We start from the raw sequence: 40,689 nt of genomic DNA, 5'->3' as shown, positions 1-40,689 counted from the left end.
CATCGCCGACGGCGGCATCCGCAACTCGGGCGACATCGTCAAGGCGCTGGTCGCCGGCGCCGACAGCGTCATGATAGGCAGCCTGTTCGCGGGCACCGACGAGGCCCCGGGCGAGGTCATCACCGAGAACGGCCAGAGCTACAAGATGTACCGCGGCATGGCCTCGGCGGGCGCCCAGGCCAAGGTCGGCAGCGATCGCACCCCCGAGGGCATCTCGACCCTGACCCCCTACAAGGGCTCGGTCGCGCCCCTGGTCCACGAGCTCGAGGGCGGCATCCGCTCGGGCCTCAGCTACTGCAACTCGCGCTCGCTGGAGGACCTGCACCAGCAGACTATCGAGCTGGTCAAGGTCACCCAGGCGAGCATGGCCGAGAGCCGGCCGCACGCGGCCAGCCGCAGCGGGCACATCCCGCACCAGAGCTCGATCTTCCTGTGACCCGTGCGAAGAGGGGGGCGTCGGCGACGCCCCCCTCCGGGTCACTGGATCTTGCGGATCCTGGGCCCCTGGGTTTCGGCCACGTAGAGCACCCGGCCCGTGGGGTCGATCGCGAGCCCAGCCGGCTGCGTGGCGGGAATCGCTATCAGCAGCTGTGCCGCGGTGGCCAGCCCGCCGTCTCCGCCCGCCCCGCCCCCGACGACGGTGGTGATCACCCCCAGGCGATCCACCATGCGAACCCGGCGGTTCCCACCATCCAGGATGTACACGTTGTCCGCGACGTCGATGGCCAGGCTCCGGGGGGCCCTCAGCTGGGCCTCGATCGCCGGCCCCCCATCCCCCGAGATGCCCATCGAACTGCCGGCGAAGGTCGAGATGACGCCGCTGCCGTCGACCTTCCGGATCCAGTGGTTGTTGGCATCCACGATGTAGAGATTGCCCGCCGAATCGAAGGCCACGTCCATCGGATTCCGCAACTGAGCGCTGGTGGCCTGGAAGCCGTCCCCCGTTCCCCCCGCGACGCCGGTGCCGGCGACGGTCGAGATGTTGCCTGAGGTGTCGACCTTCCGGATCCGGTGGTTGTTGGTGTCCGCGAAGTAGAGGTTGCCCGCCTTGTCGAAGGTGAGCCCTCGCGGATATGCGACCTGGGCATCGACGGCAGGGCCGCCGTCCCCGCCGTAGCCGAAGGTGCCGGTGCCCACGACGGTAGAGATGGTCCCGCTCGCGTCCACCTTCCGGATCCGGTGGTTGTTGGAGTCCGAGATGTAGAGGTTGCCCGCCGCGTCGAAGGCGAGGCTGGAGGCGCCCGAGAGCTGGGCCATGTTCGCCGGGCCGCCGTCACCCGCGTACCCCGCGACCCCCGTCCCGACGACCCGAGAGATGAGGCCCCCCGGCGTCACCTTCCGCACGCAGTAGTTGGAGAGCTCGGTGACGTACATGTTGCCCGCCGCGTCGAAGGCCACATCGCTGGGCCCGCCCATCTTCGCGCTGGTCGCCTGGTAGCCGTCCCCACCGTAGCTGTAGAGGCCATTCCCCGCGATGGTCGAGATCACCCCGCTCGCATCCACCTGGCGGAGTCGGTAGTTGCTGTAATCCGCGATGAAGAGCTTGCCGGTGGGATCCACCGAGACGGCGTTGGGGGAATTGAGCTTGGACTCGCTGGCCTGCGCCCCATCCCCCGAGAAACCGTACGCGCCTGTCCCCGCGACCGTGGAGATGGTGCCTCCCGGCGTCACCTTGCGGACGCAGTGGTTGCCATACTCGGCGATGTACAGGTTGCCCGCTGCGTCCATATTCAGGCCGTACGGAGTGTTGAGGGTCGCGCTGGTCGCGGCGCCTCCGTCTCCCGTGTAGCCGGTCGTACCGGTGCCCGCGTAGGCGGTCATCATGCCGCCGGCATCCACCTTCATGATCCGGTCGTAGCGGGCATCAGCGATGTAGAGGTTGCCCGCCGCGTCCACCTCCACCCCGCGGACGTTGTTGCCGAGGTAGCCATCGACGGCCGGGACCCCGTCGTTCGGGAAGCCGTAGGAATCGCCGTGCCCCGCGACGGTCGAGATGAGCCCGCCGGCATCGACCTTGCGAACGCAGTAGTTATAGGTGTCGGCGATGTACAGGTTTCCGGCGGCATCCACCGCAACGTCCGAGGGAGCATCTAGCTTGGCGGCGCTCGCGGCGTCCCCGTCGCCCGAGAACCCGCTGGTGCCGCAGCCCGCGACCGTGGTGATGATGCCCGCGGCATCCACCTTGCGGATGCGATGGTTCGACGTATCCGCGATGTAGAGGTTCCCCGCCGAGTCGAGCGCGAGGCCCCACGGATCGTTGAGCTGGGCGGCGGTCGCGAGGCCGCCGTCCCCGGAATAGCCGTAGACATTGGTCCCCGCCACGACCGAGAGCTGGTTGGTCGAGCTGAGCTTGAAGACGGCGTTCCCGCTACAGAAATAGGCGTTGCCCAGGGGATCGTGGACCATGCCCTTGACCGACTCGAGGCCCCACGCGGTCCCCTCGATGCCGGCGGGCGGAAGCTTGGCGCCGCCCGCGACGGTCTGGATGGTGGCATCGGCCGCGAGGCCGACGAACACCCGCAGGTTCGTCGCGCTCGTCCCCGTCTGACCCTCGACCGTCACCGAGAGGGCCCCCACCATTTCCGAGCCGGGGGCGCGCAGCGTCAGGCTCACGGGGCTCGCGGCGAGCACCTGGCACGCCTGCCCGGCCACCGACGCCGAGACGCTCGCGGCCACCGAACCGAAGCCCTTCCCCGTGACCGTGAAGGTCCCGCTCGGCTTCACCACGGGCGGGGTGAACCCCGTCACGCTCACCGGCACCACGAGCGGGCTCGCGGGCGCGGTCGAGGTGCCGGACACCGAGACGCCGAGGGGCCCGCTCACCGCCCCCGAGGGCACCGTCACCGTCAGCGTCGTGTCCGTCGCCGCCGTCACCGTCCCCATGGCGTTGCCCGCGAACCGCACGGCGTTGTTCGAGAGCACCGCCATGTCGAAGCCCGACCCCGTCAGGGTGATGCTCGAGCCGGGGGCCGCCGAGGCGGGCGCGAACGAATCGACGAGCACCGGCACCGTGAAGATCGGCCCCATGGTGATGATGTTCCCGACCTGGACGGTGGTCTCGCCGGACGAGGCGCCTTGCGGCACCCGCACCGACAGGGTGGTGCCCGTCGATTGGTCGGCGGCGGCGGGGGTGCCGTTGAAGCGCACCACGTTGTTCGAGGGCGTGATGCTGAACGACGTGCCCGTGAACGTGGCCGTGCTGCCCACGACGCCCGTGGTCGGGCTCACCCCCGTCACCTCGAGCAGCGGCGCATAGCGCTCGAGCGGCTTCCAGGTGCCGCTCGTGGTGTCCAGGCCAGTGAAGCGCACCGGGTCCTTCTCGTCCGCCAGCACCTGGCTCACGATGCCGACCAGGGCGTTGAAGTCGGCCGCCGAAAGGTTGGGCACCGGAGTGAAGCCGCTCTCCGAGAGCTTGCCGATCAGGTCGCCGATCTCGACATCGTCGTCGGTGCCGTTGCGAAGGGCGGCCCCCAGGGCGATCGCCGTGGTCGCGGGGCTCACGACGATCGGGGCGTTGGGCGCCGCGCTGGAGAGACTCACCCAGCCGCCGTTGGCGTACTTCACGACGGTTCGCACTCGCGCCATGGCAGAGCCCGGTTGATTGTTGTTGAGCCCCTTGCAGGCCTCCAGGTAGTAGGTGGCCGTGGCGTCGGCCCGGAACTCCTTGGGCATGGTGATGCGGAAGCGCCCCTGCTCATCGGTGAGGCCGGTCGAGATGGTCAGGCTGGTCGCCGTGTTGATGAGCGAGACGGTGGCGGCGACCGCCACGTCCTCGATCGTCGCCTGCGCTCGGCGCGCGGCGAACCAGACCCGCCCTTCCAGGACGGCGGGCGCCTCGTCGGGGGCCGCGACCCCGGCATGCCCCCCCACCGGCGAGGTGGACGCGAAGGGACCCGCAGCCGGAAGCCGGCAGCCCGCCACGAGCAGGCCCGACAGGAGCATCGCAATCAGTCGTCGCATGGGTCCATCCCCTTACTCGATCACGCGGAGGCTGTGATAGGTGTTGTCGCCGAGGTAGAGGCGAGTGCCCGCGCTGTTCACCGCCACGCCGCGCGGATAGCCGAGCTGAGCCCCCAGAGCGGCGGCGCCATCGCCCGCATACCCGCTGGCGCCTGTGCCCGCGACCGGGCTGATGATGCCCTCGGGCGTCACCTTCCGGATGCGGTAGTTGGTTGCGTCGGCAAAGTAGAGATTGCCGGCCGAGTCGAGGCACAGGGCCGTCGGCGAATAGATGCGCGCGCTGGTCGCGGGGCCCCCGTCCCCGGTGAAACCGTTGATGCCGGTGCCCGCGACGGTCGAGATGATGCCGCCGGGCGTCACCTTGCGGATCCGATGGTTGCCGTTGTCCGCGATGTAGAGGTTGCCCGCCGCGTCGAAGGCGAGGCCGTTCGGATTCCTGAGCTGGGCGTTGGCGGCTTGCCCCCCGTCCCCGCCGTAGGCGGCCGTGCCCGTGCCGACCACCGTCGAGATGACCCCGCCGGGCGTCACCCTGCGCACGACGTTGTAGGAGGAATCCGACAGGTAGAGGTTGCCGGCCGCGTCCAGGGCGAGGCCGTAGACGTTGCCGATCTTGGCGCTCGCCGCGGCAGCGCCGTCGCCCTCGTAGCCGCTGGTGCCGTCGCCGGCGATCGTCGAGATGGTGCCGTCGGGAGCCACCTTGCGCACCCGGTTGTTGTAGGTATCCGCGATGTAGAGGCTGCCGTCCGCCTCGACCGCCACGGCGTAAGGGGAATTGAGCTTGGCATCGACGGCGGGGCCCGAGTCCCCCGCGAAGCCCGAGGCCCCATTCCCCGCGACCGTCGTGATGATCCCGGCGGGATCGATCTTTCGAATGCGGTTGTTGTTGGTATCGGCCACATACAGGTTACCGGCCGCATCCAGCTTCAGGTCGGCGGGGGAATACAACTGGGCGTTGAGCGCAGGACCGCCGTCCCCCGAGCAGGTGCTGCTGCCGTTCCCGACCACCGTGGCGATGTTGCCGGAAAGATCGACCTTGCGGACGCGATAGTCCTGGGCGATGTAGAGGTTCCCGCTCACATCGAGCGCCACGCCCTTCGGGTACGGGATCCCCGCGTTCACGGCGGCCCCACCGTCCCCGGAGTAAACGTTGCCGCCGGTCCCCACGATCGTGGTGATCGTGCCGTCGGGCGTCACCTTGCGGATGCGGTGGTTGTCGGCATCGGCGATGTAGAGGTTGCCCCCGGCATCCACCGCGACGTCGCGCGGGTATCTCAAGTAGGCGCTGGTCGCGAGGCCGCCGTCTCCCCAGAAACCGGCGCCGCCAGCGCCAGCGACGGTCGAGATGACGCCCGCGGGCGTCACCCTCCGCACGACGTGGCGTGTGTAGTCGGCGAAGTACAGGTTCCCGGCGGCGTCGAAGGCCAGGCCGATAGGGTAGTCGATGTTGGCCTCGGTGGCGGCCCCTCCGTCCCCGGACCAGCCTTGCACCCCGGTGCCCACCACCGTCGAGACGATACCGCTGGCAGCCACCCGCCGGATACGGTAGTTGAAGACATCCGCGATGTACAGGTTGCCGGCGCCGTCGACCTCGATGCTGGGACAGTAATTGAACCGGGCGGTGAGCGCCGAGCCGCCGTCTCCCGAGTACCCGCTGGTGCCGGTGCCCGCGATGGTGGTGATGACGCCCGTGGCGTCCACCTTCCGGACCCGGTAGTTGTTCGCGTCGGCGATGTAGACGTTGCCTTCGCCGTCCACCGCGACGTCGTTGGGAGAGTTCAGCTTGGCGTTGAGCGCAGGCCCCCCGTCCCCCGAGAAGCCGCCGTCGTACTGGCCTGCCACCATCGAGAGCCGGTTCGCCGTGTCGACCTTGTAGACGGCGTTGCTCGCACAGAAGTAGTAGTTGCCGCTGCTGTCGAACGTCACTCCGCCGTTGGGGGACAGGCCCCAGTTGGTCGCGAGCGTCCCCGGGGGGGCGAGCCTCGAGCCCGCGAGCTTCGCGATGGTCGCGTCGGGCGAGAGGCCGACGAACACCCGCAGGTTCGTGGCGCTGGTCCCCGTCTGGCCCTCCACCGTCACCGAGAGGGCCCCCGTCATTTCCGAGCCCGGCGCCCGCAGGGTCAGGCTCGCGGGGCTCGCGGCGAGCACCTGGCACGCCTGAGCGGCCACCGACGCGGACACGCTCGCCACGCTCGAGCCGAAGCCCGTCCCCGTGACCGTGAAGGTCCCGCTCGGCCGGACCACGAAGGGGTTGAGCCCCGTCACGCTCACCGGCACCGTGAGGGGCGTGGCGATCGCGGTCTGGCTGCCCGAGACCGAAGCGCTCAGGGGCCCGCTGACCGCGCCCGAGGGCACCGTCAGCGTCAGCGTCGTCGCCGTGGCCGCCGTCACGGTCCCCATTGCCCCGCCCGCGAACCGCACCGCGTTCTTGGACAGATCCGCCAGGTCGAAGCCCGACCCGGTCAGGGTGATGCTCGCCCCTGGCGCCGCCGAGGCGGGCGCGAAGGAATCGACCACCACCTGCACCGTGAAGATCGGCCCCAGGGTGATGACCCCCCGGAGCTGGGCGGTGGTGGTGCCCGAGGTGCCCCCCGGCGGCACCCGGACCGTGAGGGTCGTCTCGGTGGACGCCTCCGGGACCGCGGGCACCCCGTTGAAGCGCACGATGTGGTCGCTGGCCGTTTTCGAGAAGCCGCGCCCGGTGATCGTCACGGTGCTGCCCACGACGCCCGAAGTCGGGCTGATGCTTTCGACCGCGAACTGGCTGGGTGCCACGTCGACCCGCTCGAAAACGCCCTCGATCGAGTCGTACCCGATGGTCTGGACCGGGTCGCGGTTCTCGATGAGGCCCTCCTGGACCATGGTGAAAAGGGCGGTGAAGTCCGCCCCCGAGAGGTTGGGGACCGGCGAGAAGACATTGCCCGAGAGCTTCCCGATGAGCGCGTCAAAGTCGACCGGGGTGGCCGTCCCCTTGCGCAGGGCCGCCCCCAGGGCGACGGCCGTACTGGCAGGTCCCACCACGACGTCGCCGTCGGCGGCGCCGTTGGTGAGGGTCAACCAGGCGCCGTTCACCAGCTTGGCGACGGTGCGCACCCGCGCGACGTCGTGACCCGGCTGGTTGCCATTCAGGCCCTTGTAGGCCTCGATGTAGTAGGTGGCGGTGTTGTCGAAGACGAAGCCGCGCGGCAGGGCGATCGAGAAGCGGCCCTGGGCGTCGGTCAGGCCCGTGGCGACGGTCGTGTTGGACCCCGTGTTGATCAGGGACACGGTCGCCCCGATGGCCACGTCGTCCATGGACGCCTGGGCGGCACGCCTGGCAAAGTAGGCCCGCCCCGACAGCGGGGGCGCCTCGCGGGCGACATCGCCGGTGGCAGCCGGCGCACCGGCCCCCGCGCCGAGCACGGGGGTGCCGCCGGGCAGACGGCAGGCGCTCAGCGAGAGCATCAGCAAGGCCACGACGAGCAGCCCCGGCACCAGGCGGCGCCACCGGTCCTGCCGGGCGATCGCACGACCGTTCTCAACCATTCGCCTCATGCGTGCTCCTCCGGCGCGTTCCTTGCCGCTGTGATGACGCGCCCGCTACCACGTGACTGGCCTCATCCGCGCCGGGCATCGTGCCGGCGCGACGCACAAACCGTCGCTCGTCGATTTTACAGCCCACCACTCGCAAAACATTCGCAGGCGCCGTCGGCATGACGGCGCCTGCGAATGTTCCGGTCGATGACGAGCCCGAAAGAGGGCTCGCTAATGGCTAAGCCTAGTTTGGATGCGATCAAGGCTCACGCGGATCGGCTCCCCTCAGTCGACGGTGATCGAGGTGGTGGCGCTGAGGTAGCCCGACCAGGCGTAGACCCAGGCGGTCCCAGGGGACGTGGCGGTGAACGTCCCGTCCTGGGAGAGGGTCCCGATGGTGCTTGCCGCCGAGCCCGGGAGATTGAGCTTGGCCGGGTCGATCAGGCTCCAGCGGGTCACGGTCGGGTTCAAGACGGCGACGCCCTCGGTGTCCTCGGCGCTCGGCACCCGGAAGGCGACGGGGGTGCCGATCGTGGTGCGGGGGGCCTGAGGGGTCACATCGAGGCGCGAGAGGACGCGGAAGGTCGGCCCCGCCGCCGAGGGCACCCCGTCGTCGAGGACCCGAACGGGGCCCGAGCGAGCGCCGTATGGCGCTGTCGCGCGCACCTGAGATCCCGTCAGGCTTCCGAAGGCCCGCGCGTCCCTGAGAAGCAGCTCGTATGAGCCGCTCGGGCTGAAGGCCCCCCCAAGGCTCACCACCACGCCGGGCCCGCCGTTGTCCGGGGTGACGCTCGTGACCTGGGGGGTGAAGGCCGCGACCAGATCGAGCACCACCGCGGTGCGCTGATTGGCCAGGAGGCTGACGTTCTCCACGCGCCGGCTCGCGATGGGGATATCGGTCGAGGCCTGCCCCGTGCGGAAGGCGTCCGCCTGGACAGTGAGCCCGCTCGCGGCGTCCAGCTGGATGCTCGCCTCGGCGACCATGAGGCTGTCGGTGGCCTCGGGCCGCGCGAGCGGCGCGAAGTAAAGCAGTTGATCGGCCTTCTTGACCTGGAGCCAGATGGTCTGGGTGCTCAGCGGGATCACCTGAGCCCGGCGCAGGGGCCAGCGGACCGCCACACTGAGGACGCCGGGGGCGCCAGTTGCCCCTTGCTGCAACTCGGGGGCCTGCGCCGAGGGCGGGGTGAGGGCCTGGCAACCGATGAGGAGGCCGCTGGCCGCGAGGAACGGGAGGAGTCGGTTCATGGTGATTGGCCCCTTACTGCACGATCACGTCGAGGCTGCTGGTCGTACGGACCTCGACGGCCACGTCTCGGAAGACGTTGGGGTCGTCGACGGCCTCGCAGCGAAGGTAGTGGATGCCGGCCGGAGTGGTGGGCTTGGTGGAGACCTTGCCGTCGCTGTAGGTCAGGTGCTCGCTGACGATCCAGCGGACGGGGGCCTGGAAGCCATCCGCCCGCTGGGCCACGCCGGACAAGGCCTGCTCGCTCGGGTAACCGAGGCCCTTGGCGGGATCCTGGGGAACGGGATACAGCAGGAGGTAGGTGGCTGAGACCTGGACCGACGCAATGGCCACCTTGGGCGGCGCCGTCGGCTTGGGGGTCGCGGGCGGGGTGGTTTGCTCGGGGGTCGGGGTGGGAGTGGGGACGGGCGTGGCGTCGTTCGAGCCGGTGGCGACGCCGCCGCCGATGTGCCCGTTGCTGGTGGTCGAGCCAGGGGCCGGGCTTCCGGGCGCAACCAGGCCGGTCCCCTCGAGGTCGTCGCCGCCCGGGCAGCCCCCGAGGAGCAACAGGGCGGACAGGAGCAGCGCGAGGCGGGGCGCGAGGGCAAGGCGGCTCACGATCGGCTGCGGGTGAGTGGAAGTGGGCATGAGAAGCGTCCTTTGCAGGGAGAGAGGCCCGCCAACGCACGGATGGTAAGTACACCACCCCCTAACGTAGACGCACCCACCCGCATTTCACTCGCAACAGGGATGCCTTCAAGCCTGGACGAGGCGATCGCGCAATTTCCGGGTCTCGTCGGTGGGGGCTGCGCCGAAGGCCTCGCTGAGCGCCCGGGCGCACTGCTCGTACTGCCGCCGCACCAGTTCGCGCTGGCCGAAACGGCCGTAGAGCGCCATGAGGCGGCGGTGGGCCTCCTCGCAGGTCGGGTCGAGCTGCAGGAGGCGCTCGGTGAAGGCCCGGCCCCGCTCGAGATGCTCGGCCGCAAGGTGATGGGCCGAGAGCAGATCGAGCATCTCGAGGGCGAGCGCCCGGTAGTGCTGCCGCTCGGCCTCGAACCACCCCAGGAGGACCGTCTCGCTCAGCAGATCGGCGCGGTAGAGCCGCATGGCAGCCTCGAACGAGGCGACGGCCGCATCGCGATCGCCCGCGTCCCAGGCGCGCTTGCCTTGCGCGTAGGCCCGCTCGAACTCGGCGACGTCCAGCCAGGCACCTTTCAGCGAGAGGCGGTACCAGCCATCCCTGAACGTCAGGTAGCGCGAGGGGTGCCGGTGCGCGAGCGAGGGCTCGAGGGCCTTGCGCAGGGCGCTCGAGAGGTCGTGCAGGTGGCGCTCGGGCTCGGCGCTGCTGGGATCGATGAGCAGCTCGCACAGCGCCTCGCGGCTGAGGCCCTCGGGGGCGAAGAGCAGCAAAGCGAGCAGGACCTTGGCCTTCTTGCGGGGCCAGTGGATGGGAGGAAGGTCGCCGACAAGGACCTCGAGGCTCCCGAAGCAGCGGATCCGAAGGGCCGGCGGCGGCAGGGGGGGCACGAGCAACCCGCCCGCCCCAAGATTGCGAACCAGGGCTTCATGGACGACGCTCGCCTCGTCCGGGAACAGCGACGCGATCTCGGCGACCAGGTCGTGGTGGCCGTGCGCCAGGAGCAGGCCCCACAGGGCCTCGCTGATCTCGGGCAGGGCGAGCGGCGCGTAGAGCACCCCCAGCTCACGCATGAGGGCGACGGCCGCGGCGAGCGCCTGGCCCGCCCTCTCCTTCTGACCGGTGCGCTCGAAGGCCAGCGCCAGCGGGAGGAGGACGTCGAGTTCGAGCAGGCGCGCCGGGCGCCCCGAAAGCTCGGCATGGGCCGCCTCGAGTTTCGCGAGGGCCTCGGCCTCCGATTTCGCCGTGAGCAGGGTCAGGCCCCACTGCGTGAGGAAGTACGCGCGATGGTAGGACCAGGGTCCTGCGCTCCGAGCGGTCTGGACGTGGAGGGCGAGCGCCGCGCGCGGCGCGCCGCGGCGGCGGTGGAGGATCGCCATTCGGCAGAGGATGCTGTCCAGGTCGAGGCGCTTGGCGCCGCCACCGGCGCTCAGGATGGCGAGGACCTCCCGGTACTTGGCCTCGGCCTGGTCGTGGTCGCCCAGCAAGACGAGGCAATCGCCCTCCTGCAGGAGAAGCTGCCACTGGGACCAGCTCCGATCCAGGAGAGCAGCCTCGGCCGCTTGCGCCTCGTAGAGGGCCTCGCCCTGGGCGCGATCGCCGAAGTGGAGAGCGAGCAGTGCCAGGTAAAGGATCGCGAGACGGTGGATGGCGGGCCGGGACCGACAGGCCTCGCCGAGGGCGAGGGCATGCCTGAAGTGCAGGGTCGCCTGAGCGAGCTCGCCCCGGTTCAGCTCGATGATCCCCAGGTTGATGGCCGCGCATTGCTGGGTGGCGGCGACCGAGAACTGGCCGAAGTGGGGGAGGTCCAGGACCTCCAGGTAGTGGCGGCTTGCCGCCTCCTCGTCGCCCTGGACGTAGCGGTGAGAGCCCAGCAGGTTGAGGTACTCGACCCGGTGCCGGACCTCACCCTTCGGCACGAGCGGCCCAGCCGTCGCTTGCAGGGCCTCGAAGTCCTCGAGGTCGTCCCGGTCGAAGGCGAGGCGCATGAGCTGATTCAGCGCCTCCAGCAGCCCGAGGCGATCGCCGGAGCGCTCGAAGCGGTCGGCGGCGGCTCGGTAGCGCGCTCGGGCTTCGGCGGAATAGCCCTTGGCCTCCAGCAGGATCCCGTCGACGAGGATCAAGCGAGGGTCGTGGGCCCGTCGCGAGTCGAACCGCTCCAGCAGGCGCGAGAGCTGGTCGAGCCGGCCCGAGAGCCGCAGCTCGGGGGCGTGCGCGAAGAGTGCGGCGACGGCGGCCTCCTCGTCGCCCGCCTCGCTCAGCAGGACGACGGCCTGCCCGGGGTCCCTAGAGGCGAGCCAGCGTGAGGCGCGCTGCGCCTGCTCGGCCTTCTCGCTCGGCGGCAGGGTCTGGTGCCACTCGGCGCGCAGGAGCTGCCGGGCCAACGGGTGCCAGGTGAGAGGCTCCCCCGCGACCAGCCCCCAGCGGCGAAGGGCCTCGATGCCCTCAGGGGGCTTGCCCAGCACGGGGAGGGCCTCGGCGGTCGGGCTCGCGAGCAGCGAGAGCCCGAGGGCAACCTCGCGCAGGTCGGCCGGGAGCGGGCCGAGCAGCTCCTCGCGGACCAGCCCCTTGAGCGTGTGTTCATTACAGGGCAAGTCGCCGCTCATGGCCAGAGCCCCGACACCCAGGGGCCACCCCGCCAGATCCTTCGCCTGGGCGAGGGCTGCGGGCTTGGCCGCAAGCCAGGTTCGGACCTCGTCCTCGGACAGGCGCAGGGCCTCGACGTCCAGATAGGCGGCCGTGCCTTGGAGGATTTGGCGGGCGAGCCGGACGGGGAGACACCGCCGGCTGGTCACGACGGTGCGAATGGGAAGGCGAACCCGTGCGAACCACGCCTGCATGAAGCGGACGAAGGCCGGGGCGAAAAGCCCTTCCTCGGCCCGATCGAAAACGACGGTAACCCCATTCGGAAATCGCTCTCGCAGCCGGTCGCTCAAGAGCCGGGCGAGGACCTCGGGGGCAGCCGCCACGCCCGGCGCGAGCGTCCGGTTCAGGCGCGCCAGCGCGCCCGGTCCCGCATCGAGCCAGTGCTGCGGCAGACCGAGGGCATCGGCGATGAGGCGCGCCGCGCACGTCTTTCCCCATCCCGGGCCCGCCAGCAGGATCCAGGTGCAAATGCCCGTCGCATGGGCCCTGGCGGCGATGCACGGTCGGGGCAAGAGCGACGGCATGTGTTCCGGGGGCGAGGCGTCCGGCGTCAACGAGCGCTCCTTCAAGAAGAAGGGGACCGGGGACCAGGACGAGGCACCGATGGCGCCCGTCCCAACCCGTCGATCATAATAGCATTCGATTAGATTATCGATCGACCGCCCCCGCCCGGTCCGGCGCGCCTAGAAGACGGCCGCGGCCAGCTCGCCGAGCTTCTCGGCCGAGGTCTTCTCCACGTCCCGGTGGAGGCTGTTGCCGTGGGCGTCCATGGTGACGATCGCCTTGAAGCCGTCCACGTCCAGGTGCCACATGGCCTCGGGGATGCCGAACTCGAGCAGGTCGACCCCCGTGACCTTGTTGACGCAGGCCGCGTAGTACTGGGCAGCACCCCCGATGGCGTTGAGGTAGACCGCGCCGTGCTCCGCGCATGCCGCGAGGGTCTTGGGGCCCATGCCGCCCTTGCCGATGATCGCGCGCACGCCGTAGCGCTTGATGACCTCGTGCTGGTACGGCTCCTCGCGGATCGAGGTGGTGGGACCGGCCGCCAGGATGTCGTAGCTCTGGTCCGGGTTCTTGCGCACCACCGGCCCGCAGTGGTACAGGACGCCGCCCTCGAGCGAGACGGGGGGCTCGTGATCCATCAGGTGCTTGTGGATCGCGTCGCGGCCCGTGTGCATGGCCCCCTTGATGACGACCACGTCACCCACGTGCAAGGAGCGGATCTGCTCCTCGGTGATGGGCGCCTGCAAGACGACCTCGCGGCCGGTGGCGAAGCCCGCCTCGGCCGCCTCGGGGGCCATGGGGGCGGCCTGGTCGGCGGCGATGCGGTACTGCCAGTCGCAAATGGCGCCGCTTTGGGCGTCGAGGACGACCCCCAGGCGGCGGAAGGCCCAGCAGTTGTAGGCGACCGAGACGAAGAAGCTCGCGGGCAGGCGGTTGAGGACGCCCACCTTGCAGCCCAGGAGCGTCACGCTGCCGCCGAAGCCCATGGTCCCGACGCCCAGGCCGTTGGCCTTGTCCATGACGTAGCTTTCGAGCTCGGCCAGGCGCGCATCGGGGTTGACGTCGTGGGTCTCGCGCAGCAGCTGGTGCTTGGCCTCCTCGTAGCCCGAGGTGCGATCGCCCCCGATGGCCACGCCGATGAAGCCGGCCGAGCAACCCTGGCCCTGGGCCTGGTGCACCGCGTGCATGATGCACTTGCGCACGCCGTCCAGGTCGCGGTTCGCCTTGCCCAGCTCGGGCAGCTCGCAGGGCAGCGAGTACTGGATGTTCTTGTTCTCGCAGCCGCCGCCCTTGAGGATCAGCTTGACCTCGATGACGTCCTTCTCCCACTGCTCGAAGTGGATGACCGGGGTGCCGGGGCCGAGGTTGTCGCCGGTGTTGGCGCCGGTCAGGCTGTCGACCGAGTTGGTGCGCAGCTTGCCGTCGTGGGTGGCGCGGGCCACGGCCTTGCGGATGGCCGCCTTGATCGCGAGCTGGTCGGTGCCGACCGGGGTGTGGACGAAGAAGGTGGGCATGCCGGTGTCCTGGCAGATGGGCAGGACGCTGTCGGCCGCCATGTCGACGTTCTTGGCGATGGTCGCAAGAGCGATCCCCGCGCGGGTGCCTGCGTCCTCGCGGGCCCTGGCGGCGGCGAGGGTCGCGCGCACGTCGGCGGGCAGGTTGGTCGCCGTCTCGACGACCAGGGCGTAGAGGCTCTCCTCGAGCTGCGGAAGTGTCATGGGTGCTGAATCCTCCTTGTTGGCTTCAATGCTACGCCCATCTCCTCGGGACTTCAAGAACGGCCACGCCGGCCGCCCTGCATTGGGCGGCCGGCGTGGCGAAGCGGGGAAAAGGAAGCTAGCGGGCGCCGACGACGCTGGGGTAGCCCGCCTCGGTCCAGGCCAGCATGCCGCCGGTCATGCTGGTGACGTGCTCGAAGCCCGAGCTCACCAGGCGCGCGGCGGCCAGGCCGCTGCGGTGGCCGCTGCGGCAGACCAGGAGGTACTCGGCGCCCTTGTCGAGGCCCTTGCTCCAGTTGGAGACCTGAGGCAGCGGGCGCAGCAGTGCCCCCTGGATGTGGCCGGCCCCGAACTCGGAGGCCTCGCGCACATCGATGAGCACCAGCTTGGGATTGGCGGCGATCATGGCCTTGGCCTCGGCGACCGAGACGTTGCCCACCTCGGCCTTGGCCTCCACCCGGGCGTCGACGCCCTGCTGGGCGCTGACCGGGCGGACCCCGCAGCCGGAAAGCAGCATGACGCCGAGGGCACAACCCACAAGGATCCGGTTCATCGTCGCGGCACTCCTTCTTCTCTCAAAATTAAGCCTTGGTTAAGAGATTAACACAAGCGGCGAGACCCGGCAAGGTGTCGGCGATTCCCCTGTCTGACTGCCTCTGAGGGCCGGGAGCCGGCGATCCCGTAGACCTCATGGTTATGAGGATGTTACAATCCAGGGATCACCTCCCCACCCGTGCCCGTAAGCGGGCCATCCCGTCTGAAAAAGGAAGCGACTGCATGTCCACGACCCTCGGCAACGAAGAGGCTCCGGCCGCTTCGACGGAGCTGACGCCGCGCGAGCGCGAGCTCGACTGGTACAAGAACGTCTACCAGGGCGACAGCATGCCCCAGCTCACGGTCCGCTCCGTCCTCATGGGCAGCGTGCTGGGCGCCGTCATGTCCCTCTCGAACCTCTACGTCGGCCTCAAGACCGGCTGGGGCCTGGGCGTGGCCATCACGGCGTGCATCCTGTCGTATGCGATCTGGACGACCCTTCGCAAGATCGGGCTGGCCAAGACGGACATGTCCCTGCTCGAGAACAACGCCATGCAGTCGACGGCCTCGGCCGCTGGCTACTCGACCGGCGGCACCATGGTCTCGGCGATCGCGGCCTACCTGATCGTCACCAAGACGAACATGGAGTTCTGGACCCTCATGGGCTGGACCTTCTTCCTGGCCATGCTGGGCGTCATGCTGGCCATCCCCATGAAGCGCCAGATGATCAACGTCGAGCAGCTGCGCTTCCCCTCGGGCGTGGCCGCGGCCACCACCCTCAAGAGCCTCCACGCCAAGGGCGGCGACGCCGTCAAGCAGGCGAGCGTCCTCTTCAAGATGATGGGGCTCGGCGCCATCGTCGCATGGGCCCGCGACGGCATGCCCTGGCTCGCTGGCAAGCTCAAGATGGGCCTGCCCGCGCTGCCCGCCGACTTCCACATCCCGTTCCTCAAGATCGCGGGCCAGCCCATCGCAAAGTGGACCTTCACCCTCGAGGCCTCGACCATCATGGTCGCCGCCGGCGCCCTGATGGGCTGGAAAACCGGCTGGACCATGCTGCTGGGGGCCATCGCCACCTACGGCATCACCCTGCCCGAGGTCCTCAAGCACTTCCCCACCGCCTTCCTCGCCCACGGCGTGGACCCCAAGACGGCCCTCGAGCCCGGCTTCTTCCCCTCGCCCAAGGCGCTGCGCAACTGGAGCCTCTGGATGGGCTCGTCCATGATGGTGAGTTCGGGCCTGCTGGGCTTCGCCATGCAGTGGAAGACCATCGTGAGCGCCCTGACCCCCAAGAAGGCCGCGGCCGCGAGCGGTGAGGACGATCCCTTGGCCGCCATCGAGGTCCCCAACTCCTGGTTCTGGGTGGGCACGACCATCGCGGCCCTCGGCGTCATGGCCATCATGCACTTCGCGTTCCACGTGCGGCCCTGGATGAGCCTCATCGCCATCGTCATGACCTTCTTCCTCAGCCTGGTCGCCTGCCGCGTCACGGGCGAGACCGACACGACCCCCATCGGCGCCATGGGCAAGATCACCCAGCTCACCTACGGCATCCTGGCCCCGGCCAACATCGTCACCAACCTCATGACCGCCACGGTCACCGCCGGGGCCGCGGGCTCGGCCGCCGACCTGCTGACCGACCTCAAGAGCGGCTACCTGCTCGGCGCCAACCCCCGCAAGCAGTTCCTCGCCCAGTTCGCGGGCATCTTCGTCGGCACCGCCGTGGTCGTCCCCGTCTGGTACGTCCTGGTCCCCAATGCCGACGTCCTCGGCTCCGAGAAGTTCCCGGCCCCGGCCGCCCAGGTCTGGGCGAGCGTGGCCCAGCTCCTGAGCAACGGCATCGCGAGCCTGCACCCGACCATCCAGGTGAGCATGCTGGTGGGCGCTCTCATCGGCATCGCCCTGCCCCTCATCGAGATGGCCCTCCCCAAGAAGGCCAAGGCCTTCGTGCCCTCGGCCAGCGCCCTGGGCCTCTCGATGGTCATCCCGGCGACCAACGCCATCTCCATGTTCCTCGGCGCGCTCTTGGCGCTCATCTGGGAGAAGTGGAACGCCAAGCAGTCGGAAGCCTACCTGATCCCCATCGCCTCGGGCCTCATCGCCGGTGAGAGCCTGCTGGGCGTCGCGATCGTCCTGTTGGGCGTGCTGCTGCCGTGATCTTCACCGATCGCGTCCGGGACCCCATCCACGGCCTGATCCCGCTCACCGCGTGCGAGCGGGACCTGCTCCGCACCAGGCCCTTCAGCAGGCTGAGGGGGGTGCGGCAGATGGGGATGGCCTACGTGGTCTACCCGGGCGCGCATCACACCCGCTACGAGCACGTGATCGGAGCCATGCACACCGCATGGCTCCTTTCCGAGCACCTCGGCTCGGTCTTCAGCGAGCAGGACCTGCGCCTGATCCGGCTGGGGGCGCTGTGCCACGACCTGGGCCACCGCCCGTTCTCGCACTCGCTCGAGGACGCCGCCCGGCGCTACGCCGCCGAGCCCGAGTACGCCTTTCTGGCCAACTACCTGGACCACGAGGAGCACACGCGCCTGTTGGTCGAGACCGACCCCGAGATCGGCGAGGTCCTCGAGCGCCACCCGGGGTACCGCGACCTGGACCGGCGCGACATCGCCCTGGTGGCCATCGGCGAGCACCCGCGCGCCGAGCTCAACTTCTTCACCCACTCCGAGATCGACGCCGACCGCATCGACTACGTCCTGAGGGACAACTACTACTGCGGCTTCACCCACGGCATCGACACCCAGTCGCTCTTGGACCTCTACGTGCCGGACCCGGAGCAGGGCCTGGTGCTGAGCGCCCAGCACACCTACGTCGCCTCGCAGCTGCTCTCGGCGCGCTTCAACCTCATCTCGAACATCCAGAACAACCCCAGAAGCCGCCTGGGCGACCTCCTGCTCGCGCGCTGCATCCGGCAGGCCCTGCACGGCGCCGACGCCGAGCGCCGAGAGGTCTTCGACCGGGTGGTCAACGTCGGCCAGGACTCGGATCTCGAGCAGTTCCTGCGCCAGCACGCCCCCTTCGAGTGGGGCCAGATGGCGGCCATGGTGGGCGGCCGCGAGCCCTTCCGCGAGCTGACCACCTACGACTTCTCGGTGCTCTCGCCCCTGGCGCGCTTCGCGCTGCGCTCGCTCCAGGTGCCCGGCCGCAGCGTCGCCCAGCAGCTCGAGGCTCGGCTCAACGCCCAGACCCGGGGCAGCTACCTGGTCGATCGCCTCTCGATCAGCCCGCCCACCGACCCCTTGCCCGTCTCGCGCTCGGGCCACGCCCCCTGGCACGGCCGCCTGACCGAGCTGCCCACGGTTCAGGGCATCGTGGACGCCTCGCTCGAGGGCATCGGCCTGCGGGTGTACGTCCCTTCCGACGCCGAGATCGAGCCGGACGCGGCGCACTTCGCCGAGTGGGTGAAGGCCTACCGCCGCCTCGACGCGAGCATGGACGAGACCAAGGCCGAGGGCATCCTCGCCGAGCTGTGGGGGGGCGATCGCGTCCAGTTCGGCCTCCTCTTGGCCCTCGAGGAGGTGGCCCTCGACCTGTTGACCGAGCAGGTGGGCCACGGCCCTTCGCGCCTGGCGCTGCTCTTCCTCACCTGCTATGCGGCGCTCGAGAGCATCGCGCGCGCCGTCGGCGACCCGCGCATCTACCTGGACGGCCGCGAGGCGGTGCTGACGCTGTTGCGTCACCCGGCCCTGCGCGCGATCCTGGCCCCGCGCTTCTCCGAGAGCTATGCCGGGACGCGAGCGTCGGGGGCGCTGCTCAACGACCTGCGCTACCTGGAGCGCTGCGGCCTGGTCTACGCGCCGGCGCGCGTCGAGCGGGTGCGCAACGTCTTCGTGCGTCGGCCCAAGTACGGCAGCACCGGCTGGGGCAAGCGCCTCTTCAGGACCCTCGCCGAGCCGGCCGAGAGCCGCGCGTACGTCGACTCGCTCGAGGCGGCCATGAAGGACCTCTTCGAACCGTACCTGGACGCCTACCGCGAGTACTTCGGCATGCTCGACGAGGAGGGCGTGGGCAACGCCAGCCGCCGCCGCGAGCTTCGGCGCCAGATGCCGGTGCCCTTCACGCGCTGAGCCGCGCTTTGGGCTAGAATAACGGCATGATTGACGCCCTGCTCCTGCATGAACTCTTGCTTGCCGTCATCATCGGCGGCCTCACGGGCCGGCTGGTGGACTTCGGCGCGGTCCAGCTCCTTTTTCGGCCCTACACCGCCAGGCGCTTCGCCGGCCTGAAGCTGCACGGCGTCCTGCCCGCGCGCCAGGACGCCCTCGCCCGGCAGGTCGCCAACTCCATCGCCGACCGGCTGCTCTCCGAAGAGACGCTCGCCACGTTCATCACCAGCCCGGAGATGGCCGCCAAGATCCGCGAGAACGTCGCAAGCGAGGTGGATCGCTTCGTCGACCGCGACCTGCCCTCGGTCCGAGCGCTCCTCGGCGAGCTCTTGAGCGACACCGGCGCCCTGGACGAGGAGATCCGCGTGCTCAGCTCGTGGTGCGGCGAGTACCTGGCCTCGCTCGCCAACAGCCCCGAGGTCCGCGAGCGCTGCGCCCTGGTCCTCACCCGGCTGATGGTCGAGCGCAAGGCCATGCGCATGGACGAGCTGCTCGCCCCGGGGGTGTGGGAGGCCATCGGCCGGATGGTCGAGACCCGCCTCGGCGGCCTCGCCGAGGCGCCCGAGCTGAACGCCGAGCGCATCGACGCCTGGCTCTCGGGCCTCGGCGCGCCGGGGAAACTCCTGTCCGACGAGGCGCTCGCCGGGCTGCGCTCGGAGGCCCGCCACCGCATCCCCGACTGGCTCAAGGCGCTCGAGGAGACCCTCAAGCGCCCCGGCACCCAGGCCTGGCTCGATCGCTACGTCCTCGACAGCGTCGAGGGCTTCGTCGAGGACCTGCCGCGCCAGGGCCTGCTCAACGAGCTGGTGGGCTGGTTCATCCGCACCACCTACCGGGAGAACAAGGCCCACTACCGCCGCAAGGTGCTCGAGATCCTCCCCGGCCAGGTGGCGCGCTTCCGCGAGAGCCTGAACGATCCGGCCAACCGCGATCGCCTGTACCAGAAGCTGGACCAGGCCATCACCGAGATCGCGAGCACCCCGCTCGGCGCGCGCTACGCCACCGTCCCCGACGACCTGCGCCGGGACCTCAAGGGCCTCGTCGCCCGGGTGCTCTCGAGCGACGCGACCCGCACCACCCTCCAGCAGTGGGTGGACCACCTCCTCACGCGCTTCCGGCAGGCCCCGCTCGAGGAGTTCCTGCCCGCGGGGCTGCGCGCCCTCGCCGAGGGCGACCTCGAGGCCGCGAGCAAGGAAGGGCCCATCCGCGAGGCGGTGGACTTCGGCTTCGACCTCTTGCGCGAGGCGGGCCTGCAGCGGCAGCTCCAGGGCCTGATCGGCCAGGGAGCCTCCTTCGTGCTGGCCCTGCCCATCGGGCGCCTGCGCGACCGGCTCGGCCAAGAAAGGCTTGCGCGTATCCACGGGACCATCGAGCGGCAGCTCCTCGCCCTGGCCCAGCGCGAGGCGCCTCGGCTCTCGCGGCTCATCGACGTGCGAGGCCTGGTCGAGAGCAAGATCCGGGGCGCCGACGCCCAGGCCATCGAGCACATGGTCAAGAACCTCGCGCGCAAGGAGCTCAACTCCATCTTCACCAAGGGGCTCTACGGCGGGATCGTGGTCAGCCTCGTCATGACGGGCTTCCTGCTCGGGCTCGAGGCCCTGGTGGAGCACGTCCGGCCCGGGACGGGCTGGATCGCGATCGCCGGGGTGGGGGCCGCCCTCCTGGTCGCGGCGGCACGTTATCTGCGCATCCCGGCGCCGCACGACTCTTGAGGGGGACGCGCTCGCGCTTTCTGTTGTGTGGCGTCCGTTACGGCGCGAGGCCCGCGCGCTAGGCTAGGATGGAAGCGGAATCTCCATCGTCACTTCACCCGGAGGCGATCTCTCAGATGAGCGAACAAGTCCGACTCGCGACCCGCGAACTTCGCTGGGAGCAGATCCAGGCGGCCCTGACCGACCTGCTGCAGGAAGGCGCCACCGCCATCACCCTGACCGAAATCGCGCGGCGCTGCGACATCCCCCGCGCGGCCCTCAGCAAGGAGGCCGCGTGGAAGACGGCCATCGCCTCGGCCGAGGCCGAGCGGGTCCGCCGACGCGCCGAGCAGCTCCAGCAGCTGCGCGTCGGCTTCATCACGCCCGCTGTCCCGGCCCCCGAGGCGCTCGACGACCAGGCCCACCCCGTCTCGCTGGACACGGTCATGCACGACATCCAGCGCCTCTTGAGCCAGGCGAGCAACAGCTCCGACGAGGCCTACCGGCGCGGCCGCCAGGAGGCCCTCGCCGAGCTGCCCACCCAGGAGACCGTCGAGAGCGGCCTGCGCGAGGCCTACGAGCGCGGCCGCGAAGCCGGCCGCAACGAGCTCAGCGAGGACCTCAACCAGGCCTACGAGCGCGGACTGCGCGACGGCCGCGAGACCTCCAACGAGCTGGCCGAGGCCTACGAGCGCGGCCGCCAGGACGGCTTCAAGGCCGGCGGCGAGGAGGCGCGCAACGCCTACGACCGCGGCCGCCAGATGGGCCGCGCCGAGCTGCAGGTGGAGGTCAACCAGGCCCACGAGCGAGGCGTCAAGGAAGGCAAGGCCGAGGCGGCCGCCGACGTCATGAACGCCTACGACCGGGGCCGCCGCGACGGCTGGGAAGAGGGCCGGCGCGAGGGCACGAACGTGGGGCGCTCCAGGTTCGGCTTCACGGTCAGCAAGGCCAACCCGGACCGCGAGTGGGCCCTGGCCATCCTGCACGCCACCGCCACCGCGACCCCCGACCAGCTGCGCGGCACCTACCGGATGCTGACCAAGGCCTTCCACCCGGATCGCAACCCCGACGCCTCGCCCGAGTTCATCCGCAACCTCAACCGCGCCAAGGAGATTCTCGGGTTCTAAGCACGTATTGCCTGAATCAAACGTCTGCCTGCGTCCTCCCCGCCCCACCGGGGGGCGGGGATTCAAGTGGGCGCCAATCTCAATTCTGACCTGCTTATCCCGGCACGTCCGTCACCGTGAAGACGCCCCCATTGGGCGTCAGGGTGTCGCGGAAGGTCCAGGTGCCGGGGTGGTGCCACTCCTTGGTGATGCTCTCTCCCGGCGCGATGGAGCCGTAGGCGTCGGTGGCCCCGCCGAAGCCGACGAAGGAATGGGGGCGCGCGTCCCGGTTCGTGATGACGGTCCGGGTGCCGGGCCGCAGGTAGACGTGCGCCGGCGTGAAGACCCCGCCCTTCCCGATGCTCACGCTCACGGTCCCCGTGGCGAACGCGGTCCCCGCCGGGTACGCCGTGGGGCCGCCGCCCGGCGCGGGGGTGGAGGGCGGCTGCACCATCGCGCTCACCCGGGGCACGGCCGCCTTTTCCCCTTCGGGCCTCGGGCCGCCCCCGGGCGCAGCCGCGGCGCAGCCCGCCAAGAGCCCGACCAGCACCCCACCGGGTAAACCACGCAAGACGCCTCCCATGGCGCATCCTCCTTCATGCTCAGCGCAACGCGAACTTCCTGAGGCCCGTGTCGCCGATGTTGGCCGTGTAGAGGTTCCCCTCCCGATCGAAGAGGACCGAGGAGGCCCGATCGAGCGGCGAAGCGACCGGGTAGGTCCGGCCGCTGAAGTCCACCAGCAACAGGCTGCCGTTCCGGCTGTTCTCGCCGCCGTAGGTCACCACCGCCAGGTAGGACGGGGACCAGGCTATCCCGCAGGCGCTGCCGATCCCGCTCGCGACGTTCATCCGGCTGCCGTCCGGCGAAAGGCGCACGACCTCGCCCGACCAGGTCGTCACCCACAGCGCGTCCTGCGAATCGACGGCGATCGCGTTCACCCCGGGGACCGACGCGAAGGTGGACAGGCTGCCGTCCTCGGCGACCCGAGCGATCCGGTTGTTGTTGTAGTCGGCCAGGAAGATCCGGCCGCGGCCGTCCACGGCGGGCCAGACCGGGTTCTGGAGGCCCGAGGCGGCCAGGGGCCGGTGCGCACCGCCGCCCGGCTGGATGCGTGCGAGCTGGTGGCTCTCGTAGCAGGCGACCAGCAAGCTGCCGTCGGGCATGAAGGCGAGGCCCGCCGGCCCGCTGAACCCCGAGGCGTAGGGGCTGGTCTCGCCCGAGGGCGTCACCCGCGTCACCGTCCCGCGGTAGTAGTCGGACTCGTAGAGGTTGCCGCCCGCGTCGATGGCCAGGCCGTTCGGCCCGCTCATGCCGCTGCCGACGACCGAGGTGTTGCGGGCGTAGGCCGCGGCCGCATCGGCCGCCGAGCGCGCCGCCGGGACGACCAGGGCCGGAAACGCCGAGGGCGCAGGGCCCAGCGCAGGCCCAGGCCCCACCCGCGGGGCGGGGATCGCCGGGCGGGTCGAATGGCCGCAGCCGACGAGGAAGACGATGCCTGCCAGAGCGATGATTCCGCGCATGCCTCTCCTCTTTCTCCGCCGGGTAGAAGGCTCGCTCAGCCGCATGCCTCCGCCCACGTCCCATGACGCCGCAGGAAAAGCCCCCGCGTCATGGGCGAAAAAGGACGAAGCCGATTGAAAGCCCTCACATGTTGGCCCATGATGGGAGACGTATGAGCACGACTCCTCCTGTCATCCCCCTTGAAGTCAACCCGGCACCCGGCGTGTACCAGTGCGTCGCGTGCGGCGCCTGCTGCGCGGCACCGGACATCAGCACCCTGCAAAAGCCGCTGGGGGTGCCGTGCAGCCACCTGGGGCCCGACCACCTGTGCGGCCGCTACGAGACGCGCCCTGCCGTCTGCCGCAACTACCGACCCGACTGGATCTGCGCCGAGGTCGCCCCCCTTCCGACCCTGGAGGCCCGGATCCAGCGCTACCTCGAAATATTCGGTCTTGCCCCCCAAGAAAGGGGTTGACACATTTTTAGAATCATTCTAAAGTTATAAAAGAAACCAGGAGAGCGACGCCCTCGCCCTCTTTTTATTTCCCGGTGATTTAGAATGACTCTAAATATGACCTGATTCAAAAGGAGAGCCGCGATGGAAACCCCGCTTCAGCGCACCGTGACCCGCAAGAACCTCGAAGCCGCTTTCGGCGGCGAGTCCATGGCCAACCGCAAGTACCTCTACTTCGCCAAGATCGCCCGCGAGCTGGGGGACGAGGAGGTCGCGAAGCTCTTCGAGGAGACGGCCCACCAGGAGACGGCCCACGCCTTCGGCCACCTGGAGCTGCTCTACCCCAAGGAGACGCTCACCCTCTCGCGCATCCTCGCGCTCGCCATCGAGGGGGAGACCTACGAGTACACGACCATGTACCCCGAGTTCCGCCAGAAGGCCGTCGAGGAGCAGGACGAGGCAGCCGCCGCCGAGTTCACCGAGCAGGAAGAGGAGTCCCGCGAGCACGCCGAGATCTTCCGCCAGGCCCTGAAGCTCGCCGAGAAGCGCTTCGCCGCCCTCGCCAAGGTCGAGGAGCGCCACGCCAATCGTTACCGTCAGGCCCTCGAAGGCCTCAAGTAAGCAAGGAGAGTGCCCCATGCGTAAGTTCCGCTGCATCGTCGACGGCCACATCTACGACGAATCCCTCGGGGATCCCGACAGCGGGATCGCCCCCGGCACCCGCTGGGAGGACGTGCCCGACACCTGGACCTGCCCGGAGTGCGGCGTAGGCAAGGAAGACTTCGAGGAGGTCTAGCCCCTCAGCGCTACCAGCCCGCGATGAAGTCCGAAAGCAGCTGGGGCACCGCCGTGTCGAAGCCGACCACGTCCAGCATGCCGGGATCGGCGGGGTCCGCGATCGAGAAGCCGTTCGACACCATGCCGACCACCGCGAGCTTGGCGGGGATGCCCGTGCGTTCCCGGTAACGTGCCAGCGCCTCGGCCGGGTGAATTTCGCCCGCCCAGGTCTCGCTGTCGGTCAGGATCACGAAGGCGTCCGCCTCGACCCCGTTCTCGAGCGCCCACAGCATCGGCAGGGCGCAGTCGGTCCCCCCGAAAGGGATCGCCGCGGTCGCGCGCATGACGTCGTCGAGGCGCTCGCGCGCCGAGAGGGCGAGGGGCACCATCCGGTCGCTGAAGGCGATCGCCGTGACTTCGCGCTCGGTACTCGCCGTGACCAGGGCGAGGGCGGCCGCCGCCATGCGCGGCGTCAAGCCCGCCACCCCCGCGACCTGCCCGCTGTCCATTGACGCCGAGACGTCCAGCGCCAGCACGATACGCTTGCCGCTCGGCGCGACGTTCTCGAACGCGCGATAGAAGGCCCCGTCGAGCGCATCCACGATCGAAGGATCGGGTACCCATTCGCCCGCGTTCGAGCGGACACCGTGGCCCGCGGTGTAGGTCGCAAGGGCGGCGAGCAGCTTGATGGGATGAAGATGTGCTTGGCGCAAGCGCTCGGCGTCCCCCAGGCGCTCGCACACCAGGCGCGACGCCGTCGACAAAGGACGCAGCAGGCCGGCGCGCGTCATCGTCGCAAGGTTCCGCACCATGGCCTCGAGCGGCATCGCCGCGAGCAGCGCCTCCCAGACCTCAGGCCGATCCAGCCAGCGGGTCGGGACGGCCTCGCGCGGCATGCGATGCGCGGTGATCAGCCCGGCGATCGCCTCGGGCGTCTCGGCCCGTTGCAGCCCCACGAAGGCCGAGAGACGCTCGGGCAGACCCTCGACGTCCTCTTGGTGTGCGACCCAGCGATACAGGGCCTGGTGAGCGCTCGAGGCGGGCACGGGGTGCGAGAGGCGCAGGGCGTCGCGGTGACTCCAGCCGTCCCGGCGCCGGTACTTGATCAGTTGCAGCGCCAGGTCATCCGGATCCTGGGCGTTGTACCAGGCGCCGATCGCGCGCCGCAGGCCCCGGCCCCAGCCGCGAAAGCCCTCGACGTAGGCCATGAAGTGGAAGAGATGGGTGCCGATCCTGGCGACGCGGGGGAGGGCGGCCAGCGCGAGCGAGCGCGTCTCGGCCGAGCCCATCGCCGCCGCGAGGGCCAGGGCGAACAGGGCCGGGTCGTTGCGCGGCGCGCGAGCGGCCTCGCTGATCAGAGCGATGCGCTCGACGGCCCGGGGGCCGTCCTGTGCGATGCAGCGCAGCACGGCCGCGGCGTTCTCGCGCGCGAGGGCGGCGGGCCTCACGTAGTAGCTGCCGCCCTCGGTGCCCAGGATGAGGAAGCGATCGAGGCGCTCCCAGTCATCGACGGCCCACGAGAAGCCGCCCGCGCTGTTCGGCACCTGGGCCGAGCCTGGAATCGGCTGGTCTTGGGGCGTCCGCATGGCCTCACCCTCTAAGAGATACTCCGGACAAAAGCCGAGCCTGGGGTTACTTGTTCCGATAACCCAGACCCTCCGGCCCGGAGCACCGCCATTCGAACACGGCGATCGAGGCCCCGTCAATCGGCAAGACCCGCCCCTGACAGCGGGCCATGCTAAACTGGAAGTGCCGCGCATGCGGCGTTTACGCGAAAGGAGCGAAATCCACCGATCAGGTGGGCAAAAAAATGGACGTCGCGAGTACCAGCTGGAACCTTTTCCTCGTTCTGTTCTTCACCCTGCTAAACGGTTTCTTCGTTGCCGCAGAATTCGCCATGGTAAAGGTTCGCCCGAGCCGTCTCCAGCAGCTCGTCGCTGACGGCAACTCCCAGGCCCGGGTCGCCCAGCACATCACCGAGAACCTGGACGCCTACCTCTCTGGTTGCCAGCTCGGCATCACGCTCTCCTCGCTCGCCCTCGGCGCGCTCGGCGAACCGGCCATCGCGACGCTGATCGCCCCCGGCCTCATGGCCTTGGGGATGCCCGAGGCGCTCACGCACACCATCGCCTTCGCCATCGCCTTCACCGTCATCACCGCGCTGCACATCGTGATCGGTGAGCAGGCTCCCAAGACGCTCGCCATCCGCAAGGCCGAGGACACCACGCTGCTGGTCGCCTGGCCTCTCAAGCTCTTCCACACCCTCGTCTACCCGGCCATCTGGGTCCTCAACGGCATGGCCAACCGCTTCCTGCACCTGCTCGGCGTCCCGCCGGTGAGCGAGAACGAGGCGGCCCACACCGAGGACGAGATCCGCATCCTCATGAAGGAGAGCGCCAAGAGCGGGCACATCGACGAGCACGAGATGGCGATGTTCGAGCGCGTCTTCCACTTCGCCGAGCGAGTCGCCCGCGAGATCATGGTCCCGCGCGTCGACATGATCTGCCTCGATCGCAACGCCCCCTTCGAGGAGCTGCTCGCCATCGCCGAGCAGGAGCAGCACACCCGCTACCCGGTCTGCGACGGCGACAAGGACAACATCGTCGGCTTCGTCCACATCAAGGACCTCTACGCCGCCAAGCACCAGGACCTCACCCGCGTCACCCGCCCGCTGATGGCGGTGCCGGCGAGCCTCGAGATCAGCCAGGTGCTGCGCCAGATGCAGAAGGCCAAGGCCCACATGGCCCTGGTCATGGACGAGTACGGCGGCACCGCCGGCATGCTGACGGTCGAGGACATCCTCGAGGAGATCGTCGGCGAGATCCAGGACGAGTTCGACAACGAGCGTCCCCGCATCGAGCGCCGGGGCACCGCCTTCTCGGTGGACGGCCTGCTCCTGGTGGACGACCTCAACGAGCTCTTCGGGCTTGCGATCGAGGCCGAGGAGGACATCGTGGGCGGCTGGCTCTACACCCGCCTGGGCCACGCCCCGCAGCTCGGGGACAGCATCGAGGAGGACAGCGTCACCTTCCGGGTCGAGGAGATCGAGCACCTGCGCATCACCCGCGTCCTGGTGGAGGGCGCGACCCCCGTCGAGGGGGCGCCGATCCCGTAACGCGGCCAAGACAAAGAAAGAGGGGCAAGCTTGACGCTTGCCCCTCTTTCTTTGCTGGTGGTTACTCGTAGATCTTGCCGTCGGCGGTCTTGATGTAGCCGGCATCGCCCGACTTGTCCGCCTTGTGGGTCCAGTGCAGGCCGTAGCGGTCCTTGTTCTGGTAGGTGGTGCCCCGGATCTCGAGGACATCGCCCACCTTGAGGTTGGGAACCTTGGAGCCGTGGGTCGTGCTGTTGTTGACCTCGTAGACGCGACCCGCGTCCGGGGAGATCGCCTTGACCTTGAAGTTCTGGTGGGTCAGGCCGTCGTTGTCCTCGGGAAGCAGCTGGATCACCGTGGCCTTGACGACCTTGAACGCGCTCTGGGGCGGTACCGCTTTGGCTTCGACGACCGAGGAGGTCGCGGAGACCTGGGGCGCCTGGAGGGTCGTGACGCTTCCGCAGCCGGCGATCGCGATGATCGCGGCGAGGATGGATGCACGACGGAGCAAGGGGTTGAAAGTAGCCAAAATGAGACTCCTATGCCTGCAGCCCGGGGGCGGCAATGTATCGCTGTTTGGCTTATCGGATCCGGTTGAGCCGATCTTGCGGAAGATCGGTAAAAAGAATGTTAAGAAGATCTCAAGAAACCCTCTATCGACTCAGGAAGCCGCCAGGGCGGGGCTCTCCGGAGCGGGCTGCGGCGCCTCGCTGCTGCGCCACACGAGGAAGACGGCGCAGATCGAGATCAGCAGGGCACCGGCGAAGCCGACGGGGGTGATCGCCTCGCCCAGGATGAAGAGGGCGGCCACGGCCGCGATCGGGGACTCGAGCAAGAAGACGACTCCCGCCACGTGAGGCGGGAACTGGCGCTGGACCCAGATCTGGAGCACGAACGAGAAGAGCGTGCTGAGCAGGGTCAGGTACGCGATCCCCACGACCGGCAAAAGGGAGGTGCCGCTCCACCTCGGCAGCCCTTCCGCCAGGAAGGCGACCGGCAAGCCGAGGATCCCCACCCCGATCACCTGGGCCAGACCGAAGGTCAGGACGTCCTTGGTCCGGTGGGCGCAGCGATCGAGCCAGAGGATGTGCAGCGCGAAGACCAAGGCGCAAGCGAGCGTCAGGAGATCGCCCAGGTTCAGCGCGCCCGGGCTCAGATCGCACATGAGGGCCACGCCGAACACCGCGAGCGCGAGGACGCCCCACTCGAGCGCCCGGATGCGGTGCCCCAGGAAGACGGCGCCGATGGCCGGGATGAACATGGCGTAGAGGGCCGTGAGAAAGGCGTTCTTGGCGACGGTGGTGTGGGCGAGGCCGATCGTCTGCAGCAGCATGCCGCAAAGCAGCAGGGCCGCCGCGAGGAGCACGGAAGGCCACTCGTTGAAGCGCTTCCAGGGGAAGAAGGGGGCGGCGAGCAACGCCGCCGCCAGGAAGCGCCCCTCCGTCAGCCAGAAGGGGCCGAGGCCCTGTAAGCCCCAGCGAGTCGCGAGGAACCCGACGCCCCAGACCGCCGGAACCATGAACAAGGCAAGCAGCCGCACCATATTGAGGTCTCCCAGCTCAGGAAAGGGAAGAAGCGGGCCCAGGGAAAACCCTGAGACCCGCTTCTTCTTTTGGCGCGGCCAGAGAGATTCGAACTCCCGACCTTCTGGTTCGTAGCCAGACACTCTATCCAGCTGAGCTATGGCCGCACACGTCGTAGGAACTTGATCCCGACCGACTTGATCAGTCTACCACAAGCATCGCGCCAAGAGAAGCCCCCTTTTCAGGCAATCACATCCCCTTGGCCAGAGCCACCGCCCGCTCGGCGTTCACCCGACCGTACCCGTAGTCGGTGTCGTAGCCCGCAGGGCCCCGGTCATCCGCCGATTTCTCGAGGATCTCCTTGACCTGGGCGGGCGACAGGCTCGGCCTCACGCTCTTGACGAGGGCCGCGACCCCGGCGGCGTTCGGGCACGCCATGCTCGTGCCGTCCATGTACTGGTAGGGCTTGGACACCAGGCCGTTGAAGAGGCTCGGCATGGTCGAGAGGACGCGCGAGCCAGGGGCTGCGACCGAGACGTACTTGCCCGCGTTCGAGAAGAAGGTGACGCGATCGTCCTCGTCGGTGGCCCCGACCCCGATGACGCCGGGCTGAGCGGCCAGCGTGTTGACGGGGCTCCCTTCCAGGCGCTCGTTGCCCGCGGCCACCAGCACCGTCACCCCCTTGCCGAGGGCGTACTGGACCGCGGCGGCGAGGGCCTGGCTCTCGTGGGGGAAGCCCAGGCTCATGTTGATCACCTGGGCGCCCTTGTCGGTGGCGTAGACGATCCCCTGCGCGACGACTCCCGCGAGCACGCTCTCCTGGTCCTGGCCCGAGGTGAGGCGCGGATCGGGCTTCAGCGAGAGGCCGGGGAAGATCTTGATCGGAAGGATCGTGCAGCCGGGCGCGACGCCGGCGATGCCGACCTTGTTGCCCGCCACCCCGCCGATGATGCCGGCCACGTGCGTCCCGTGGCCGAGCGAGGCGAAGCGGCCGCCCAGGCGGCTCACCATCTCGGGCGAAGCGGCATCCAGGCCCTTGCGATCGCTGAAGGCGTCGTAGGCGTCCGCCGAGAGGTTGGCCTTGAGGTCCTGATGCTTCGCATCGACCCCCGAATCGATGACCGCCACCACGATCTTCTTGTCGCCGCGGGTCGTCTGCCAGGCCTGCTCCACCTTCATGGCATCGAGGCTGTACTGGAGGCGGCGCAGGGGATCCTCGCCGGAGCCGCCTTCCAGGGCGACGTTCGAGCCCACCTCGTCGGAGGTGGTGGCCTTGAAGCGCAGCGAGAGGTTCGGCTCGGCGAAGGCGACCCGCGAGTCGGCGCCGAGCTTGCGCAGGGTCACGTCCAGCCAATCGGCGGCCGGGGCCTTCGCTGTCGTGCGGAGCTCGACGACCTGGATGCCGTTGATGCGGCGCGAGACCTCGAGGCCGTGGGCCTTGGCGACCGCCTCGGCATCGGCCAGGTTCTTCAGCTTGACGAGCACCGCGTCCTTCTGGACCCGGCCGGCCTTGCGCGCAGCCATCATGCTCGTGTCATTCGCACCCAGGTTCGCGCCCCCGGCCGACAAAGGAGATCCGCCCGTTACCCCGCAGCCGCTCAAGGCGAAGAGGGCGAGCAACGCTCCGATACCGACGCGGTGGGTCATGCGGCGTGCCATTTCAAACCTCTCCTTAGATCTGCTCGGCAGCGCCGAGCGCCAGACCGGTGCGAGCGTTGACGACGACCCGACGTCCCTCGGGCTTGTGCTCCATCACGACGAAGACCGGGACCTTGGCCGTGCTCGGCTGAACGAGCGCCACGATGAAGGCCTCGCCCGCGATCTGGCCGGTGGCGAGCGCCGTCTGGATGGCCTGCGGAGCCGAGACGCGCGTGCCCGCCTCGAAGGGGGTACCGGCCTTGGCCTTCTCGAAGGCCACGTTGTTCCCCGAGATGCTCACCTGAAGGCCGTTGCGCCCGGCGGTGAAGAGGTAGGTGAACTGGGTGCCGCCCGCCTTGCCGGCCGCGGCGTCCACGTGGATCGCCTGGGCGCCGCTCAGCTGGGCCTTTTTGTCCCACTTGAGGGCCTCGAGGGTCGCCACCTTCAGGAACTCCTCGAAGCCGCCCTCTCGCTCGGCGGCCTCCAGGGGGCGATCGCTCGGGAGCTTGGGGGAAAACAGGCCGCTGGCATCGGCCTGGCTATCGGCGCCGGGTGAGAGCGCCGCCTGAGGGGAAAGGCCGCAGCCCGCGAGCGCGAGCAGCACGACGGAGAAAGCGATCGCACGACGGCCCGAGAAACCCGTTGTCATCATCCACCTCTTTACTCGCCATTAACCATAGCTTGATTACGTTTTATATCGGATCCTCCCGGCGCGATCTTGCCCCGATCGCATGGGCGCCGGGGCTCTTGACAAGCCGCGTCGCTTGCCGATAATGGAATCGTTCATCAATTTGGGGAGTAGCTGCTGCCACGTGCAGCGCAGGCGTCGTCAGTACGGTCCATTCGGGCCCGGCGCCCGCGGCGAGCGATCCGCTCGGGAGCAAGACCGAATGCAGTGGACAGGCACCGCCTGTTCTTGCGAGGTCCTGCTCCCTTCTTGTTTGGGGCCTCCGAGAACGCATCTCACCGGAGGAGTCACATGAACACCCGCAAACTGATCCGCCTGGCCACCGCCGCCCGTTTCATCGGAGAGATCGCCGCCGCGCGCTACGGCCGCCGCATGGGCGGCAGCAGCGTTCGCCTGCGCCGCCACTGGCAGGGGCGCCCGGCCTGGACCAGGCGCCACCCCCTGCTCGCGGTAGGTGCGGGGCTCGCCGTCGGCAGCTTCGCCTTCTTCGCCGTCCTGGCGGTGCTGGGGCTCGCCTTCGCCCTGCTCGGCGCCCTGATCAAGCTCGCCCTCGTCGCGGCCCTCGGCTACTGGGCGTTCCGCAAGCTCCGGCCCCACTTCCAGCGCACGCCCGCGGTGGTCATCGTCCCGCCCGGCCAGGGCCGCCGGTGCCCCTCGGCCTCGCCGAGCCACTGGCGCTAAGCAAACGGTCGAAGCCGAGCGTTCCAGCCGCCGGCCCTTCTCCCGCCCCCCGGTGGGGCGGGTCGGGGTGGGGGGATCTCATCGTTCCAAGCCCATCCCCCGGCACGAAAATGCCCCCGACCGCTTGGTCGGGGGCGTCCTCGTCTCGAAGGCCTACTTCTTCTTCTCCACCTTCGCCCAGGTGTCCTTGAGGGTCGCGGTCCGGTTGAACACGAGCCGCTCGCCGGTGCTGTCCGGATCCAGGCAGAAGTAACCCATGCGCAGGAACTGGAAGCGATCGCCCGGCTTGGCCTCCTTGAGGGCGGGCTCGGCCACCGAGTCCGTCAGGATCTCGAGCGAGTCGGGATCGAAGTCGCTCTCGTAGTCACCGGTCGCGACCGGCACCTTGAGCAGGGGATTGTACAGCCGCACCTCGGCAGGCACCGCATGCTCGGCCGAGACCCAGTGCAGGGTCCCCTTGACCACGCGGCCGTCCGGCGAGTCGCCGCCGCGGGTCGCGGGGTCGTAGGTGCAGCGCAGCTCGACGATCTCGCCCGACGCGTCCTTGACGACCTCGCGGCAGGTGATGAAGTAGGCGTGCTTCAGGCGAACCTCGCCGCCGGGGAAGAGGCGGAAGTACTTCTTGGGGGGATCTTCCCGGAAGTCCTCCTGCTCGATGTAGAGGGTCCGGGAGAAGGGGACCTGGCGCTTGCCGGCCGAGGCGTCCTCGGGGTTGTTGTCGGCCTCGAAGTACTCGACCTGGCCCTCGGGGTAGTTCTCGATCACGACCTTGAGCGGGCGGGTCACGACCATCACGCGCGGGGCGCTGAAGTTGAGGTCGTTGCGTACGTAGTACTCGAGCAGCGAGAAGTCGACCATGCCGTTGGCCTTGGTCACCCCGATGCCGGCGCAGAAGTCGCGGATGGCCTTGGCCGTGTAGCCCCGGCGACGCATCCCCGAGAGGGTCGGCATGCGGGGGTCGTCCCAGCCGCGCACGACCTTGGTGTTCACCAGCTCGAGCAGCTTGCGCTTGCTCATCACCGTGTAGGTCATGTTCAGGCGCGCGAACTCGATCTGCTGCGGGTGGCAGGGGATGGTGATGTTGTCGAGCACCCAGTCGTAGAACGGCCGGTGATCCTCGAATTCGAGGGTGCAGATCGAGTGGGTGATCCCCTCGAGCGCGTCCGAGATGGGGTGGGTGAAGTCGTACATCGGGTAGATGCACCACGCATCGCCCGTGCGGTGGTGGTGGGCGCGGCGGATCCGGTAAAGGGCCGGGTCGCGCATGTTCAGGTTGGGCGAGGCCATGTCGATCTTGGCGCGCAGGATGTGGGCGCCGTCGGCGAACTCGCCGGCGCGCATCCGCGCGAACAGGTCGAGGTTCTCCTCGATGGAGCGATCGCGGTAGGGGCTGTTGCGGCCGGGCTCGGTGAGGGTGCCGCGGTAGGCGCGCATCTCCTCGGGCGGCAGGCTATCGACGTAGGCCAGGCCCTTCTTGATCAGCTCGACGGCAAAGCCGTAGATCTTCTCGAAGTAGTCCGAGGCGTAGTAGAGGTGCTCGCCCCAGTCGAAGCCGAGCCACTTCACGTCTTCCTGGATGGAGTCGACGTACTCGACCTCCTCCTTGGTGGGGTTGGTGTCGTCGAAGCGCAGGTGGCAGCGGCCGCCGTACTCCTGGGCGATGCCGAAGTTCAGGCAGATCGACTTGGCGTGGCCGATGTGCAGGTAGCCGTTCGGCTCCGGGGGGAAGCGCACCGCGATGTCCTTGTGCTTGCCGGTGCGGAGGTCCTCGTCGATGATCTCGCGGATGAAGTCCCGGCCGGCAACCTTCTCGGTATTCGCTGCCGCGTCTGCGCGTGCAATGTCCATGGTCTCGAGTTCCCTTTGTGAAAGCGTGAAGAGGCAACTCCTCAATTTAACACGAAATCCACCCGCGCGCCGCCCCAGCTCAGGCCAGGCAGGGCGCGGACTCGGTTCAGACGCTCGCGCTCCTGGGGTTCGGAGTAAGATGGAAAAGGCAAGCAGCTGAATCAGCAGAGTTGGAGATTGGGCCCGGACCGGTTTTGGGGCAAGGTCATCGCGGGGTTTCTGGACACTCGCTTCGCAAGACGAGGGACGTATGACTCGCATTCTATCGCTTCAGGTCGGCATGCCTCGCTCTGTCGGCACCGAAGGCGCCGCAGAGCCGATGGACCGCCAATGGACCACAGGCTTCTTCAAGGAGCCCGTTCGGGGACCTGTGTTCCTGGGAACGGAGGGGCTCGATGGTGACGGGGTGGCAGACCGTCGGGTCCATGGCGGACCAGAAAAGGCCGTGCTCGCCTACAGCGGACTCCACTATTCCGTCTGGGAGAGCGAGCTCGACCTGGGGCGCCTGCCTTTCGGGGCCTTCGGTGAGAACTTCACGCTGGATGCTCAGACCGAGGCGGAGGTCTGCATCGGAGACGTGTACGCGGCAGGCGAAGCCCTGCTTGAGGTCTCGCAACCGCGCCAGCCGTGCTGGAAGCTGTCCCGCCGCTGGCGCATCCCCGACCTCTCCGTGCGCGTGCAGGCCAACGGCCGCACAGGCTGGTATTTCCGCGTGCTCCGGGAAGGCTTGGTACGTGTGGGGGATGTGCTCATTCGTATCGAGCGTCCTTATCCCCACTGGACGGTCGCCGAAGCGAACGCCATCATGCACCACCGTCGCGAAGACCTCGAAGCGGCGGCTGCGCTCGCGGCTTGCCCAGCACTCGCTACGAGCTGGAGAAAGACCCTCGAAGCGCGTGCGACGACGGGCGCGCAAACCGATACCCACCCCCGCCTGATTGGCCCCAACGAGCCATGAGGAAGGTGCAGCAAGCCCCGCATAGAGATTTGAACTCCCGAGCTTGTGGTTCGTAGCCTGACACACTGTCCCGCTGAGCCATGGCCGCAGGCAATGCCCTGTCAGGAGCAGCAGGCAATGACTCAATAAAGAAACAAACAGTTGCCAATCATGAGAATCATGCACATCATGAAGGTACGGCCGAGCCTCCGAGGCCCAGACCGACTGCATGCGCCCCGATCCATGAAAGGAGCTTCTCCCATGCCCTCCCGCCTTGAACGTGATCGATCGGACGTCAGATGCTGTGAGGCCTGCGGCTTTCGGGCCGGGGCATCCCACCCGCAGGTCCCGGCACGACCCGTCGCACTGCGCCCTGCGTCGCGCCACGCCCCCGTGGACGTCTGCGAGCCCTGCCTGGAGGGGAACGCCGCAGGGCACTTCCAAACGCTCGAGGCCATGGTCATGGCCGCCTCCCTCGAGGAGCAACGGCGCATCTACGCGCAGCTCGCCAATGCCTTCGCGATCTAAGCAACAGAAATGGGCCGCTGTCGCGGCCCATTTCCTGCTCCTGAACCCTAGACTCCGTAGGGGATCCAGATGTTCTTGACCTGGGTCGCCTGGCGCAGGAACTCGCGCCCCTCGCCCTGCTGAGCATCCAGCCAGTCACGCGGGGTCCAGCCGGTCCAGGTGCGCTTCATGTTGCAGGCCGACGCCCGCTCCACCTTGGCAGCCCCGGCCTGGGTGCCGAAGTACCAGACCGCGTCGACGTCGTCGTGCTCCGCCAGCACGGTCGAGAGGGCCTCCTTGTCGCCGGTGACGATGTTGACCACCCCGCCCGGCACGTCCGAGGTCTCGAGCACGGTGTAGAAGTCGGTGGCCGAAAGCGGGTGTGCGCTGGAGGGCACCACCACCACCCGGTTGCCCATGGCGATGGCCGGAGCGACCAGGGACACGAAGCCCAGCAGCGGGAAGCGCTCCGGACAGGCGAGGCCCATCACCCCGATGGGCTCGTTCATGGCGAGCACCGCGCCCCGGATCGGCACGCCGTGGACCGCCCCGTCGTACTTGTCGGCCCAGGCCGCGTAGGTGAAGAGGCGCGAGAGGGAGGCCTCGACCTCCTGGCGCGCCCAGGCCATGCCCTCGCCGGTCATGGCGTGAAGCCGCGCGACGAACTCCTCGGCGCGGACCGAGAGGTTCTCGGCCAGGTAGTACAGGATCTGGGCGCGCTGGTGGCCGCTCGTGCGAGACCAGCTCGACGCGGCGTGCGCGGCTTCGACCGCGTTGCGGATGTCCTTGCGGGTGCCTTCGCCGACTTCCCCGAGCAGCTCCTTGCGGGCTCCGAGGACGCGCAGGCTGTAGCCCGAATCCGGCCGCACCTGTTTGCCCCCGATGTACAGCTTCGGGGTTCGATCGATGGCAGGAGCGGCTCCGGCGAAAGGCTTCGCCTCTCCGGCTTCCGCTTTGGGGACGACGGGCTCGGTGCCGGTCCAGCCGGGCTTCAGGTACTCCGACATGCCTTCGCGGCCGCCTTCGCGACCGAAGCCCGATTCCCGGTAGCCGCCGAAGCCGGCCGCCGCATCGAACATGTTGTGCCCGTTGACCCAGACCACGCCGGCCTTGATCCGTGGGGCCACCTCGAGGGCGAGGTTGATGTTCTCGGACCAGACACTCGCTCCGAGCCCGTAGGCCGTGTTGTTCGCCAGCTGGACCGCCTCCTCGGGAGTCCGGAAGGTCATCGCGACGACCACCGGGCCGAAGATCTCTTCCTGTGCCAGGCTCATGGCGGGGGTCACGCCGGTGAAGAGGGTCGGGGGATAGAAGTTCCCCCCGCTCGGGCAGGCCCAGGAGGGCTGGAACAGGTAAGCCCCTTCGGCGATCCCCTGGGCGACCTTGCCGCGGATGCGATCGAGCTGCATCGTATCGATGATCGCCCCCATGTCGACGACCTTGTCGAGCGGAGAGCCCATGCGCAGGCGCTCCAGCCGGGCCTTGAGCTTGGCGATCATGCGCTCGGCGATGCCCTCTTGCAGGAGAAGGCGCGACCCGGCACAGCACACCTGGCCCTGATTGAACCAGATGGCGTCGACCACGCCCTCCACGGCAGCATCGAGGTCCGCGTCCTCGAAGACGACAAAGGGGCTCTTTCCGCCGAGCTCCAGGCTCAACTTCTTGCCCGACCCGGCGGTCGCCACCCGGATCGCCCGGCCCACCTCGGTCGAGCCGGTGAAGGCGATCTTGTCGATTCCCGCATGGTCCACCATCAGCTTGCCGGCCTCGCCGTCGCCGGTCAGCACGTTGAGGACGCCCGGGGGCAGGCCGGCTTCGTGAGCGAGCTCCGCGAAGGCCAGCGCGGTGAGGGGGGTGAACTCGGCGGGCTTGAGCACGACCGTGTTGCCGGCGGCCAGGGCCGGGGCGATCTTCCAGGCGAGCATCAGCAGCGGGAAGTTCCAGGGGATGATCTGCCCCACGACCCCGACCGGGTCATAGCCCGGGAACTCGCGATCCAGCAGCTGGGCCCAGCCGGCATGGTGGTAGAAGTGGCGCGCAACCAGAGGCACGTCGACGTCCCGGGTCTCGCGGATGGGCTTGCCGTTGTCGAGGGTCTCCAGGACGGCGAGCAGGCGAGAATGCTTCTGGACCGCGCGGGCCAGGGCGTACAGGTGGCGCGCACGGGCGTGGCCCGACAGCGCCGACCACTCGGGGAAGGCGTCCTGGGCGGCGGCAACGGCGGCATCCACCTCGGCGGCTCCCGCCTGGGCCGCGTGCGCCAGGTGCTTGCGGGTGGCCGGGTTGAGGACCTCGAAGGTCCTGCCGTCCAGGGACTCCGTCCAGCGCCCGTCAATGAAGTGCTTGAAACGTCCTTCGTGCTGCTTGATCCACTCCATGGCTTTCGCTTCACTCTCCGGGGCGGGCCCGTACTCCAGGGACTTGAAAATTGCTTCGATCATCGTCTCGACTCCTAAGGCATCGGCTGGCGGTAAGCCGCCGCGTAGCGACCCGTCACGTAGTGCTCCAGCTGCCGCTCGATGTCGGTCAGCAGGGCGCTCGCCCCGAAGCGGAAGAGTTCCGGGCGCAGCCACGGCGTTCCCAGCTCCTCCTTGACCATGACCATCCAGTCCAGGGCGGACTTGGCGGTGCGGATCCCGCCGGCGGGCTTGAGGCCCACGGCATAGCCCGTCTGCTCGTAGTGGTCCCGGATGATCCGGGCCATGACCAGGCCCACTGGCAGGGTGGCGTTGACCGGCTCCTTGCCCGTCGAGGTCTTGATGAAGTCGGCGCCCGCAAGAATGGAGACCTGGCTGGCGCGGGCCACGTTGGTCAGGGTCGCGAGCTCCCCGGTTCCGAGGATCACCTTCATGTGGGCGTCGCCGCAGGCCTTGCGGAAAGCCTTCACCTCGTCGTAGAGGGCCTCCCAGTTCCCGGTCAGGACATTGCCGCGGGTGATGACGATGTCGATCTCGGTCGCTCCGGCCTCGACCGAGGCGCGGACCTCTTCGATGCGTTGAGTCAGGGGGCTGAGGCCTGCCGGGAACCCCGTCGAGACCGCTGCCACCGGGATCCCCGAGCCCTTCAGGGCCGCCACCGCAGTGGGGACCATGGTGTGATAGACGCAGACCGCCCCGACCGTGAGGCCCATGTGGGGCACGCCCATGGCCTCGAGCAGGTCCTGGCGGACCGGACGCATGGCCTTGGCGCACAGCCGCTCGACGTTGCCGGGGGTGTCGTCCCCCGCGAGCGTGGTGAGGTCCATCAGGGTGATGGCCTTCAGGAGCCAGGCGGCCTGCCATTCCTTCTTGACGGTCCGTCGGCCGGGCAGAGCGGCGATCCGGCGTTCGGTCGCGCTCAGGTTGACCTGCCGGCCGAGCACGGCTTCGAGGTCCAGCGCGACGATCGGGTTTCGCTCGAGCGCATGCGCGGAAGGCGAAGCCGCCGGGGAACGTAAGATGGCCTCGCCGGTCGGGTCCGATTGCTTGCGCTTCGTTTTTGTCACCATCAATGCCTCCCTGTATGATTCGGAAGATCGTCGCAGGGCACGCTCCCTGCACCTCGAGACGGCCCGAGAGCCAACGAATGATGCCATGACCGTCTACGAGTCACATGGTACTTCCAATCATACAAGCATGCAATTGTGACGGTGCCACTCCCCGGCCGAGCCGGGCCGAGGCGATCCAGCTGAAGGGGCGATCCTACAGGCACAAGAAGGCTGAGGAGGCTCAGGCCGCGAGACGCGCTCGTCGGTAAAAGTAAGCCAAACGCCGAGAGGTGGGGGATCCCCCCACCTCATCGTTTAACCTCGGTACTACGCCCTCAACAACACTTGATGACCTACTTTTGCCCCATGCCTCGGTTCTGGACGTTTAGCAGGCATGGATGCGGGTAAAATACTGCCGTCGCGGTTAGTACCGTACGGTACAGTATCGACGTTGGCTTTCCAGCTCCCTTGATCCAATTGAAAAAGGCATGAGGCCACATCTTGGAAATGACAAGCAAAACCAAACAAAAGCGCGACGCCATCCTGGCGGCTGCCTCGAGCCTGTTCTTGGAGCGTGGCTTCAATGGCGTTAGCTTGGATGACGTGCTCAAGGTCACGGGCGGATCGAAGACCACTGTCTACAACTACTTCGGCAGCAAGGATGGCCTTTTCGAGGCGGTGATCCTACGGATCTGTGACGAGGCACTCGTTTCTCTACGAGCGCTCGAGCTGCAACAGCTGCCGCTGCGAGATGCGCTGACCAGGATGGGCGTCACGGTGGTGAACGTTCTCTCCGAGCCCGTTGCCGTCGAGGCTTACCGTCTCGCCATCTCTGAGGCTCCGCGCCACCCGCGGGCAGCGCGCGCCTATTATGAGGCGGCCCCAGACGCGGCGGCCCGGATCTTGGCGAAGTACCTTGCGGAGCGCCAAGCGGCTGGTGACCTGCGGGGTGACGTAGGGGAGCCCCGGCGTCTGGCTAGCCTGTTCATCGACTCCCTGGTTCACAACCTGTTGATGCAAGCATTGCTCGGCATCGCGCCGGTCCAGCAGCACGACGCGCATGACGCGTTTGTCGGCGACACGGTCGAGACGTTTATGAACGGCATCGTACCGCGTTGAAGCCTTTGTTTCCCCCCAAAAATGCGAAGGAGTTATGAAATGACTACGTATGACTTTTCGAAGAAGGTCGCTCTCGTTACGGGCGGCGGTTCGGGCATCGGTGAGGCGTGCGCGCATGACTTCGCCCGCAACGGCGCCAAGGTCGTGGTGGCGGACATCAATCTCGAGGCTGCCGAGCGGGTCGTGGCGGCCCTCAAGGCAGCCGGCGGAGAGGCCGCCGCGGTCAGGGTCGACGTGGGCAATCCTGCTTCGGTCGAGGCGATGGTGCGCTTTGCCGCCGATACCTTTAGCGGATTGGACATCGCCGTGAACAACGCCGGGATCGGCGGTGCGATTCATGAGACGGGCGAGTACGACGTCGCGGCCTGGGACCGCGTGATCACCATCAACCTGAGCAGCGTCTTCTATTGCATGCGCTACCAGATCCCCGCCATGCTGGCGCGGGGCGGTGGGGCCGTGATCAACATGGCCTCGGTGCTCGGCTCGGTTGGCTTTGCTCAGTCGTCCGGATACGTGGCCGCGAAGCACGGCGTCGTCGGTCTGACGAAGAGCGCGGCGCTCGAGTATGGCACGCGGAACGTGCGTGTGATGGCGGTGGGCCCCGGCTTCATCGAGACCCCGCTCGCCAAGATGCCGGAGGAAGCGCACAACTACATCGCCTCGAAGCATGCGGTGCAGCGCTGGGGCCGGCCGGAGGAAGTGGCGGCGCTGGTCAGCTTCCTGGCCTCCGATGCGGCCTCGTTCGTCACCGGCAGCTACCACCTGGTCGATGGCGGTTACACCGCCCAGTAGCGCCTGCACCCGCAAAGAGAGC

Annotated in this window: 31 protein-coding genes and 1 tRNA gene; 14 read left to right on the top strand and 18 right to left on the bottom strand. The window is 68.7% G+C overall.

The annotated features are described in order from the left end of the window. Positions 1 to 436: IMP dehydrogenase (locus V6D00_07165; GenBank protein ID HEY9898946.1), on the top strand; the 436-nt coding region annotated here is incomplete at its 5' end. A gap of 41 nt (positions 437 to 477) precedes the next feature. Here V6D00_07165 and V6D00_07160 read toward each other — a convergent pair. The 7 genes from V6D00_07160 to V6D00_07130 all read right to left on the bottom strand — a co-directional run bounded on the left by V6D00_07160 (position 478) and on the right by V6D00_07130 (position 14,750). Beyond that, entirely contained in the window at positions 478 to 3,960 is a 3,483-nt protein-coding gene (locus V6D00_07160; GenBank protein ID HEY9898945.1) for an IPT/TIG domain-containing protein, read from the bottom strand. Between the two features lie 12 nt (positions 3,961 to 3,972). Beyond that, complete coding sequence (locus V6D00_07155; GenBank protein ID HEY9898944.1) at positions 3,973 to 7,491, bottom strand: IPT/TIG domain-containing protein; 3,519 nt, start codon at positions 7,489 to 7,491, stop codon at positions 3,973 to 3,975. Between the two features lie 264 nt (positions 7,492 to 7,755). Continuing rightward, positions 7,756 to 8,715 (bottom strand): hypothetical protein, encoded by a 960-nt coding sequence (locus tag V6D00_07150; GenBank protein ID HEY9898943.1) that lies wholly within the window; start codon positions 8,713 to 8,715, stop codon positions 7,756 to 7,758. Positions 8,716 to 8,728: 13 nt separating this feature from the next. Then, a complete protein-coding gene (locus V6D00_07145; protein HEY9898942.1) occupies positions 8,729 to 9,340 on the bottom strand; it encodes a hypothetical protein in 612 nt (203 codons plus the stop codon). Positions 9,341 to 9,448: 108 nt separating this feature from the next. After that, positions 9,449 to 12,529, bottom strand: a complete 3,081-nt coding sequence (locus tag V6D00_07140) for a BTAD domain-containing putative transcriptional regulator (protein HEY9898941.1) — start codon at positions 12,527 to 12,529, stop codon at positions 9,449 to 9,451. A gap of 129 nt (positions 12,530 to 12,658) precedes the next feature. Further along, a complete protein-coding gene (locus V6D00_07135; protein HEY9898940.1) occupies positions 12,659 to 14,197 on the bottom strand; it encodes a FumA C-terminus/TtdB family hydratase beta subunit in 1,539 nt (512 codons plus the stop codon). A gap of 118 nt (positions 14,198 to 14,315) precedes the next feature. Continuing rightward, on the bottom strand, positions 14,316 to 14,750 hold the full coding sequence (locus V6D00_07130; GenBank protein HEY9898939.1) for a rhodanese-like domain-containing protein: 435 nt from the start codon (positions 14,748 to 14,750) through the stop codon (positions 14,316 to 14,318). A gap of 224 nt (positions 14,751 to 14,974) precedes the next feature. Between V6D00_07130 and V6D00_07125 the strand changes: the two genes are divergently transcribed. From V6D00_07125 to V6D00_07110, 4 genes are all read left to right on the top strand, one after another. After that, the gene (locus tag V6D00_07125; GenBank protein HEY9898938.1) at positions 14,975 to 16,888 is read left to right on the top strand and encodes an OPT family oligopeptide transporter; all 1,914 of its coding nucleotides are present in this window, start codon (positions 14,975 to 14,977) and stop codon (positions 16,886 to 16,888) included. Then, entirely contained in the window at positions 16,885 to 18,807 is a 1,923-nt protein-coding gene (locus V6D00_07120) for an HD domain-containing protein (GenBank protein HEY9898937.1), read from the top strand. Before V6D00_07125 ends, V6D00_07120 begins: the two co-directional genes overlap by 4 nt. A 26-nt stretch (positions 18,808 to 18,833) precedes the next feature. After that, positions 18,834 to 20,558 (top strand): DUF445 family protein, encoded by a 1,725-nt coding sequence (locus tag V6D00_07115; GenBank protein HEY9898936.1) that lies wholly within the window; start codon positions 18,834 to 18,836, stop codon positions 20,556 to 20,558. A gap of 116 nt (positions 20,559 to 20,674) precedes the next feature. Then, positions 20,675 to 21,664 (top strand): hypothetical protein, encoded by a 990-nt coding sequence (locus V6D00_07110; GenBank protein ID HEY9898935.1) that lies wholly within the window; start codon positions 20,675 to 20,677, stop codon positions 21,662 to 21,664. A gap of 94 nt (positions 21,665 to 21,758) precedes the next feature. Here the strand turns inward: V6D00_07110 and V6D00_07105 are convergent, their stop codons facing one another. Continuing rightward, entirely contained in the window at positions 21,759 to 22,226 is a 468-nt protein-coding gene (locus V6D00_07105; protein HEY9898934.1) for a hypothetical protein, read from the bottom strand. A gap of 19 nt (positions 22,227 to 22,245) precedes the next feature. After that, a complete protein-coding gene (locus tag V6D00_07100) occupies positions 22,246 to 23,163 on the bottom strand; it encodes a hypothetical protein (GenBank protein HEY9898933.1) in 918 nt (305 codons plus the stop codon). 152 nt (positions 23,164 to 23,315) lie between these two features. Between V6D00_07100 and V6D00_07095 the strand changes: the two genes are divergently transcribed. The 3 genes from V6D00_07095 to V6D00_07085 all read left to right on the top strand — a co-directional run bounded on the left by V6D00_07095 (position 23,316) and on the right by V6D00_07085 (position 24,393). Further along, the gene (locus V6D00_07095) at positions 23,316 to 23,618 is read left to right on the top strand and encodes a hypothetical protein (GenBank protein ID HEY9898932.1); all 303 of its coding nucleotides are present in this window, start codon (positions 23,316 to 23,318) and stop codon (positions 23,616 to 23,618) included. A gap of 123 nt (positions 23,619 to 23,741) precedes the next feature. Beyond that, complete coding sequence (locus tag V6D00_07090; protein ID HEY9898931.1) at positions 23,742 to 24,218, top strand: rubrerythrin family protein; 477 nt, start codon at positions 23,742 to 23,744, stop codon at positions 24,216 to 24,218. Positions 24,219 to 24,234: 16 nt separating this feature from the next. Next, a complete protein-coding gene (locus V6D00_07085; protein HEY9898930.1) occupies positions 24,235 to 24,393 on the top strand; it encodes a rubredoxin in 159 nt (52 codons plus the stop codon). Positions 24,394 to 24,403: 10 nt separating this feature from the next. On the opposite strand, the gene V6D00_07080 is transcribed toward V6D00_07085, so the two are convergent. After that, complete coding sequence (locus V6D00_07080) at positions 24,404 to 25,960, bottom strand: TROVE domain-containing protein (GenBank protein ID HEY9898929.1); 1,557 nt, start codon at positions 25,958 to 25,960, stop codon at positions 24,404 to 24,406. A 149-nt stretch (positions 25,961 to 26,109) separates the two neighbouring features. On the opposite strand from V6D00_07080, the gene V6D00_07075 reads away from it, so the two are divergent. Continuing rightward, positions 26,110 to 27,489, top strand: coding sequence for a hemolysin family protein (locus V6D00_07075; protein HEY9898928.1), 1,380 nt, complete (start codon positions 26,110 to 26,112; stop codon positions 27,487 to 27,489). A gap of 61 nt (positions 27,490 to 27,550) precedes the next feature. Here the strand turns inward: V6D00_07075 and V6D00_07070 are convergent, their stop codons facing one another. From V6D00_07070 to V6D00_07050, 5 genes are all read right to left on the bottom strand, one after another. Further along, complete coding sequence (locus tag V6D00_07070) at positions 27,551 to 27,979, bottom strand: DUF3465 domain-containing protein (GenBank protein HEY9898927.1); 429 nt, start codon at positions 27,977 to 27,979, stop codon at positions 27,551 to 27,553. A 150-nt stretch (positions 27,980 to 28,129) separates the two neighbouring features. After that, complete coding sequence (locus tag V6D00_07065; GenBank protein ID HEY9898926.1) at positions 28,130 to 29,011, bottom strand: DMT family transporter; 882 nt, start codon at positions 29,009 to 29,011, stop codon at positions 28,130 to 28,132. Between the two features lie 70 nt (positions 29,012 to 29,081). Then, positions 29,082 to 29,158, bottom strand: a tRNA-Arg gene (locus tag V6D00_07060). Between the two features lie 82 nt (positions 29,159 to 29,240). Next, positions 29,241 to 30,650 carry a S8 family serine peptidase gene (locus tag V6D00_07055; GenBank protein HEY9898925.1) on the bottom strand — a complete coding sequence of 470 codons (1,410 nt, stop codon included), beginning with the start codon at positions 30,648 to 30,650 and terminating at the stop codon, positions 29,241 to 29,243. A 13-nt stretch (positions 30,651 to 30,663) separates the two neighbouring features. Continuing rightward, on the bottom strand, positions 30,664 to 31,278 hold the full coding sequence (locus V6D00_07050; protein ID HEY9898924.1) for a hypothetical protein: 615 nt from the start codon (positions 31,276 to 31,278) through the stop codon (positions 30,664 to 30,666). 330 nt (positions 31,279 to 31,608) lie between these two features. On the opposite strand from V6D00_07050, the gene V6D00_07045 reads away from it, so the two are divergent. Continuing rightward, entirely contained in the window at positions 31,609 to 31,998 is a 390-nt protein-coding gene (locus V6D00_07045; GenBank protein HEY9898923.1) for a hypothetical protein, read from the top strand. A 153-nt stretch (positions 31,999 to 32,151) separates the two neighbouring features. On the opposite strand, the gene V6D00_07040 is transcribed toward V6D00_07045, so the two are convergent. Continuing rightward, entirely contained in the window at positions 32,152 to 33,846 is a 1,695-nt protein-coding gene (locus V6D00_07040; GenBank protein ID HEY9898922.1) for a glutamine--tRNA ligase/YqeY domain fusion protein, read from the bottom strand. Between the two features lie 250 nt (positions 33,847 to 34,096). Here V6D00_07040 and V6D00_07035 point away from each other — a divergent pair, with 250 nt between their 5' ends. Together V6D00_07035 and V6D00_07030 are read left to right on the top strand one after the other, a co-directional pair. Then, a complete protein-coding gene (locus V6D00_07035; protein HEY9898921.1) occupies positions 34,097 to 34,804 on the top strand; it encodes an MOSC domain-containing protein in 708 nt (235 codons plus the stop codon). Positions 34,805 to 35,176: 372 nt separating this feature from the next. Next, the gene (locus tag V6D00_07030) at positions 35,177 to 35,311 is read left to right on the top strand and encodes a hypothetical protein (GenBank protein HEY9898920.1); all 135 of its coding nucleotides are present in this window, start codon (positions 35,177 to 35,179) and stop codon (positions 35,309 to 35,311) included. Positions 35,312 to 35,358: 47 nt separating this feature from the next. Here V6D00_07030 and V6D00_07025 read toward each other — a convergent pair whose 3' ends face one another. Together V6D00_07025 and deoC are read right to left on the bottom strand one after the other, a co-directional pair. Next, a complete protein-coding gene (locus V6D00_07025) occupies positions 35,359 to 37,731 on the bottom strand; it encodes an aldehyde dehydrogenase family protein (protein ID HEY9898919.1) in 2,373 nt (790 codons plus the stop codon). 11 nt (positions 37,732 to 37,742) lie between these two features. Beyond that, the gene (gene deoC, locus V6D00_07020) at positions 37,743 to 38,774 is read right to left on the bottom strand and encodes a deoxyribose-phosphate aldolase (GenBank protein ID HEY9898918.1); all 1,032 of its coding nucleotides are present in this window, start codon (positions 38,772 to 38,774) and stop codon (positions 37,743 to 37,745) included. 489 nt (positions 38,775 to 39,263) lie between these two features. On the opposite strand from deoC, the gene V6D00_07015 reads away from it, so the two are divergent. Both V6D00_07015 and V6D00_07010 read left to right on the top strand, forming a co-directional pair. Next, positions 39,264 to 39,875 carry a TetR/AcrR family transcriptional regulator gene (locus V6D00_07015; GenBank protein ID HEY9898917.1) on the top strand — a complete coding sequence of 204 codons (612 nt, stop codon included), beginning with the start codon at positions 39,264 to 39,266 and terminating at the stop codon, positions 39,873 to 39,875. Between the two features lie 39 nt (positions 39,876 to 39,914). Beyond that, positions 39,915 to 40,667 (top strand): SDR family oxidoreductase, encoded by a 753-nt coding sequence (locus tag V6D00_07010; protein ID HEY9898916.1) that lies wholly within the window; start codon positions 39,915 to 39,917, stop codon positions 40,665 to 40,667. The last annotated feature ends 22 nt before the right edge of the window (positions 40,668 to 40,689 follow it).

The organism is Pantanalinema sp., from assembly GCA_036704125.1.
Lineage (GTDB): Bacteria > Cyanobacteriota > Sericytochromatia > S15B-MN24 > UBA4093 > JAGIBK01.
Note: the sequence above shows the minus strand (reverse complement) of the source record. Positions and strands in the feature narration are given on the sequence as shown.

Excerpts from the sequence above, each read along its gene's own strand:
- V6D00_07160 (HEY9898945.1), bottom strand. The coding sequence starts at position 3,960 with ATGCGACGACTGATTGCGATGCTCCTGTCGGGCCTGCTCGTGGCGGGC.
- V6D00_07155 (HEY9898944.1), bottom strand. The coding sequence starts at position 7,491 with ATGAGGCGAATGGTTGAGAACGGTCGTGCGATCGCCCGGCAGGACCGG.
- V6D00_07150 (HEY9898943.1), bottom strand. The coding sequence starts at position 8,715 with ATGAACCGACTCCTCCCGTTCCTCGCGGCCAGCGGCCTCCTCATCGGT.
- V6D00_07145 (HEY9898942.1), bottom strand. The coding sequence starts at position 9,340 with ATGCCCACTTCCACTCACCCGCAGCCGATCGTGAGCCGCCTTGCCCTC.
- V6D00_07135 (HEY9898940.1), bottom strand. The coding sequence starts at position 14,197 with ATGACACTTCCGCAGCTCGAGGAGAGCCTCTACGCCCTGGTCGTCGAG.
- V6D00_07130 (HEY9898939.1), bottom strand. The coding sequence starts at position 14,750 with ATGAACCGGATCCTTGTGGGTTGTGCCCTCGGCGTCATGCTGCTTTCC.
- V6D00_07125 (HEY9898938.1), top strand. The coding sequence starts at position 14,975 with ATGTCCACGACCCTCGGCAACGAAGAGGCTCCGGCCGCTTCGACGGAG.
- V6D00_07115 (HEY9898936.1), top strand. The coding sequence starts at position 18,834 with ATGATTGACGCCCTGCTCCTGCATGAACTCTTGCTTGCCGTCATCATC.
- V6D00_07110 (HEY9898935.1), top strand. The coding sequence starts at position 20,675 with ATGAGCGAACAAGTCCGACTCGCGACCCGCGAACTTCGCTGGGAGCAG.
- V6D00_07105 (HEY9898934.1), bottom strand. The coding sequence starts at position 22,226 with ATGGGAGGCGTCTTGCGTGGTTTACCCGGTGGGGTGCTGGTCGGGCTC.
- V6D00_07100 (HEY9898933.1), bottom strand. The coding sequence starts at position 23,163 with ATGCGCGGAATCATCGCTCTGGCAGGCATCGTCTTCCTCGTCGGCTGC.
- V6D00_07095 (HEY9898932.1), top strand. The coding sequence starts at position 23,316 with ATGAGCACGACTCCTCCTGTCATCCCCCTTGAAGTCAACCCGGCACCC.
- V6D00_07090 (HEY9898931.1), top strand. The coding sequence starts at position 23,742 with ATGGAAACCCCGCTTCAGCGCACCGTGACCCGCAAGAACCTCGAAGCC.
- V6D00_07085 (HEY9898930.1), top strand. The coding sequence starts at position 24,235 with ATGCGTAAGTTCCGCTGCATCGTCGACGGCCACATCTACGACGAATCC.
- V6D00_07080 (HEY9898929.1), bottom strand. The coding sequence starts at position 25,960 with ATGCGGACGCCCCAAGACCAGCCGATTCCAGGCTCGGCCCAGGTGCCG.
- V6D00_07075 (HEY9898928.1), top strand. The coding sequence starts at position 26,110 with ATGCTAAACTGGAAGTGCCGCGCATGCGGCGTTTACGCGAAAGGAGCG.
- V6D00_07065 (HEY9898926.1), bottom strand. The coding sequence starts at position 29,011 with ATGGTGCGGCTGCTTGCCTTGTTCATGGTTCCGGCGGTCTGGGGCGTC.
- V6D00_07055 (HEY9898925.1), bottom strand. The coding sequence starts at position 30,650 with ATGGCACGCCGCATGACCCACCGCGTCGGTATCGGAGCGTTGCTCGCC.
- V6D00_07050 (HEY9898924.1), bottom strand. The coding sequence starts at position 31,278 with ATGACAACGGGTTTCTCGGGCCGTCGTGCGATCGCTTTCTCCGTCGTG.
- V6D00_07045 (HEY9898923.1), top strand. The coding sequence starts at position 31,609 with ATGAACACCCGCAAACTGATCCGCCTGGCCACCGCCGCCCGTTTCATC.
- V6D00_07040 (HEY9898922.1), bottom strand. The coding sequence starts at position 33,846 with ATGGACATTGCACGCGCAGACGCGGCAGCGAATACCGAGAAGGTTGCC.
- V6D00_07035 (HEY9898921.1), top strand. The coding sequence starts at position 34,097 with ATGACTCGCATTCTATCGCTTCAGGTCGGCATGCCTCGCTCTGTCGGC.
- V6D00_07025 (HEY9898919.1), bottom strand. The coding sequence starts at position 37,731 with ATGATCGAAGCAATTTTCAAGTCCCTGGAGTACGGGCCCGCCCCGGAG.
- V6D00_07015 (HEY9898917.1), top strand. The coding sequence starts at position 39,264 with ATGACAAGCAAAACCAAACAAAAGCGCGACGCCATCCTGGCGGCTGCC.
- V6D00_07010 (HEY9898916.1), top strand. The coding sequence starts at position 39,915 with ATGACTACGTATGACTTTTCGAAGAAGGTCGCTCTCGTTACGGGCGGC.